Source organism: Acinetobacter baumannii (assembly GCF_009759685.1).
GTDB classification, from domain to species: Bacteria; Pseudomonadota; Gammaproteobacteria; order Pseudomonadales; family Moraxellaceae; genus Acinetobacter; species Acinetobacter baumannii.
Genome location: NZ_CP046654.1, coordinates 2132988 through 2190658, shown reverse-complemented (window position 1 = coordinate 2190658; position 57671 = coordinate 2132988). Strand labels below are relative to the sequence as shown.

Genomic DNA, 57671 nt, shown 5'->3' with positions numbered 1-57671 from the left:
ATCTTTGAAAAAGCGGCTATGAGAGATATAGGGCTTAATATTTTCAATTTTGTGGAATGGCTGAGCAAAGGTATAGTTAATTTCATTGACCAGATATTTGCCTTTGTTAGCAACTTGATACGGATAATCAAATGCTCCAATGGTTGAGCTATTTGGCAATAAATTATCGCCATTAGTGACATCTTGCTTACCTGCTAAGAACATCCATTGCCATGCTTGATATTGCGTTTGAGCAAATACATTCCATGATTTGCGGTGTCCATCTTCGTCTGTTCTTTTATTTTCTAAATCTGAATACCAAACTGAACCACCTAACTCGGTCGAAAATTTTTGAGCTTTATCAAGCTCAAATTTTCTAGAGGCCCGTGCAATCCACATATTTTTTTCTTCAATATTGGTTCCTGTAGTTAAATCATCAGCTTCAACGAAATTACCACTATATCGGCTTGAGTCTTTTGATGTCCCCTTATAATTTCCTCCATCAGTTGGATAGAATCCTAAGGTTAAATTGTATTTGTCATCTGCAAATTTATATTTAATCCCCAGATTATCAATATCTTCTAAACCAACGGTATTTAAAAGCGTTTCGTAATAACTACTTCCCCAAAATTCACCAAAGCCAAAATCAACAGGCTGCAAACCTGCCGTGACTCTTTGTTGGTCAGATAACTTATACCCTACCCAAGCTTTTTTTAGAAAAATCGCATCACACAAGCGATCATATTGATAACAGCGAGCATCTGCTCCTGCAATCCAGTTTGGATTTTCATAACCCAACACTAATTTAATATCAGTAAGTCGCCAGTCATCATTTTGGGAACCTTCATTGGCCCCGACCACATAATCTTTATGTAAATAGCGAGAACGTATTGCACCAGATACTTTAAATTGACCTGAATCTAAAGTTGGATCACCCCAACTCAAATCAGCTGCAGAGACTTGTGCTCCAGCAGTTAAACTTAGAATTCCTAAAAATAATAATGACCTTTTCATGTCTTCAACATCCTTGTTAAGTGTTATAAGAACATGAAGAAATTGGCTTAGACAAACAATGCCAGAAGTATGAAGTCGGTCTTTACAAACTGTGTTTAATCAAAAAAACAAGCATAAAAAAAGACCACGCAGGAGCGTGGTCTGTAAAATGGTGGCTATGACGAGACTTGAACTTGTGACCCCCGCATTATGAGTGCGGTGCTCTAACCAACTGAGCTACATAGCCGTAAACTGTGCGCGCATTATCTTAGCTTCTTAACCGCGCGTCAAGAAAAATTTTCAATAAAATGAGGTGAAGTGAGCCTATAAGCCGGGTTCTGTCGAGGATGGTCATTCCTCTAGGCGTACAATCACTCATACGCTCAAGCGACCTACCCGAATCCAGTACGGGCCGCACCTAGGATTCCTATTTGGTCTTGCTTCTGGTGGGGTTTGCCATGCCGTGAACTGTTACCAGACACGCGGTGCGCTCTTACCGCACCCTTTCACCCTTACCTCACGAATGAGGCGGTCTACTCTCTGCTGCACTTTCCGTCGGCTTTCACCGCCCAGGCGTTACCTGGCACCCTGCCCTATGAAGCCCGGACTTTCCTCTCCTGCTTCAGTCACGGAGACCTCCACAGCAGCGACCATCCGGCTCACTTCGAGGGCGCATATTAACAAATTTATTGACTAATTGCTTGTGCTTTTTTGAGCAATTAATCTTTTATATTTGTCGAGTAACTGTTCTTCCGTTTCCTCATGCTGCGGATCTTTTGGAATACAGTCTACTGGACAAAATAATTGGCACTGTGGCTGGTCATGGTGACCAACGCACTCTGTACATAAATCCGGATTGATTTCATAAATCACTTCGCCCATAAAGATCGCTTCATTAGGGCAAACTGGTTCACAAACATCGCAGTTTATGCATTCATCAGTGATATATAACGACACGTTACCAACCTTGTTGATGTTTACGTTCAAAAGCTTCAACCACAGCTTGCGGAACAAACTTGGTTACATCTCCTTTTAAACGAGCAATTTCTCGAATTAATGTCGAAGAAATAAAAGAATACTGTTCAGAAGGTGTTAAAAACACCGCCTCGAAATGTGGATCAAGCTGACGGTTCATATTGGCCAGTTGAAATTCATATTCAAAGTCAGAAACTGCTCTTAAACCACGAAGTACTGCTGTGGCCTTTTGTTCTTTAAAAAAGTTAACCAACAAACCATCAAAACCTACAAACTCAACATTTGATAGATGGCCTAATGATGATTGCGCTAGTGCAACTCTTTCTTCTAAGCTGAACAAAGGGTTTTTATGATGTCCAATTGCAATCGCTACTACAACTTCATCAAACATTCTTGATGCTCTAGTAACTAAATCAACGTGCCCATTCGTGATAGGGTCAAATGTTCCAGGATAAATTACACGCGTTTTAGACATCCGCTAGTACTCTAATTGTATTGTGCGCCTATTTTAGCAAAAGTTATACATGAGACGAAATATTGATATGTGGGAAAAAACTTCACCTTGGCATCAGTTTACGGCACAATAGGGACAATTGTGGAAGTTTGAATTATGGCGAAAGCAACAGTAGTAAAGAAACATAATGGCGGAACCATCGCACAAAACAAACGTGCCCGTCATGATTATTTTATCGAAGAAAAATTTGAAGCTGGCATGTCTTTACTAGGCTGGGAAGTAAAATCTTTACGTGCCGGTCGTATGAGTTTGACAGAAAGTTATGTCATTTTTAAAAATGGTGAAGCATTCTTATTTGGTGCTCAGATTCAACCACTCCTTTCTGCATCTACACATATTGTGCCGGAAGCTACACGTACACGAAAATTATTATTATCTCGTCGTGAACTTGAAAAGCTTATGGGTGCGGTGAACCAAAAAGGTTATTCGTGCGTTCCATTAGCATGTTACTGGAAAGGTCATCTGGTTAAGCTTGAAATTGCACTCGTGAAAGGTAAACAACTTCACGATAAACGTGCGACTGAAAAAGAACGTGACTGGCAACGTGATAAAGCACGTATATTTCATAAGTAATAGACTAAAAAGCCTCTTTATAGAGGCTTTTTTATTTTTCACTAATTTAATCTATATAAAAGCCCAGCAATATATTCACCAAACCATTTAGCAGTATCTAAATCACCTTGCGGCGGTGTAATTTCAACAGGTGCATTATCTGATTGAGTCATCAACCCTAAACAGCTCGATAAACGGTTTAAATCGGTTTCAGTATGGCCTGTTGTCATTAAAGGTAAACCTGACCACAACATGCCGTGCTGCATCGCAAAAATGTTAAGTTGTTGCAGAACCGCTAGTTTATCACCACTTAAACCGCCCGAATTTGCAAAACCCGCTGCTAACTTACCCTGCCATAAACGATTTTTCCAACGTTTAGATGTACTATCCATAAACTTTTTAAAATCGGCAGTTACGCTTCCCATATAAGTTGGGGAACCAAAAATAATGCCCTGTGAGGCATCTAAAACATCCCAATCAATATGCTCAATATTCATCACATGTACTTTGACGCCCATCACTTCGGCGCCACTTGCGATAGCAGACGCTACCTTTGCAGTGTGACCATAGGGACTGTGATAGACAATAGAGAGATGTTTTTCAGGCAAAGACATAAGCTTAATATTTTGAGCGATTTTTTCTATTTTATCATTTTATTAAAACTTGCTAAACCTTCCTCTATAAACATGAAATCTCAGTACTTGCCTTAATTTCTTGAATAAATATGGAAAATTCAAAATAAAAAACTCTCTTATGCTATTTTGAAATTTAAACAACATAAGAGAGTATTATTACAACAATCATATCCTTAAGAAGAAATATGATTTTTCAAAACTACATAAAAACAAAAGTTGCCATACGGCCAGTTTTAGCATCACGGCGGTAAGAAAAATATTCATCTTGCTGTTGGTATGAACACTGATCTCCCCCTAAAACTTTTTCAACTCCTAGGCTCTGTAAGATAAAACGAGCAATTGCATACAAATCAGCATGAAATTTATTTGGAGCTGCCCCATCAATAAATGCAGTTTCCAATTCAGGATATTTACTACAAAAAGCAGTTTTTACCTCTGCTCCAATTTCAAAGCAAGGTTGACTAATCGCTGCACCCAACCATGCCCATGTTGGAGGACTCTGCATTGCAGCGACTGTATTTTCAATAATACCTCCCGCTAAACCTCGCCAACCTGCATGTAAGTTAACAATTTCTGTACCTTCAGCATTACCAAGCACGACTGGTAAACAATCGGCTGTCATCATCATTAACGCATGACCTTTGGTTTGCGTAATCAAGCCGTCGCCAATTAAAGCTGTAAAGGGAATTTGTTCATTTACTGTATGGCAAATCGTGCTATGTGTTTGGGTCATCCATGTCATTTTTTTAACCCCAAACTGAGCAAATTCATCTAACAGCATCATCCGATGCTGCTGGACACGCTGAGCTTCGTCTTTAACGTGCAAAGCAAGATTAAAACCTGTTAGCTCTGTTTGCTCTGCTGGTAATGCCAAAGGGTGATGAACTCGTGTCTGCCCTACGAATACGCCTTGAGGTAAACCTTGAACAAATTCCATATACCAGTCCTTAATATGCAGCGTTTTCTGTACGTAAAACATTAACCAACTGCGTAAAATCTTCAGGCCATGGTGCTTCGAATAACATTTCTTCACCAGTACGAGGGTGTTTTAATCCCAATTTAGCAGCATGAAGTGCTTGGCGTTTAAAACCGCGTAAAGTTTCGATGAGTAACTCAGATGCCCCTGCCGGAATACGTACACGGTTCATATAAACTTGATCACCGACCAAACCATGTCCAATATAACTAAAGTGAACGCGAATCTGGTGGGTACGGCCAGTCTCAAGTTGCGCTTGTACACGGGTAAAGTCTCTAAAACGCTCTTTCACGTTATAGTGCGTTACAGCATCACGCCCACCCGGCAAAATTGCCATTTTTACACGGTCAACCGGATGTCTTTTAATCGGCTCATCGATTGTGCCACCTGCAATAATATTGCCATAAGTGACTAAGTCATAAATACGATAAACAGATTTATCTCCCAATTGTTTACTCAAAGAAAATTGTGCTTCGAGATTTTTAGCAACAACTAGTAAACCACTGGTATCTTTATCAATACGATGTACTAGACCAGCACGTGAAAGCTCGGCTGACTTAGGTGAATGGTAAAGCAAAGCATTGACCAAAGTACCCGAGGTATTACCTGCGCCCGGATGAACCACCATACCTACCGGTTTATTAATGACTAAAATATCTTCATCTTCGTAAACAATATCGAGTGGAATATTTTCTGGTTGACTGTTGGTCTGTGCTTCAAGCTCAACATTTAAAGTTAGCGTTTCATTGCCTTCGCAACGATATTTAGGTTTGACAATGTTACCATTTACCAACAGATGACCTTCTTTCATCCATTGTTTAAGTTTTTCACGTGAAAACTCACTCCACACCATGGCTGCCACTTGGTCGATACGTTGCCCTAAGTAGCTTTCATCTAACTGAACTTGCAACGATAAACGTGTTGCAGTTGTATCAGAAGTATGGTTATCTGCATCCTCAGAATCTTCTAGTAAATTGAAGTCTGTTTCAGAGAAGTTTGTGTTTGAAGATTGTGCTGAAGTCATTTGATCATTTAGATAAAAGTGGTTTAATAGCGCAATTGTAGCTCATTGCCCAACATAACAGAGGAGTTTTTATGTCGCTACCACGTTATAAAATTACGATGCTTGCCTTATCTTTAGGTGTAGCGTCTGCATTTGTGGGCTGTAGCAGCAATCCAAGTAAAAAAGAAGTGGTCGATACTGGCCCTCAATCTAGTGAACAAGCATATTTTGACAAGGCTCAAAAAGCTCTTGATCGTGGTCAATATCTTGACGCTACCAAATCTTTAGAAGCGATTGATACTTATTATCCAACTGGACAATACGCACAACAAGCACAACTTGAACTTCTCTATTCAAAATTTAAGCAAAAAGATTATGAAGGTGCGATTGCACTCGCAGAACGTTTTATTCGTTTAAATCCTCAGCATCCAAATGTAGATTATGCTTACTACGTACGTGGCGTATCTAATATGGAGATGAACTACGATAGCTTGTTGCGTTACACCTCTTTGCAACAATCTCACCGTGATGTGAGTTATTTAAAAGTTGCATATCAAAACTTTGTTGATCTTATCCGTCGCTTCCCAAGTAGCCAGTATTCTGTCGATGCAGCACAGCGTATGAAGTTTATTGGACAAGAGCTTGCTGAAAGTGAAATGAATGCAGCGCGTTTTAACGTTAAACGTAAAGCGTGGATTGCCGCGGCTGAACGTTCACAATGGGTGATTGAACACTACCCGCAAACACCTCAAGTACCAGAAGCTTTAGCAACTTTGGCATATAGCTATGACCAATTAGGTGATAAGGCAACTTCGCAACAATACATCGAAGTTTTAAAACTTAATTATCCGAGCCTTGTCAATAAAAACGGCACTGTCAACATGCGTGCTGCACGTAAAGAAGGTAACTGGATCAACCGTGCAACCTTAGGTATTCTTGGTCGTGAATCTAAGTCTGTAACACCAGATACGACTACTTCTTCTGAAGCTGAACCAAAACGTAGTCTACTAAACCGCGTAAGCTTTGGTTTAATTGGTAACTCGGGTAAAGAAGAAACTGAAGAAACAACTAACACACCTGTTGAAGCACCAAAAAGTGAACGTAGTTGGACTAATCGCTTAAGCTTCGGTTTACTAGATAAACCTGAGCCAAAAGCAGCAGAAGGCGCAACAATTGCACCAGCAACGTCTTCGAGTGAAGCACCGAGTGCCTCACCAGCAGATAACGAAGCAGATGACGCTGCTCAATAAGCAATAAAAGCTTAAAAATAACCAACAAACAGGCAAGTAATATCACTTGCCTGTTTGTTTTTATAAAATAGTAAAATATTTATCGGGCATATCTCGATTCATCATGTCAGAATAATCTGACCTATCGCATCATTAGTTTAAACACGGTTATCTGAATTATGGCAATTCCACAGCATACGATTGATCAGATCTTAGATCGCACAGATATTGTCGATCTAATTGGTCAACGTGTGAAACTGAAAAAAACCGGACGAACTTATTCTGGTTGTTGCCCTTTTCATCAAGAGAAAACGCCTTCTTTCCATGTTTACCGCGATAAACAGTATTATCACTGCTTTGGCTGTCAGGCGAACGGAAATGCTATTCGCTTCCTAATGGACATTGATAACCGGAACTTTATTGATGTGATGAAGGAATTATCGAGTAATACGGGAGTCGAATTACCAAAAGATAATACTGATAATAAAAAACTGTCTTATACACGCCAAGTTACAAAACCATCAACACCGCCCAAAACGGTTGCTGAACCGACTACTCAAGCACCTATAGAAGATCAGTACAATACGTTTGAACCCGTATATTTTGATGATCCCTTTGCCCAGTTTGAACAGCCATTTAGCTTTGATGAGCCAGTACAAGAAGGTAATTTATATGACCTTCTAGAAAATGTTGCCCAGTTTTATGAACATCAATTACCGACTAGTCAAAAAGCTAAAAATTACTTTAAGCAACGCGGTTTAAGTGACCAGACTATTCAGTTCTGGCGTTTAGGTTATGCTCCTGAAGACTGGCAGCATCTGGAAAAAGCTTTCCCTTATGATATTGAGGGCTTAAAGCAGCTTGGCCTCATCCGTTCAAGCGATAGTGGTCGTGACTTCGACCTTTTACGTGATCGTGTTATTTTTCCAATTCGGGACCCTAAAGGCCGTGTAGTTGGCTTTGGTGGTCGTGCGCTCAATGATGAAATTAAACCTAAATACATCAACTCGCCCGATTCGGAAGTATTCCACAAAAATCAATTACTATATGGGCTATATGAAGGCCGAAAATTAAAAGCAAATGACTGGTTAATGGTCGAAGGATATATGGATGTCATTGCTTTACAGCAATATGGCATTACTGGTGCAGTTGCGACTTTAGGAACAGCAAGTAATACCGAACACCTTAATATCTTATTTAAACAAAATAACCGGATTACGATTGCTTTTGACGGGGATGCTGCAGGTCAAAAGGCCGCACGCCGAACTTTAGAAATTGCATTACCCTTACTCAATGATGGTCGTGAGCTCAAATTCTTTGTATTGCCAAATGACCATGACCCTGACTCTTTAATCCGCCGTGAAGGGGTGGAAAATTTCCAGAAGCTTCTACAGCAAGCTCCTTTACTTTCTGACTTTGTTTTTGCTCATCTTACTGGGCAACATGACATTAGTACGCCCGAAGGTAAAAGTCTTGTTATGGGCGAATTAAGAGAATTGACCGAGTTATTGCCAAAACAAGGGTCTTTTCGCTATCTACTAACCCAATCTTTCCGTGAAAAATTAGGCTTAGGTAAGCGCTTCACTCCACAAATTAGCCACGATGCATCACTATCTTTTAATATTCAAACGAAAGATGAAGACTTTGCAATTGCAATTTTGATGCACCATCCGTTTCTTTATATTCATTTTGAAGGATTAAGGGCTTATATTCCGCAAGATGAGCTGTTGGCTAAAATATTAGCAATTTTAAACCGTATATTTGACGAATTGCCTGATGACCAAGAACTAGCTACCTACTATGTTTTAGGTGCTTGTAGCAGTTATTGCCATGAAATTGCAGATATTATGCAAAGGACCAATATTCAAGCCTTAACTCAAGCACCGGAAGTAGCAGATAAACTCGCAAAAGAATATGCTTTAGGCTTACAAGAAAGATATTTACGTCAAAAACTAAAATCTAAAATCTCATTAGTTGAGTCAAGAAACTTAAGACAACAACTCAATGAACTTACCAAACAGATTAGCTTAAGGCTTCTTTCTTAACGTTTGGGTTTTCGCTCATGATCAAATACATCCTGTAAATGCTGCTGTAACCATTCAAAATAGTCTGGGCTCTCTGCTTTTGCAGCTTCACGCAACAACATAGAGGTCGGATGTATTAGTTTTTGCGTCAAACGATGGGCAAATTGCTGCAACACTTGCTCAGGATTTCCACCATGATGCAGAGCCTCTAATGCATGGGTAAGCTCTCGCTGGCTAATTTCTTCACTATGTTGGCGATAAGCATGAATTTTACTGCCCGCCTCTTTGACTTTTTGATGCGTAATTAGCTGGGTGGCTAACTGATTAACCATCACCTCAGCTTCAACAGCCGCTTGACGACGTTGAGCCAAGTTTTCATCAATCACACTTTGTAGATCATCTACACCGTATAAATACACTCCATCAAGCGACTCTACTTTAGGGTCAATATCACGCGGTACAGCTAAATCGACCATTAACATTTGCTGATAACGGCGTTTTTTTAATGCAGTTTTGACATCTGCATAAGCAATAACCTGATGCAAACTACCCGTACAACTTGAAACAACATCGGCACGATATAGATTCTCAGCCAAATCTGAAAAATCAATAATCTCAACTTCAACTTGATGTGCAATTTCTTGGGCCAATTGATCGGCACGTTCACGGCTACGATTACAAATAATCATCTTGGCGACGCCCATTTCAGCTAAATGCTTGGCAACAAGGCTGTTCATTTCGCCTGCAGCAACCACCATAACCGTTAGTTTTTCAGGTTTACTAAAAACCTGTAAAGCGAGCTGGGCAACTGCATAACCCATTGAAACGGCATGACTACCTACAGCTGTTTCAGAGCGCACACGTTTAGCGGCGTAAAAAGCGTACTCAAATACACTATTTAATTCTGGAGAAACTGTTTGCGCTTCTTTAGACAATGCTAGAGCACTTTTCACCTGCCCTAAAATTTGCGGTTCGCCCAACATGAGTGAGTCCAAACCACTTGCTACACGCATTAAATGTGTGATGGCTTGAGCATTTTCGTAACGATAAACATGATGAATTAACTGCTTTACATCAATATTATTGGCATCGGCTAACCATTTCAGAAGGCTTTCGGCATCTTCCGCCATGGCGTAGACTTCTGTACGGTTACACGTTGAGACAACCACTAAGTCTTTTAAAGACTCGTGATGACGTTGTTCGGCAAGCAAATTACTTAATCGCTCTGCATTGAAAGCAATTTGCTCGCGGAGTTCTACAGAAGCTGTTTGATGGTTGACACCCAATGCAAAGAAAGACATATCAGATCATCATTTCGCTAAATTTATGCTATTGTGCAACATCGGTGTCATAAAAAGCATTACTTTGGATCAATAAAAATTGCGTCAAATGAATAGCCGTATTAATTTTAACGGTGCTTCGATAAGACAGTATTCTACCACATTCTTATTGTTAGGTAGCATGTCCTCATATGTCTATGCACGTCCAGTGCAAGAGACCTATGCCGTGCATTCATTTGATCAGGCTTTACAGCAGAGTATGGTTGCTGAATTTGCCTTAGCTTATGACGATATTCCCACAGCACTGCACAATTACACAGTGCTTGCGATAAAAAGCAACTCAACAACAATTAAACAGCGTGCATTAGACGTTGCACTTGAATATAACGACTTACAAGCTGCATTAAATATTGCAACACATTGGGTTGTTCAAGAGCCTAAAGATGTCCCTGCTTTATTTTATTTATCGCATATTGCGCTAAAAACACATGAATATCAGCTTGCTGCCGAGACTTTAGATAAAATTTTAAAAATAGATCCCACTGCCGATCTTGAACAAATTTTGGCAAGCATTGCACCTGAAAATGCACAGGATCGAGAAGTTTTATTAACCGCTTTACGTTCTAGTGCAGAGAAAGACAACCCATCCATCTTAGCGCTTATTGCCAACCTAGAAGCACAAAATGGTCAGTTAGAACCAGCCTTAAGTACCATTAATCGCGCACTACGCCGTCGCCCTAAAGTGACCAGCTTTATCTTAATGAAAGCCAATTTACTAATCGCACTCAGTGATCAGGAAGGCGCTTTAAAATGGTATGCAAAATCAAGCCGTAAATATAAGAAAAACCTAGACATTCGCCTAGCCGAAGTACGTTACCTCATCCAGATTAATCAACCCCAGCTTGCTCTTGAAAAATTAGAGAAAATTATTGAAAGCAATCCTCATGCTGAAGAGGCTTTGTTTATTGCTGGTTTAACCAGTATTGACCTTAAGCAATATGACAAAGCAGAACAATATCTGGTTGATTTACGCAACTCTGCAAAATATCAAAATGAGGCGTATTACTACTTAGCGATTAATGCTGAAAGAAAACAACATTATGAAACTGCTAAAGCTTACTACCGTTTAGTCGATGGTAGTTTGTATATTGTTTCAAGACGCAATCTCATTGCAATCTATGATAAACAAGAAAACCTACACGATGCTTTACGCTTTTTAACCCAAGAGCGAGTCAATTATCCTCAGCATGCAAGTTTTCTTTACCAAGCTCAAGCTGAAATTTTAAAGAAGATGGGCAATAAAAAAGCTGCATTAAACTTATTAGATGAAGCGATCAAAAACTTACCAGATGATCCGGAGCTCATCTATGCAGAAGTTTTATTATTAGACCCTTATACTGACCGCGATAAACTCGATAAAACACTCAAACAATTATTACAGTTAGAACCCAATAGCCCAACGTATCTAAACGCCTATGCTTATACATTAGCTTTGCAAAATCGTAGGCTTAAGGAAGCACGTCAATATGCTGAACAGGCTTTAGAATATGCCCCTGAACAAGCTTCTATTCTGGATACGCTAGGCTATATCGCATTTTTACAAAATGATTATGAAGCGGCTGCGGAAGCTTTAGGCAAAGCATATGAACTAAGTCATAACATAAATATTGGCATTCGTTACGCTAAGGCACTTTATATGCAAGGATCATTAACTCAGTTCAGTGCCGTGTTACAACAACTGAAACAAAAGCACGCAAATGATCCACAATTACAACAACTTGATGCGTTAATTTTACCTACATCTGCAAAAAAGAGTTAAATTTATGAGCAAACTTGCCCAACTGTGCACAGCGATCTGTGGATCAAGTGTTTTATTTTTAACCGGTTGTCAGCATTTTACTCAACCTAAAGCTGCAGTTACCCACCAAGTACAAGACGAAAAACACTTCAATTTACAAGGTAAAATTGGAGTACGCACCCCCCAACAAACGGGTAGTGCATTCTTTACATGGATTCAACAGCAAGACAATTTCGATATCGAATTAAGCGGTATTTTAGGTGTTGGAAAAACACAAATTCAGGGTAAACCTGGTGAAGTTACTCTAAACAGTGCTAAAACTGGACTGATTACAGCTGCATCTCCTGAAGAACTTTTAGAGCGTGCAACTGGCTGGCAAGCACCAATTACTCATTTAACCAGTTGGATTTTAGCGAAACCTGCAACTTTAAATGCTCAAATTAGTAAAGATAATGCAAATCGTGTGAGCCAACTCATCGAAGATGGCTGGACAGTTAATTTTAGTTATGATGGTGAACAAACTCTACCAAATAAACTGGTTTTAAAGCAGGCTCTTGCTGAAGATAAAGAAAACCGTATTACAATGGTGATCCAAAACCGCTAATCCTTATTATATAAATCTATGATTCGAGTACCTTCTCCAGCTAAGCTCAACCTGTTTTTGCATATCACAGGACGTCGTGAAAATGGTTACCATGAACTACAAACCATTTTCCAACTTATTGATTTATATGACTGGATGACATTTACGCCTATATCTGAAGATGAGATTCAGATTGAAGGTTTAGGTGAGGTTCAACTTGAGCAAAATCTGATTTATCGGGCGGCACAGATATTACGCCCTCACGCTCAAAATCCTTGCGGACTCCATATAAAAATTGAAAAAAATATTCCGATGGGTGCTGGTTTAGGTGGCGGTTCTTCCAATGCAGCAACGACGCTTATTGTCTTAAATCAATTATGGCAATGTGGTCTAACTGAAGAACAATTAGCTCAGTTCGGTGTCAAGCTTGGTGCCGATGTTCCAATTTTTATTTATGGGTTAAATGCATGGGCTGAAGGGATTGGTGAACATTTATCATTCATAGACTTAGATCAAAAACAATTCATTGTTTTAAAACCTGATTGTTTTATCAGCACTCAACTGCTTTTTTCACAAAAAACATTGACAAGAGATTCTAAGCCCACTACATTTTGCGCCTATCAGTTAGAACCTTCTAATTTCGGAAATAACTTTGAGCCTTTGGCTAGAGAGTTATACCCTGAAGTTGAAGAAGCAATGCAATATCTCGACCAGTTTGGTCATGCAAAGCTTACAGGTACAGGTGCTTGTGTTTTTGCTGAGGTAACCGATGAAATGAATGTTGATGACATTCTTAAACATGCACCATGTAAAGCTTACTTGGTACATAGTTTAAAAGAATCTCCTTTACGTCATTTTAAAGTTGCAAGTTAGGGGCGTCGCCAAGTGGTAAGGCAGCGGGTTTTGATCCCGCCATCCGTTGGTTCGAATCCAGCCGCCCCTGCCATTCTCTTATTTAAAAGACAGACTTAATTGCCTTGCTTTTTGTTGATTAACCTTGACATTGCATTGCAAAAATATTAAAGTTCTGCCGCATTAGGGGCGTCGCCAAGTGGTAAGGCAGCGGGTTTTGATCCCGCCATCCGTTGGTTCGAATCCAGCCGCCCCTGCCATTTTCCACCTGTAATGATGATTGTATTAGGGGCGTCGCCAAGTGGTAAGGCAGCGGGTTTTGATCCCGCCATCCGTTGGTTCGAATCCAGCCGCCCCTGCCATCTTAATACAGCATCGAATTTAGGGGCGTCGCCAAGTGGTAAGGCAGCGGGTTTTGATCCCGCCATCCGTTGGTTCGAATCCAGCCGCCCCTGCCATCTACTTCATTACATACCAACCGCCAAGGGTGCTTCATGCCCAATCTTGTCGTTTTTAGTGGAAATGCTCATCCACAGTTCGCTCAAAAAGTCGTAAGTCACTTACATATCCCTCTAGGTGCTGCATCAGTCGGTCAGTTCTCTGATGGTGAAATTTCAGTAGAAATTACTGAAAATGTTCGTGGTAAAGACGTATTTATCGTTCAGCCTACTTGTGCTCCAACCAATGACAACCTTATGGAAATCTTGGTTATGGCAGATGCTTTGCGTCGTGCAAGTGCTGGTCGTATTACTGCTGTTATCCCTTATTTTGGTTATGCTCGCCAAGACCGTCGTCCACGTTCTGCACGTGTGCCGATCACAGCGAAAGTTGTTGCAGACATGCTTACCACTGTTGGTATTGACCGTGTCGTAATGATTGACTTACATGCTGACCAAATCCAGGGCTTCTTCGATATTCCAGTCGACAACATCTACGGTACTCCTGCTTTGCTTGCTGACTTACGTCAACAACAACATGACAACCTTATGGTGGTTTCTCCTGACGTTGGCGGTGTTGTACGTGCTCGTGCCGTTGCTAAACAGATGGGTGATATCGATTTAGCAATCATCGACAAACGTCGTCAAAAAGCCAATGAGTCGCAAGTTATGCACTTGATTGGTGACGTAAAAGATCGTGATTGCGTTATCGTAGACGACATGGTTGATACAGCTGGTACATTGTGTAAAGCAGCTGATGCGCTTAAACAATTCGGTGCACGTCGTGTTGTTGCTTACGCAACTCACCCTGTACTTTCAGGTAAAGCAATTGAGAACTTACGTAACTCTGTTATTGATGAGTTAGTTGTAACTGACACAATTCCTCTTTCTGAAGAAGCATTAAACTTAGGTAAAATTCGCCAAGTTTCTGTTGCTAGCATGGTTGCTGAAACGATTCGTCGTATTAATAACGAAGAGTCTATCAGCGCGATGTTCGATAGTTTATAATATTGCAGCTTTTTTCTTAACCCTAGCTTTGGCTGGGGTTTTCTATCACTAAACTGGTCGCAAGTTTAGTTTATTTAATCTTTAATGAGGATTTATCTCATGGCAAACTTCGTATTAAACGCTCAAGCGCGTGCTGAAGACAAACAAGGGAAAGGTGCGAGCCGCCGCCTTCGTCGCGAATCTTTAGTTCCAGCTATCATCTACGGTGGTAACGCTGAGCCTGTAGCAGTTACTTTAGAACTTCGTGAGCTTGTAAAAGCTTTAGAAAGCAACGCTTTCTTTGAAGAAGTTGTTGAAATCAAAGTAGGTGACAAAGTTGAAAACGTTAAAATCCAAGCGTTACAACGTCACCCAGCTAAAAACACTCCTATGCACGCTGACTTCAAACGCGCATAAGTGTTTAAAGGCGTAGATTAGTGTCAAATATTTCGCTAATTGTCGGTTTGGGCAATCCTGGTTCAGAATATGCCCAAACCCGCCATAATGCAGGTTTCTGGTTCGTCGAACAGCTTGCAGATAAATATGGCATTACATTAAAAAATGATCCAAAATTTCACGGAATCAGTGGTCGTGGTAATATAGAAGGGCACGATGTTCGCTTACTTCTACCTATGACTTATATGAATCGTTCCGGACAAAGTGTTGTTCCTTTCTCAAAATTCTATCAAATTGCTCCTGAAGCAATTCTGATTGCTCATGATGAACTTGATATGAACCCTGGTGTAATTCGCCTCAAAACAGGCGGTGGACACGGCGGTCATAACGGTTTACGTGATATTGTCCCTCATATTGGCCCAAATTTTCATCGTTTACGTATTGGTATTGGACATCCCGGCTCAAAAGAAAGAGTTTCTGGACATGTGCTCGGGAAAGCACCAAGTAATGAACAAAGCCTGATGGATGGAGCAATTGATCATGCTCTCTCTAAAGTAAAATTACTTGTTCAAGGGCAAGTACCACAGGCCATGAATCAAATTAATGCGTATAAACCAGCTTAAATTGTTGAACAATCAAGCTTGCTATCTTGCTTTTTTAGGAGCAAAATGCGCATCAGCCACCTAGCCGGCGGCAAAGGCGAAAGATTTCACCATAAGATCTTCATCTTAGATCTACTCAGGAGACGCTAGCCATGCTATCTCGTTTATTAAAATGCAAAATTCACCGTGCAGTTGTAACCCATGCTGAACTTCACTATGAAGGTTCTTGTGCAATTGATGGCGTATTGATGGACTTAGCTGGTATTCGTGAATACGAAGAAATCCATGTTTGGAACGTAACTAATGGCAAGCGCTTCACAACTTACGCAATTCGTGGTGAAGATAACTCTGGCATTATTTCAGTAAATGGCGGTGCTGCTCACCAAGCAGATGTGGGCGATTTAGTTATTATTGCTACTTTTGGTGATTTCACAGAAGCTGAAGCAAATGCTCATAAACCACGCTTGGTATATGCAAACCCAGATAACACAGTCAATCACACAGCGAACTGTATTCCTGTGCAAGTTGCCTAATTAAAGATTTAAAAATAATAAAAAGCCCGTAAATACGGGCTTTTTTTATAAGACTTTATAAACTTCTGGCAGTTCCCTTCCACCAGCTCTGTTGCTGCTTACAATTTAGAAGCTGTAGCTCCTCTCCACGTAAATCAAATAAAATCGCCTCTCCTTTTGTATTTACCTTAAATTCAGCATATTTCGCTTTCTCATAGCAATGAGCTAAGCCTTCGGCAAATAAGAAACTTCGAGAAGCTGGGTACAAAGATTGATAGTGATTGTCTGGATTTTTTAAAATTAAATTCTGCTCATTAGATAAAGATTTAGGGTCTAAAACCGTACGGATCACTCGATTTCGTGAATCTAAAATAACTTTTGCTGGAACAGAAGCATGATTAAAAATCACCTGATCTAAAGCTTCACTTTCACTTCCTGTCAAAGCTTTGAGAGATTGTAAATTTAATTCATAAGCCAGCGCCATGTAGTCCCCTTGTAAAATAGAACGAGGATCAACTGGTTTTAGCTTAATAAAAATACTTTTACTCTGATGCAGGTGCCATTCATTTTTCATCACTAAACCTGCAAAAAATAATACAGTGACTACTGCAAGCATAAGAGAGAAATGCTTTTTCATTACTTTTCTCCCTCAATACAATTAATTTTAGCTTCTTTCATAAGTAGCCCATATAGAGCCAGCAATATAATGCCTGACACCAAGATTGAGGCACTTTTAGCTAAAAAACTTAATTGTAAACTGTAATAAAGTTGCCAAAGCACAAAGGCAAATACTATGAGTGCAACACCGTAAACAATGCGATCTTTATTTTTTAAAGCCCATGTCAAAATAACAAATAAAATGAATACTTCAAAATAGCCGAGTGCAATAAGTAATATACCAAAAACTAAAAAGGCAAAAAAAGTTATACCGTGAAGTTGCCGATAGAGATAGAAAAAACTAAAGCATAATAACCATACGCACGGCAATGCATAAAGCAACCATAGTGACTGATCAGCCGAATCAACAAATGCTAATCCTATAAAGGTATCAAAGAATGAACTCACCCAAATTACAACGAGCGTACATAAGAAGATACTCCGCTTATACGATACGACCGCTTTACTTCCTATCAGTAGTACCGAGCTAAAAACCAAATAGTTAAGTAAGACTAAATTTAAATAAGTCTGAGTAGAGTTTAAGGACCATAATGAATGATCCATTTGTAGTAGATAGATTACTGCTATACCATAAGTTGCAAGCATTTGAATTAAAATAAAGAACCAGTGAGGCTTAAGAAAATAACTAATACATAAAATAAAGATCTGGGCAATCAATACCCATAAAATTTGATCTGTTTCAGAACCAAGATGGAATAAAAAAGCAGTCTGTCCACTCACAAATAAACAATATGCAAACTGCCGGATGAAATAACTTTGCGATTTTGTTAGTAAAGTTATAGCTACAGCAACAAAGATGATTCCAATAATTAAGGAAATAGTCTCCCAAAACACCAAAGTAAATGCTGCAAGCGCTAGACCAGCAAGCCAAGCACCAATTGCCAAAGGAATGATATAAAAACGGCTTTGACGGAAAATCTTGATTAAGAAATAACTAATGAGTGCAAACCAAGTAAAAATAATCCCCGCGATCAATAAAAAGATGAACTCATTAGAATCTTTAAATAGTTGATTAATACCATCCACAAGCCATATGGTAGCCGTCACACCAAGAACAGCAGCCATTAAACTGGCACACAACTGATCATCTTTATTAAAAAAATAATAAAAAGCGATGATTCCTAGAAAAAAAGCCGAGATCAGATAAGGTAAATTTTCACTTGATAGGAATTGAATCATTCCTGTTATTGAAATAACAGCAAACCAAGCAATAAAAATAAAACGTAAAGCCGTATATTTCTTTTGACAGATCCAAAACTGCACAAGACTTAATAGATTTAGAGCAAAAAGATAAAGATAGGAAAATTTTTCTGCCCAGAAAGTCTGTTTAAAAAATAAAAATAGGGTGAGTTGGCTTGTAATACAAATTAAAGCAAAGATTCCAATATTTGGTCGATATAGCCACGGCAATAAAAGCAAAGTCCAAATCAAGAAAAGTAAATAACTGTCTGCACCAGTTTGATAAACTTGCCCAATTACAGCCAAACTCAAACCGACCATTAAGCCGCAGATGCCATGTAAAGTTTGCCTTACTTCCTCACTTAAAGTCTTTTTGATACTCACCCAAGCTGTCATAAGTAATATAACAGGTGGAATAATGAGTTGAATGCTATCTGGAAGCATCAACCAATTAGCAGCAATTAAGTACAGAATACTGAGCGCCATAAATACATAACTGAAAATATGGAGATGCTGAATAAATAAAGTATTCCTAAAAGGATAATAATCTCTTATCTGCATGAAACACCTGTTTTATTTATAATTTTCTAGAAAAAACATAACATTCACTTTTAAGCTCAACAAGTAAGCTCTTGTTAAAAAGCCTATTTCAATTTATGAAAATACTTATTCATAAAGAGACTTAGCATTCTACAAAAGCATCTAGCCAATTTTGCCAAGCGCGCTATAATAAAACCCATCGCTTCAGGGCGGGGTGTAATTCCCCACCGGTGGTAAAGTTAATTTTTATTGTTAAATTAACAAGCCCACGAGCTTAAATTATGTAATTTGAGCAGATTTGGTGAAACTCCAAAGCCGACGGTATAGTCCGGATGAAAGAAGACGACGAACTGGAATAAATCCATTTTATTTCAGTGCCAGCCTGTTTTTGCATCAGTCCTGAAATGTTCAACCGTATTCTTACGAGAGCGTTTCATTATGTCTAGTTTAATTCAACCAGAACTTTTTTTCTCAGCCCTCTCTCCTGCTGAGCAACGCATTCAACAAGCATTAGAAGATATCCGTCAAGGCAAACCTGTCTTGGTGATGGATGACTTCGATCGTGAAAATGAAGCAGATTTAATTGTTGCAGCAGAAACCCTAACTGTTGAGACCATGGCACGTATGATTCGTGATGGCTCAGGTATCGTATGTTTATGCCTTACTGAAGAGTTAGCTGATCATCTTGAACTTCCACCAATGGTTTCTCAAAACTCAAGTCAGTTTCATACTGCATTTACAGTGACTATTGAAGCTGCTCAAGGCGTTACCACTGGCGTTTCTGCTAAAGACCGTGTAACAACGATTAAAACTGCTATTAAAGATGGTGCTGTTGCAAGTGATCTTAACCGCCCAGGCCATGTTTTCCCATTACGCGCACGTAATGGTGGCGTGCTTACCCGTCGAGGTCATACGGAGGGGACTATTGATCTAGCAAGATTAGCTGGTTTAAAACCTGCTGGAGTATTATGTGAATTAACCAATCCGGATGGGACAATGGCATCAGGAATTCAAGTTTTAGCATATGCTCAAACTCATCATTTAACCGTGATTACAATTGAAGAGCTTGTACAATATCGTCAACAACACGGTATTTAAAAATAAATAAAAAGGTTTGACTTGTTCACTTGCAGGTCAAACCTCTAAATTATAATTCTTGAAATTTAAGAAACTTTCTTTTGTGCGGCCTGTTCTTCAACATAATCTAAAAGTTCAGAAAATTTTGTAATCTTTGCTTTAGGTTGTGCTTGAGTAAGTTCTTCTGGTGTCCCATAACCATAAGTCACCGCTACCGCTTCAATACCATTATGACGGGCGCCTAAAACATCATATTGACGATCACCCACCATCAAGCATTCTTCTGGGTTTAATTGCTCACGATCAAGAATATAATGGATAAGCTCAGCTTTATTGGTCCGCTCACCCGTTAATTCACTACCGTAAATTTGTACAAAATATTGGCTTAAATCAAAATGATCTAAAATTCGTTTTGCATAAATCGTTGGTTTAGCAGTAGCAACGAACAAACGATACCCTTCTGCTTTTAAGGCCTTAAGTGTTTCCGCAACAGATGGATATACTTCATTTTCAAATAAACCAATCACCGAGAAACGCTCACGGTAAGCAAGTAAAGCTTGCTCAGCTAGTGCATCATCTTGAGTAGCTAATAATTTTGCTAATGACGCTTTTAAAGGTGGGCCAATCGTCCAATCAATATTTAAATCGGCAGCTAATGGATAACCTAACTTATCCATTGCATAACGAATTGATGCATGGATACCAACTTTAGGGTCTGTTAAGGTTCCATCTAAATCAATCAAAATATGTTTTATAGCCATTCAATCACTAACCCAGTAAAGTATTTAATTCAATTGGTCGAGAGTTTAATTAAACTCTCTTATACTAACGTAAATTTAAATTGAAAAGGAAATAACCGTGCGTCCAACCGTACTTTGTTTCTCGGGTTTAGACCCTTCAGGTGGTGCAGGTTTACAAGCCGATATTGAAGCGATTGGACAAAGTGGTGCACATGCAGCAATTGCATGTACAGCCCTCACCATTCAGAATTCTCAACAAGTATTTGGCTTTGAAGCAACCACAAAAGAACTATTATTAGCCCAAGCAAATGCTGTTGTAGGCGATTTACCCATTAAATGTGTTAAGTCTGGCATGCTAGGCACTACTGATAATATTGCGGCTCTAGCCGAATTTTTACGTGCTCATCCTGACTATCAATATGTACTTGATCCTGTTTTAGTTGCAAACAGTGGCGGTTCGTTAGGAGACCAAGCAACTTTAGTTAAAGCATTTGTGGAGCTTATTCCTCTAGCGACACTCATTACTCCAAATACAGTTGAATTGCGCGCTTTAACAGGCGTTACCGATTTAGATCAAGCAACCCAAAAGTTATTTGAAATGGGTGCCAAGGCCGTATTGGTGAAAGGTGGACACGAAGATACACCTAACTTTATTAAAAATAGTTTATATATTGATGGCGAGCTTGCAGCAAGTAGTACATGTCCGCGCCTTGAAGGTGAATATCATGGCTCAGGTTGTTCATTAGCGAGTTTTATTGCAGGTCGTTTAGCTCTAGGTGACTCTTTAAAAATTGCAGTTCAACATGCAGAAACATGGTTATTTGGTGTGTTAAAAAATGCTGAAACACCTGTACCCAATGGACAAAAGATTCCAAAACGGTTTTAACCAATAAATAAAAAAGGCGCTTTAAGCGCCTTTTTTTATATTCCTATTACTGAGGAATACGTAAAACTTGTCCTGGAAAAATCTCATCTGGATCTTTCAGCATTGGTTTATTCGCTTCAAAGATTTTTTGATATTGATTGGCATCACCATAAAACTCTTTGGCAATTTTTGAAAGATTATCGCCAGATTTCACTGTATAAAATTTGCTTTCTGGCTCAGGAGTTGCAACAGTCATCTGGTCATCTACTTGTGCCACATGATCTACATTACCCACAATAAGAATGATTTTTTCTTTATCTGCTTGGCTTTGGACTTGCCCTTTAATAATAGCAGTGTCAGTTGAGCCATTATATGTTACAGATAAGCCTTCCACCCCAAGGCCTAAGCTTTTAATCAATCCCAATAATTTATTCGCAATTTCTTGTGCAGAAGGTTCTGCTGGTGTTGCTGGAGCTGCTTGTGGTTCTGCTGGTGCGGTATTTTTCTTACCAATACCTTTTACAAAATCAAAAAGACCCATTATTTAGTCCTCATATTATTGTTTATAGTAAAGTCATTAAACTGACCCTTATTGTTATACTTGAAAAAAGAGACACCTCTGCTATCAATTGAGGTTGATCTTGTAAAAATATGTATCTCATCAATTATCTTACTCGTATAAAAAAAGCCACCTTACGGTGGCCTTCTTTTTTAATCAGCAATATGCGAATTAACCAAGTTTTTTAGTTACATAGTCAATTGCAGATTGAACTGTAGTGATTTCGTTTGAATCTTCATCAGGGATAGTGATGTCGAAGTCATTTTCGAAAGACATAACAAGTTCAACTAAATCTAAAGAGTCAGCACCCAAGTCATCCATGAAAGATGCTTCGTTTTTAATCTCTTCAGCTTTAAGACCAAGTTGTTCTGCAACCGCTTGTTTAACGCGTTGTTCGATATCGCTCACAGGAATTCTCCTCATTGCTTGTGGCGTTTGATTTGCCACTAGTTTAATTGAATATAAAAATTTTTAAAAGTTTATACATCGGCGTTAGGCCATGTATAAACCACCATTTACATGTAATACCGTACCGGTAATGTAACCTGCTTTATCACTTGCAAGGAAACTCACCGCATTTGCGATATCTTGTGGCTCGCCTAAGCGATTTAAAGCCACTTGATCACTCATTTTTTTGCGAATGTCTTCACTAAGTGCATCTGTCATTTCTGTCGCAATAAAACCTGGCGCCACACTGTTTACAGTGATTTGGCGACTACCCATTTCTTTTGCAAGACTACGGCTAAATGCTTCAATACCTGCTTTAGCAGCAGAATAGTTTGCTTGACCTGGGTTTGCAAAGTGAGCTACAACAGAACTGATATTAATAATGCGACCAAAACGTGCTTTCGTCATACCCTTAAGCACACGTTTAGATAAACGATAAACGGCTTTAAGGTGGATATTGAGGATGTCATCCCAATCATCTTCCGACATACGAAGCAACAAATTGTCTTTCGTAATACCTGCATTGTTAACGAGAACAAGTACAGGACCATAGTTCTGTTCAATATGAGACACGACTGCTTCAATCTCATCGAGATTACGCACATCGAGAGCCAAACCTGCACCTTGTTCACCAAAGCTATCAGTTAGCTTTTGTGCACCAGATTCAGAAGTCGCAGTACCTACGACAAAATAACCGTCTTGAATAAGTTGCTGGGCAATTGCAGCGCCAATGCCCCGACTCGCGCCCGTTACTAATGCAACTTTGCGTTCTTGTGTCATGCAATTTTTCCTTCTGCCACTAAAACAGCATTTAGGGCATCTTCCATTTTGCTCTTACTATCAATAGAAAAAGCTTTTTCAATATTTGGTAAACGCTTTGCGAGATTACTCAATACTGTACCTGGGCCACACTCAACAATATACTGAATACCTTGGTCTTGTAGAGACTGCATGGTACGTGTCCATTGTACAGACTGGTACAATTGTGCTGTTAAAGCCTGACGTAATTGAGCAACATCGGTAGCAATTCCCGCGTTGACATTTTGTATTACAGGAATGGTAGGTAGCTCAATGGCAGTTTGTTCCAAAGCTTCTGCAAATTTTTCTGCTGCCGGCTTCATCAATGAACAATGTGATGGAACAGAAACCGGTAAAGCAATTGCTTTAGCAGATTGTTCTTTTGCCAATGCCATAACTTGCTGTACAGATGCAGTACTACCAGCAATCACAACTTGACCTTGTGAATTATAGTTTGCTGCTTCAACTGAACCTTGGCCTAATGCAGATACGCTCTGGCACAATTCAACTACTTTATCATCAGCTAAACCAAGAATAGCAGCCATAGCGCCTTCCCCTTGAGGAACAGCATTTTGCATGAGTTTTCCACGCAAATTAACTAACTTAACTGCATCCGCCAAACTCATTGAACCTGCTGCAACTAAAGCGCTGTATTCACCTAAAGAGTGACCTGCAAGGTATTTAGGGGCTAAACCACCTAAATCTAACCATAAACGCCATAAAGCAATACTGGCAGTTAATAATACAGGCTGGGTATTTTCTGTTTGGTCTAAACCTTCACCACTTTGTGCAATGTGCCAAAGATCAAATCCTAGCGCGTCTGAAGCTTCGGCAAAAGTTTGCCCAACTCCACTAAACTGTTCTGCGAGTTCAGCGAGCATACCAACTTTTTGTGAACCTTGACCTGGAAACACAAATGCAGTTTTTGTGGCTAAAGCTACTTGTTCAAGACGTTTAGCAGACATAAGAAATCCTTTTTGGGTTTTCACTCATTTCTCTGGAGCGGAAATTTAACATTTAATTTGTATATTTATAATTGCGAAAAACAACAAAAAAAGGGAGCTTTCGCTCCCATTTTTTCTATACTTAAGCATCACGCTTAATGCATATCATGCAATTATTCAGCATCAGCTGCTTTAGCGAATAATTGGCGACCACGGTAGAAACCGTCTTTAGTCACGTGGTGACGACGATGAGTTTCACCAGTTGCTTGGTCTACTGTTAATGCATTCTCGGTTAAAGCGTCATGTGAACGGCGCATGTCACGGCGAGAGCGACTTTTACGGTTTTGCTGAACGGCCATGATGGCTCCTTACAAAGATCGAAAAAATGGATCAGAACAAATTCAGTTGTCTTATCCCATAATCATAACACAAATTATGAGTTAAGTTTACCCTTCAAACCTGCCAAAACATCAAACGGATTATCCCGTTTCTCTTCGACAACGTTCTGAATGGTAGGTTGATGTTTATGTTCACAAGCATCATGCTTGGGAGATAAAGGCATCAACAATAACAGTTCATCTTCTAGTAATGCGAGTAAGTTGATCGAGGCAGGTGTATCAAAATCACCTTTTGTCGAAGACTCACTTTCACCTAAAACGATGAAATCAGCATCCTCATCCAAGCGCTCTATCAGTGACTCATCATCTACAAGTGCAATATGAAAGTCAGAAACAATTGGCATTTCAACAGGTTCCAAACAACGTTGGCACTCCATTGGAACTTTTGTTTCCATGTGACCATCTAACCACACAATGCGATGATAGGCATCCATTGATAGCTTACAGTCTATGTTGATCAATTGGTTATCAATTGACCCAACAGCTTCACGAGCAATACGAGCAAAGCGAGACAATGGCAGTTGACCTGACCATGTAAAGCCTTGTTCAGCCCATTTAAACGGCTCAATCTGTGCCGGAAAGGTATTTGCTGACATAATTAAGGCGGCAATTCTACAAATTCATCGGTACTCTGTCAAAGATTAAGATACAATTTTGTACTTCTTTAGACAGAACTCGGGGTAAATTAAGCAATGCACCTGTTGCAGCCGCAACCTGAAGTTAACACTTCATTACTCGTTTGCACCCATTCAACCCACCAGAACCCTCTTTTACCTGACGTGGTGCAACTCTCACCATGGCCAAGCTCAAAATTAGAGTCTGAGCAAGTTGATTGGCTTATTTTACACTTTAATCACTGGTTTTCCCACCATAATGTGACATTAGTTCGTGGAGAATTTGAACCAGAATATTTCCCAGCGAATGAGCATGAACCAGCAAAAATTCAATTTGCTCATGGTTTTTTCAATAGTGCTCTTCACGAAATTAGCCATTGGACAATTGCAGGTGCAAAACGTCGCCTACTACCCGATTTAGGTTATTGGTATGCGCCAGATGGCAGAACTAAAGAACAGCAAGATTTATTTGAACAAGTAGAAATCAAACCTCAAGCCATTGAATGGTTATTTGCACAGTCTTTTGGCAGAAAATTCAGAGTCTCGCTAGATAACCTTACGGGCGATGGTGGAGATGGCAGAAAGTTTAAAGATAATGTTTATGCCCAAGTTCAACGTTACTTTTCTGGTGAAGCAAAGCTGCCTGCCGATGCAGCAAGATTCATTGAATGTATTTGCCAATGTACGCGAGCAGGTGCAGCATTACAATTAAATGAATTTAAACGTGAACTCCTTGATTAAATGACAAAAAAACTACGTAAGTTACTTGCTTCACAAGTTTGAAAGGTCTAATACTATTTTTAATAATGGCGTGATGGAGTCTCTAAAATATGTTGCATTTACATGTACATCCTGAAAATCCACAGCAACGCCTCATTGAACAAGCGGTTGAGCGTATTCGTGCCGGAGATGTTGTGGTCTACCCTACCGATGCTGCCTATGCAATCGGATGCCAGATTGGTAATAAAAATGCGATGGAACGGATTGCCCAGATTCGTGGTTTAGGTCCTAAACATCAATATGCAATTATGTGTTGCGATTTATCAGATATCGCGACTTATGCCAAAGTTGATAATGCGACGTACCGTTTACTAAAGGCAAATACACCAGCCATCACCACTTTCATTTTACCGGCAACCAGTGAAGTTCCACGTAGGTTAATGCACCCTAAAAAGAAAACGATTGGTCTACGTATTCCAAGCAATCCAATTTGTCAGGCTTTATTAAAAGAGCTGGGTGAACCTTTACTCACCAGTACATTAATTTTACCAGGGCAAGAAGATCCACTAGATGATCCTTACGATATTGAAAATCAATTAGCTAAGCGTATTGATGTCTTTATTGATGGTGGTTTTGGTACTTTAACAACCACGAGTATTGTTGATTTATCAGGTGAGCATCCTGAAATTATTCGTCGTGGTGTCGGTGATGTAAGTGCTTTTGAATAAGCACTTACTTTTCATTTTTTACCAATAGTTTAAAAAAAAGCATTATCAAGAAAAAAAATACTCTTTATTTAGTTTGGATTTTTTTTACACTTTAGTCGTTAAGCAATTTATTAAAAGTCACAATTCCTTTAGAATGCTTCTCACTATCTGCTGTTCTTCTGCTACAGCTCTTATTGACTTGAAAAACAAGTCTCATGCTTTTGAAAATTCGCGTGGCTTATAATCGTAATGAACCAATCACTTCATCAATCCATGGAAGACGTTCCACACATCCGTGTTTTAGATGAGTGGCACGATACGATTCCTGAGGATCTTTATATTCCTCCAGCTGCCTTTGAGATTTTGCTCGAACAGTTTGAAGGACCACTCGACTTTTTAATTTATCTGATTCAAAAAAACGGTTTTGATCTCATCCAGCTCGATATCGCCCCTATTGCCACTCAATATTTAGCTTATATGGATAGCATGAAATCCTTAAATATTGAGCTGACTGCCGACTATATGGTCATGGCTGCTTTATTGGCTGATTTGAAATCTCGCTTACTTTTACCTAAGCCTACTGTAGTAAGCATCGAAAAAGATCCTAAACAGGATCTTATCGATCGACTCGAAACTTATTTACGCATTAAACAAGCCGCTGAACGTTTAGGCCAAATGCCAGTTCTTGACCGTGATACATTCAGTGCCAATGTAAGCTTAGGTCATATTGCACCTGTTTATGAAGGATATGATGTTTCAGCATTACACGATGCTTTGTTCTGTGTATTTAACCGTCCGGAACCTGTAACACACACAATTGCGCAAGAGCCTGTACTGTTAGAAGAACGTATTGCTTATATTGAAGAGAAATTAGAGTCAGGCGACGTGTTAAGTTTTAAAGAATTACTTAATCCCCAACAAGGCCGTATGGGAATGGTTGTAACTTTTATGGCTGTTTTAGAATTGACCCGACAACAAAAGATTAAGATTATTGCTACAGGAGTTGAAGCTCCACTAGCTATTCAAGGGTCTTCAATATGAGCAGTTTTGAACAAAATAATAATGATTTGTCATTAGCCGATATTCATCATGAAGTTTTATTACAGCTTGAAGCCATTATTTTTGCGAGTGAAGCGCCTGTCTCAATTGCCCGTTTAAAAGAAGCATTTAATAATCAATATAACAAACAACAGCTTCGTCAGCTTTTACAACAGCTTGCCCTTTTACAACATGGCCGTTCCATTGAGTTGATTGAAACTGCGCAGGGCTTTCGTTTTCAGGTAAGATCCAAATATCGCAATATCATTGCGCAGATTTGGCCAGAGCGACCAACAAAACTGTCACCATCATTACTAGAAACGTTGGCTGTCATTGCGTATCATCAACCGGTCACACGTGCTGATATTGAACAAATTCGTGGTGTATCTAATAATAGTCAGATTCTCAGAACGCTATTTGACTGGAACTGGATTAAAGAAGCCGGTTTTAGAGATTTACCCGGAAGACCTGCGTTGCTAATTACAACGCCTCAATTTCTGAATGCTTTTGGTCTAGCCTCTCTAGGCCAATTGCCTCCCCTGCAGAACGCCAAGGAAGCATTTATGGCTCTCGATGCAAATGCACCGAAGTCATAAAGAGGTGGACTGTTGATCATTATGTCTAAGGTTGTGCTGTCATGAGTGAAAAATTGCAAAAAGTATTAGCGCGAATCGGATTAGGTTCTCGCCGATATATGGAAGAGGTTATTGCCGCAGGACGCGTGAGTGTGAACGGCCGCGTTGCCCAAGTTGGCGAGCGCATTGAACCAGGCGATGAATTACGCATTGATGGCCGTAAAGTTCAGTTCCAGATCGAAGATGAAATTCGTCGTCGTGTACTGATTTATTATAAACCAGAGGGTGAAATCTGTTCACGTAATGACCCTGAAAAGCGTCCAACCGTATTTGATCATTTACCACAAATTGCAAATGACCGTTGGGTAATGGTAGGCCGTCTAGATATTAACAGTACAGGTTTATTACTTTTTACAAACGATGGCGAGCTTGCTAACCGCTTAATGCACCCATCTAATGAAATTGAACGTGAATACGCTGTACGTGTAATGGGTGAAGTAACACCACAATTACGTCAAAACATGGTCAACGGTGTAGAGCTTGAAGATGGCCCTGCCAAATTCGAATCTTTCTCTGAAATTGGTGGTGAAGGTATTAACCGCTGGTATCAAGTTGTAGTGAAAGAAGGCCGTAACCGTGAAGTACGACGTATTTTTGAATCACAAGGCCTTAAAGTAAGCCGCTTATTGCGTACTCGTTACGGTACAGTCATTTTACCGCGCGAATTACGTACTGGTCGCTGGATGGAACTCGACAAAACTGACATCGACAACTTGGCAAAATCTGTTGAGTTAAAACCACGTCAAGGTACAGGCTTATTTGGTATGGCAAAACGTCGCACCGAACGTATGACAGAAAAGCCAATGGCAGCACGCCGTGGTGGTTACTTACGTCAGCAACGTCGTGATGATGAAAAAGAAGCGCCAGCTAACACAAGTAATCAGCGCAAATCGACTGGTTTTAACCGTGGATTTAAAAAGTTCTAAGTAAAGCTTTTAAATCAAAAAACCGCTCAATTTAGAGCGGTTTTTTATGGCCTAATTTTTTAATTCATTCATTTTTGCTAATTCAATCCATTCAGCTTCAGGGAAATGAATGGCTAAATAGTCCTTCAAATAATTTGAAGTATCTTGAGAGATTAATGGATCTTTTGATTCATCTTTTAGGTTGTAAACCAAAGCTTTTAATTTCAGACCACGTGACTTAAGTGCCTCGAGACTAAGCAATGTATGGTTAATACTCCCCAAACGACCAGACGTCACCAAAATAACAGGAAACTGATGCTGAGCAACGTAATCAATAGTAAGTAAACTGGTGGTTAAGGGTACCATTAAGCCACCTGCACCTTCTAACAATACAATTTCAAAACGTTCAGCCAATGTTTGAGTCGCATTCTCAATTTTTTGAAAATCGATCTCTCGGTTATCAAGACGCGTTGCTAAATGAGGTGAAGCAGGATAACTAAAGATTTCCGGCATAGTCAGCTTGTCATGATCTTCCTGAAACCAACCTTGCCCCATAATTTCACGATGCTTCTGGATATCCTCTGAGATATCAGCATTACCTGTCTGAATAAGTTTTTGGGTAATTACTTTTTTACCCTGCTCAGTCCATAATTTTGCTAAGAAACCTGTCGCGTAGGTTTTACCAATTTCGGTATCAATCCCACTCACAAAATAGATCTGGCCACTCATTTACTTCATTCTCCGGGCAATACAATAAATCGGGTGATATGTTAGGGAGTACCCCTCGGTGTGCTTAAACCGGTCATAATCTTGATAAAACTGCTGTAAAGATTGCTTAGTCCAACGATGCTGAGCAGTTGCCGTTACACCTGTTGCTTTTAAATGCTGCAACACAGCTTTAGGCGAATCGAAATAAAGCTGAGTTTCTGACTGTGCCAAATGCAAAATCTCAAAACCAGCCTGAGTTAAGGCACTATTCCAATTTTCAAGATTCCAATAATTTAAACCTTGCCCAGTTAGCTCTTTAATTTCAATGAGGTTTTTAGGACCAAATGTTGAAAAGCATAGCCAGCCTTGCTCATTTAAAGCAGCATAGCAATGTTGAAGTAGCCGTGGTAAATCTTGCATCCATTGCAAAGCTGAACCGGAAACAATCATATCAAGCTGCTGAGGGAATTCTAAGGTTTCAACGTCTCCAATTAACCATTTCACATGTTCTTCATGATTAAAGTGCTGTTGTACCTCTGCATACAAATCATTTAAAACTAAATTTTCAATTTGAAAAGATTCAACAAGCAGACGAGTTAAATTGCCAGAACCACAACCAATTTCAAAGACACGTGACATCGTGCTTGGACAAAATTGCTTTAGTAAGTTCGTTAAGTTTTGGCAAATTTGTTTTTGGACAATTGCATGCTTTGAATAGCTTTGCCCTGCTTTAGCAAAACGTTGGGCAACCAAATTTTTATTCAAACTCACAGGAAACTCACCAATGCTTCAAGTTCATGTTGCTCAACCATTGATGTTAAGGAAATGCGCAAACGCGAACTATTTTTAGGTACTGTTGGTGGACGTACAGGCATGGCATAAAAACCGCTTTCCTGAACCTGTTTCGCCTTATCGATAGCAGCCTGACTTTCTCCCACAATCACTGGAATAATATGGCTGGTCGATGGACTCACATACCCCTTTTGCACCACTGCTTGTTGAAGATATTGGCTAATATTTTTTAAATGTTCACGTTGAGATTGAGCCATTAATACTTTTTTAAAAATAAAATTTGCCCATGCCATAACAATCGGAGGTTGAGCGGTACTAAAAATAAGCGGACGCATTTTATTAATGAGATAATCTTTAATAATTGGATGGCAAATAATATAACCACCGACTGCTGCTAGCGCTTTACCCAAGGTACCAACTAGAAAATCAATTTCCTGAATTACATTATATTGTTCGGCACATCCTAAACCTTGCTGTCCACGTACGCCAATTGAATGCGCTTCATCGACATATAACATGGTTTTAGCAAAGCGTTTTTTAAGCTGGACTAAAGCGGTTAAATCTGTTTCATCGCCATCCATACTAAAAATACTTTCCGTGACCACAATAATTCGTTCAATCTGGTCATCATCATGATACTTTTGTAGAAGTTGCTCTAAATGCTGTAAATCATTATGTCGATAGCGCACATACTGGGCACCAGACAAACGGATCCCATCAATCATACTGGCATGAACTAACTTATCTGCCAGAATTAAAGTTTTACTATCAGCAACAGCGGGCAAAATACCAATATTCATATGGTAGCCACTATTAAATAATAGAGCCGCCCGACCACCAAATGCTTGGCTTAGGCTATTTTCCAACTGTTCATATTCATCAAAATTGCCCGTTAATAAACGTGAAGATGAAGAACTAAAATAGCTGCGTTCTAATGGATAGCAATCTAAAAATTCTTGGCGAAGATCAATATCAGCTGCCAACCCAAGATAGTCATTTGAAGCTAAGTTGAGCATCGTTTTATTTTGAATCGTAATAAAACGGCCATGCTGCACATTTTGGGTAAATTGTCTGAAATTACCTTGTCGTTTTAACTCATCTAACTCTGTAGCAAAATGATCGAGCAATGACATCTTAATGTGCCCCCTGCATCGTTTTAACTACTTCAACCAACTGTTCGAGCAAGCCACTTAACTCTTGTTGAGTGATGACATAAGGCGGCATGACATAAACTAATTTTCCAAAAGGACGAATCCAGATTCCACGCTCTACAAATTGTTGCTGTAAAGTTTTCATATCGACATTAAAGGTGAGTTCTACCACACCAATTGCACCGAGCACTCTTACATCAGCAACATAATCAAGCTGGCTTAAAGGCATTAAATATTGGCTAAGCTGTTGCTCAATTCGCTTAATATTGGCCTGCCAATCTTGCTCAATTAATAATTGCGTACTTTTTAAAGCAACGGCACAAGCGAGTGGATTGGCCATAAAAGTTGGGCCGTGCATAAATACCCCAGCCTCACCGCGACTAATGGTTTCTGCTACATGCTTTGTCGTTAAGGTCGCAGACAAAGTCATATAACCGCCTGTTAACCCTTTACCTAGGCACATAATATCTGGCTCAACTTGTGCATGTTCCCAAGCGAAAAGCTTACCGGTACGACCAAAACCAGTGGCAATTTCATCAAAAATTAATAACAGATGATATTGTTCACAAAGCGCTTTAGCCTGACGTAAATATTCAGGGTGATAAAAGCGCATGCCCCCTGCACCTTGGACAATCGGCTCAATAATAAGTGCAGCAAGGTTTTCATGATTTTGCTGAATAGCTTGCTCTAACTCGGCAATATCTTCTCGGTTCCACTCCTCATGAAATTTGGTTTGCGGAGCTGCTACAAAAAGACGGTTCGGTAAGCTGGTACCAAAAATCTGATGCATGCCTGTCACTGGATCACAAACAGACATCGCATTCCATGTATCACCGTGATAACCAGAACGTGTAGTAATAAAATTTGTTTTTTGTGGCTGGCCTTGTGCTGTCCAGAATTGCACAGCCATTTTCAAAGCAACTTCAACGGCAACGGAACCTGAGTCTGCATAAAAAATTTTATCGAGACTCGGCGGTGTAATTTTTAAAAGAATTTTGCCAAGTTCAATAGCAGGATCATGAGTTAAACCGCCAAACATGATATGAGACATATTTTGTAGCTGGTCGGTCACTGCCTGATTAAGTTCAGGGTGGTTATAGCCATGAATTGCACACCACCAAGATGACATACCATCAATTAAAGTTCTACCATCATCAAGTTCAATCGTTGCTCCATAGGCACGCTTCACTTTAAATGTGGGTAAAGGTTGGGTCATTGAAGTATATGGATGCCAAATATGTTCCAAATCAAAATTATCGGTCATCCTCTATACCTTTTTACAGCAATCAAATCTTTCATTTAGCACATGTTAAACCTGTTAAGAATGAAAGAAAATTGCGAGATCAATCAAAGCTTATGAACTTTGCTGATGAATTGTTAAAAATTGGCAGATTTCTTCAATTGTTCTTTCTACCTGTAAGTAGGGAAAAGCATGTGTAGCATCTTTTATTAGCTTATAACTCATGTTTTCTGTCGCTATATCTTTAAAATTTTCCATAATCTTGCAAGGAATGACATTATCCTGTTCAGCAAACAGGTGAAGCTGTCGTCCTGGATAGGTTTTCAAATTATCTACCAAATTTAGCTGCTCAAGCATTTGCAAACCTTCTAACAACAGTTTATTTGAGGGCGGATTTGCTATGTTTTGTACACTAAGCCAATCTTGTTTTGCCTGAGATGAGCCAAGTGTAATTAAATAATAAAAACGTTTTAAAGTAGCTTGGGGATTCTGTAAAAAGGATGCTTTAAATTGACTAAATACATCAGCAGGCATAGCAGTATGCCACGAGGTATTAGCCACAAAACAAGGATTAGAGGCAAGCGTAATTAACGTTTTAGTTTGGCCCGTTTGTTTATAAAAAAAGTCAATCAGGTATGTTGCTAACTGTCCACCTAAAGACCAACCTACAACCACATCAATATCAGTTAAAAAATCAAGCTGATCGTGAAAGCCACCATCTAAAACATTAAAAATATTAATAAGTTGCGTGTCACACCCAGCTTTCGTTAAACCTAATTTTAACGATTGCAAAGGTTCTATTCCTACTCCCCAACCTGTAATCAATAAAATTTTATTTTGTAACTTCATATGCACGCTCAAAGACAAATTTATAGAAATTATATATTAATATCAATTTAAAATATCTTTTAAAATCAATATAAAATTTGAATTCAAAAAAGTAAAATCAACTATTTAGGGCTGTTAAATATTCTGAAATATATTGATAAATAAGGCCTAAAATATTTATATGAAATATACAAAAATTTAATTATCTAAACATTGAAGCAAATCAAAAAACAACATAATCCACACTTCACCCATAAATCCATTATGCAATGTAATTAATGTTAATACTTATGTTTTTTTATTAAAAAAAATGACTCATCAATTCATTTTAATGTTAGAAGATTAAATATTGATCAAAAAAATATGGGCAGGCAAATATGAACAGTCAAAGTATAATATCTGATGGGAGAGAAAAAGATACATATTTTGTTACACCCAATGATATTATAAATACCTTACCTACAGATAAAAATTATTGTTTATTTCTGGATATTGATGGAACATTAGCTCCATTTCAAATTCATCCTGAGCATAGTTTTATTCCAAATACCACCTTAGAAGTTATAAAAAAAATTATTGAATTAAATATACCGGTGATTGCTGTAACAGGACGTGATGTTGAAACAGCGAGTAAGCTACTTCAGTCTATTGAATTACCTATAGCGGGCTTACATGGTTTAGATATTTATTTTGATTCTGATACTTATATTCGCCCGGATTTAAGCGATATTAATTTTCAAAAATTAAAAGAAGATATTATAAATTCTTGTGAAAAATATCCCGATTTATTAATTGAGGATAAAGGAAATTCTATTGCTTTACATTATCGAAAAAACCCGGAATTAGAAAATAATGCAATTTATATTATGCAACAGATTAAATATTTTTATCCTCAATTAAAATTAAATAGAGGGAAATTTGTCGTTGAATTATTACCTAAACAGGCAGATAAAGGTAAAGCAATACAAACAATATTAAATCATCTTAATTTACCGTTAATTCACCCCATATTTATAGGAGATGATTTAACGGACGAATCAGGTTTCACTTTTATTAATCAACAGTTTGGCACTTCAATTAAAGTAGGTTCTGGTGAAACAGAAGCTCAATATAGATTAAAAGATATTAATAGTGTTTCTAATTTTCTTTTTTTCTTCCTAGAAAAAATAAAAAAGTTATACGTCAAAAATAGTCAAGATCAGAATGGAGAACAAATATGTCTAAATTAATCGTGTTATCGAATCGAATTAGTATGCCATCGGGTAAGGCTTCAGCAGGTGGCCTTGCAGTAGCTGTACAAGACGCATTAAATGATAGTAACGGCATTTGGTTAGGCTGGAATGGTCAGCAAATTACCGATACTGAAGCGCCTGAATTCGATCAGGCATATTCTCATGGGATCGACTACATTACCTGCCCTCTTACACATCAGCAATATGCACAGTACTACTGTGGTTTTGCCAATAAAGTATTATGGCCAGCCATGCATGATCGGGATGACCTGATCGAATATAATGCAGAAGAATATAATACCTATCAAAAGGTCAATCGTTTATTTGCTGAAAAATTACAACAGATTGCTCAGCCTGATGATCTTATTTGGGTGCATGACTATCACTTTTTCAGCGTAGCTCGTCATTGCCGTGAATTAGGTATGCAAAATAAAATCGGTTTCTTTTTGCATATTCCTTTCGCAAGCTTAAATATCTGGCGCAAGATCCCAGTTGCACTACAGTTGGTCCAAGATCTTTGCCAATATGATGTGATTGGTTTACAAACTCAAACCGATCAGAACACCTGTATGCAAACTTGTATGGGCTTACTTGAAGCTCAAAAAATACTAAGCGACAGAATCAGCTATAAGAAACGTCAAATCTTGATTAAGTCCTATCCTATCGGTGTTCAGCCAGAGCTTATTCAGCGCCAAGCACAACAGGCCTTTCATACACCATACGTATTTAACTTTGAAGATATACCACGTCAAAAAACAATTATTGGGGTTGACCGGATTGATTATTCAAAAGGTTTACTTGAACGTTTCAATGCATTTGCAACTTTCCTTGAAACTAATCCTGAATATCATGGATTGGTACGTCACCTTCAAGTTGCAACTCCTTCACGTACAGATATTCCAGCCTATCAACGCTTATACCAACGCTTTAAGGCCAAATTAGAGCTGATTAATGAAGAGTTTGCTCATGAAGATTGGCGACCTATCGATTGTTGCTTCGACACAGTTCAACATGACAGCTTGATGCATATTTATCGTCGTTCTGACATTTGCTGGATTAGCTCATTACGTGATGGTATGAATTTGGTCGCAAAAGAATATATTGCGGCTCAAGATCCAGAGAACCCAGGTGTGCTGATTTTATCTAAATATGCTGGTGCTGCTGAACAAATGACTCAAGCATTGATTGTTGATCCATTAGATAGAGCAGCCATGATGGATTCTTTAAAAACCGCTCTAGAGATGTCAAAAGCTGAACGTATTAATCGTTATGAACAGTTAATAGAAGGTTTAGCAGCTACTGACCTGAGCGATTGGCGAAATAATTTCTTGAAGGATTTAGAAAATTCTCCGACATTCACAAAGTCTAAGTTGTCCTTACAAGAAAAGTATCAACCTACTTACCATGTCTTATAATAATTTAAGCTTATGGAACATCGAGGATGTTTTTCTCGATGTTCCGCGGCTGGTAAGCAAGCTTAAATTACTTTGCCTTCACAAGAGTAAAGCGATTGAGTATAGCAATCATGGTTAATAAAACCGCCACTCCTGATAAGACGGTGGTTAGGCTAGTCCACTGGCCAATCAAACCAATTAAGGCTGGGCCACTTAATGAACCTGTATAAGCAATCGTTGACACTAAAGACAGTGCCGCTGCTTTAGGCATATCATTTTGGCGTCCAACACGAGAGAACATGACTGGTACAATATTAGAACAGCCTAAACCTAAAAGTGCATAACCCAATACGACAACTTGCCAAACAGGTGCCATCACAATAGTGACCATAGCAAGAGCAGCAACAATTGCACTATAAGTCACAATAGTTTTCTCACCCCACTGTTTTAACAAGATATGCCCTGCAAAACGACCACTTGTCATACTAAGCGCGAAGAAAGTATAAGCCAGCCCAGCAAATGCAGGATTAAGCTGGTATTTACTAGTTAAATAAATACCACCCCAGTCCATTGCCGCACCTTCTGACAAAAAGGCAATGAAACACATCATCCCAATCAAAAGGATCGTACCATTCGGACGTGAAGATTTTTTAGGCGCGTCAGTTATTTCCGCTGCACCTTGTTCATCTTGCTCAAATGTTGTTAAGGCAGATGGAATGGCAACAAAGCTCACCACCAATAAAACCATGACTACAGACAATGTGCTCATGAGTGGTGAAAGGCCAATTGCTAATAGTGCAGTGACAAGCATGGCACCGATTAAACCGCCAAGGCTACACATACCATGAAAACTAGACATGAGCGCACGTAAGCTGTGCTTTTCCACCACAACTGCTTGTAAATTGATAGCAACGCCAAGACTACCTGCTGCCGTACCAAAAATGAATAACGCTACAGCCATCGATACAAGACTATGCCAGATCGTTAAACTTGGTAGTAATATCATCAAGAGTATGGTTGCCACAGCAATTAATGGACGACATCCCCAACGCTTAACTAATGCCCCAGTCGCAGGCATAGCAATCATTGAGCCGATTCCCATACAAAGCAGCAATAAACCAAAATTTGCATGATTTAGGTTTAAACGTTGCTGAGCATACGGAATAAGTGGTGCCCATGCAGATATCGCAAAGCCCAAGCTAAAAAAGCTAAGACGAGTTGCTAATCGTTGTGTACTTAAGAGAGTAGCTGTATCTAAAACAGCAGGTTTGGAAAATAACATATACGCGAAGCTCACCATAAAACCATTGGCGATCCATACCAACCGATTCCCCATAGAAAAACCCTTGCCTCATTAAATTTCTAGGCAAGGGTTTTTGTTGGCGAAATTATATCCAATTCCACAAAAAAAACATGGAGTCTGATACAAATTTTCTGACTTTTTTGTAACTGCCAAAGCCTTATGTAGTAAGGCTTTGAATATATTCAATTTGGCAAAATTAACATTTAAATGGTGACTTCATTTTATTAAAATGAGCCAATAAAAAACCCAGCCTAGGCTGGGTTTTTCAAGTCATTAAATTTGAGACTGGATATAATTTTGCAGGCCAATCAGTTCAATTAAACGCAACTGTTTTTCAAGCCAGTAAGTATGGTCTTCTTCAGTATCTGATAATTGTTGACGTAACATGTCACGACTGATGTAGTCGCCTTTTTCTTCACAAAGTTTAATACCTGTCGCTAATTTTTCACGCACATGATATTCAAGTGCTAAATCAGCTTTTAAGCAAGATACAACGTCTGTACCAACATTGATATCTTCACGATGCATGTTTGGTTTGGCACCTAAAAATAATACACGACGAATAATCGCATCGGCGTGAGACGCTTCTTCTTGCATCTCATGGTCAATACGTTCATAAATCTTGTTTAAGCCCCAATCTTCATACATACGAGAATGGATTAAATATTGATCACGGGCAGCCAACTCTCCGCCAATGAGCATATTTAAATAGTCTATGACTTCTGGATTGCCACGCATAATAAATCTCCTATCGTATGAGTCTATTATGGGCAAACTTAAAAATGATTGCAAAACAAAAAATAGTTAAGTTTATGATTTTTATCAAATTAAAATGAGAAACATACGCATTTGCAGTTTAAGTTATTTAAATTTCCTTTGCAAAAAGAAACGCTTGTCCGATTTATAAGCTCAGACAAGCGTTCAAATATAGCAAAAACCATCAATTTATAAATTTGTAACTAAAATCAATGGTTCTTATTTCGCTATACTTTTAGCTCAAAGTTTGCCCATAGCCTGCCATGAGTGATAAGAAATCTGTTTCATTCATGACGGGAATACCTAACTTCGCAGCTTTTTCTAATTTTGAACCCGCCTTCTCACCAGCAACTACACATTTTGTTTTGCTAGAAACACTCCCACTTACTCGTGCACCTAATGCCTGTAGCATTTGAGTGGCCTGATCACGGGTCATTTGTTCTAATGTACCTGTAAGTACCCAGCTTTCACCATTTAAAGGTTGACGCGTTGGTGCTGTTGGTGCATCCCAATGAATTCCTGCGGCAATTAAACGATCGAGTACTTCAATGTTATGCGGTGCCAAGAAAAAGTCAGCAATCCACTCTGCTGTAATATCCCCTACATCTGGGGTTTTCTTTAAAGCTTCTACATTCGCAGCTTTAAGTGCCTCTAGCGTCTGAAATGTATTTGCTAACATTCTAGCCGTTGTTTCACCTACTCCACGAATACCTAATGCATAAATAAAACGTGCTAGAGTTGTTTTCTTACTTGCTTCAATCGCATCTATTAGGTTCTGTACTGACTTTTCTCCCATTTTTTCGATGCCCAAGAGAGTTTCTCTGTGCTCATGCAAATGGTAAATATCAGCAACATCTTTAAGTAAATCGAGACGTAATAAAGATTCTACCCAACGATCTCCCAAGCCCTCGATATCCATCGCTTTACGCGATACAAAGTGACGAATGGCTTCAATACGCTGTGCGGCACAATATAAACCGCCTGAACAACGTGCGAGAGCCTCACCTTCAGGCATCACTACAGGCGAAGCACATACTGGGCAGGACTCTGGTAAATGAACAACTTCTGCTTCAGCAGGACGGAACTCCGGCCAAACTTTTTCTACTTTAGGAATCACGTCACCCGTACGATATACACTTACCGTATCGCCAATGCGTACATCCAGACGATGAATTTCCCCAATATTATGCAACGTTACGTTAGAAACAGTCACACCACCCACAAAAACAGGGTTTAAGCGTGCTACAGGGGTCAAAGTCCCTGTACGCCCTACTTGCCAGTCAATCTGCTCAACTGTAGTTAATGCAGCTTGTGCCGGGAATTTATAAGCAGTTGCCCAGCGTGGTTCACGACTTAAGAAACCAAGCTGCTGTTGTTGTTTTAGGTCATCAACCTTCACCACCATGCCATCAATTTCAACTTGCAAGTTTGGACGTTCTTGCTGAATTTGCTCATAGCGCTGCTGTACTTCTTGAATTGAATTACACAAGTACTGACGCTCAGCAATTTGGAACCCAAGTTCCGTTAACCATTGCAAGCTATCATGCATGGTTGTTAGGCCATGATTTGGTTCACACTGTGCAATCCCATACGCATAAAATGCCAAAGGTCGAGCAGCAGCAATATTTGGATCAAGTTGTCTTAAACTTCCAGCGGCTGCATTTCGAGGGTTAGCGAAGGTTTTTTCTCCCTTTGCTTCTTGGTCAGCATTGAGTTTTTCAAAACCAGACTTTGGCATCAATACTTCACCACGTACTTCAAGTAGACGAGGTATTTCATATTTTTCTGAATGCAGAACTTTAGGTAAGTTACGAATGGTTTTAACGTTTTGAGTAATGTCTTCACCCGTTTCGCCATCCCCACGGGTTACGCCGCGAACGAGTACACCATTTTCATACCATATTGAAATCGCAAGGCCATCGAGTTTTAACTCAACTTCATATTGTACTTTCTGGTTCGGAAGTCGCTCTTCTACACGGCGTGCAAATGCAAATAAATCTTCTTGGTTAAATACATTACCAAGTGAAAGCATTGGCACCACATGCGTCACACTCTCAAATTTTGAAAGCGCTTGACCACCTACTTTCATTGTTGGTGAGTCGGCTTGTACAAGTTCCGGATATTGTTCTTCTAAAGCTTTTAACTGATGAAATAAATGATCATATTCACTGTCCGAGATTGTCGGCTGATCCATGACATAGTAGGCATGGTTATGCTTTGCAATCAGTTGAATAAGCTGACGCATCTGTTCGATCACGGAAGTTATTGCCATTATTTTATTCACCATAAAAAAGGGTGGAAATTTCTCCACCCTGAGCTGCGACTAGATATATTGCAATTATCGCAACCTATACCAAAAATTTAAACTAGGCTGTTGCCTGTGCTGGACGATAATCAATCACATGATGGCGCCAATGTTCTTTTAACTGTGGCGTAAATTCAAGGTTATTTTCATCATAAACCTTACCATCAATTTCACGAGCAATAAGGCCTGCAATACTGGTCATCATGTCAAAACCGGTAACAGCTTTGCTGTTTGGAAGTGCAAGGAAAAATGCTAAGCCTTGAACTTGTTCAGTCGATAAAGTTTCTAAATCGAAACCAGCAGGACCATTATCAGTCATACGCAATACAGAGAACATCAGTGCACTTGGCTCATCGGTATTTTCATAGCGGTGGAAACAAGACATTTCACCGTAACGTAGACCATATTTTAAAAGCACTTTCAGTGCTTTATCACCCGATAACGCACGGCGCGGATTTGGATATACATTTAATGCGATAATCTGCTCAGCCATTGCTAACGCACTTTCGTCATCAAAACGCTGCTGCTCATGTAAATGTACATCAAGAATGTTGCTTTCACCTTCAAACTCAGCAATTTCAGCAGTTTCGATATTTGGATTTAAGCTTAATTCCGGCTCAGTTTTCGGTTGCCCTTCTGCAACTTTTGGTTCTGATGAGCTAACAACTTCTGGTTCAGCAGAAACGGTATCAACTAACTCAACTGAACTATTTTCACTTACAGTTGGGCTAACAGTATTTTCTTCAGCTTTAACTTCTTCTACTTCTACTGGCGTATTTTCAACGGGTACTTGTGTCTGGACTGTTTGAGCTTGTGAAGCCTGTTCTAGTTCTTTTGTTCCCTTTTCTTCTGACTGTGCTGGCTCGCTTAAAGTTGGTTCCACTCGTTCAGCAACGGCTGCTGACGCAACAGTAACTTCTGGCTGTTCAAGTTGATCTCGTACATGACGAGGGATAACCGGTTGATTACTTTCAGGATTAATATGCAAATCACTGTCTAGCGAGGGTTCAGCATGGTTCGGCTTTTTTAAAATCATTCTTAAGCCAATTAGCATGATAATAATGGCAACAACGATGCCAATAATCGTATTGATTTCCATTCTATGACTCCGAAACTAACCCGTATTCTTTTGCCTGTTCTAAATTGACAGTGACTAATTTTGATGTACCCGGTTCAGGCATGGTTACACCCAACAAGTCAGTTGCCATGGTCATCGCCAGCTTATTATGTGTAATGTAAATGAATTGTACATGTTCAGAAAGCTCTTTTACCAAATTACAATATCTCTGTACATTCGCATCGTCGAGTGGAGCGTCCACTTCATCGAGTACACAAAACGGTGCCGGATTTAACCTGAAAATAGCAAATACTAATGCTAACGCTGTTAACGCTTTTTCTCCACCGGAAAGTAATGCTAGAGAACTGTTTTTCTTACCTGGGGGTCTCGCCATGAGCTTAACCCCAGATTGCCAATCATCCTCAAGGCTTAAACTGGCTTCACCACCATTAAAAACTTTTGGAAATAGATTTTGTAACTCTTGATTAATCTGATCAAAAGTCGACATAAACAACTTACGGGTTTCTTGGTCAATGCTCTTCATCGCATCTTTTAACTGAGTTACCGTATTTTCCAAGTCTTGAATCTGGTGGCTCAACTCATCAAAACGCTGAGAAACTTCTTCAAACTCTTGTGAAGCAGCTAAGTTAACTGCACCGATTTTTTCAAACTGTTTCTGTACTTTTTCTAGTTTTTGCTGGTGTTCATTTAAATCTATTTTCAAACCCGTTTGAAGCTCGGCATTTAACTCTTTGAGCTGTTCTTGATAGTGCTCACGGTCCGACTTGGCGGCTTGCCATGCTAAACGTTTGGCTTCAAGCTGCTCTCTAAGCTTTTCATCTTGCTGTTGGTATTGATGGCGTTGGTCTGTAAGCGTTTGTTGCTTCTCTTGGACACTATTAAGCTCAATCTGCCATTCATTCCATGTCTTTTGCAGCTTTTCGGTTTGAGCAAATTGTTGTTGAAACTCTGACTCAAGGTTTGGCAGCTCTAACTGAATAGGGTCCACAAACTTTTTCGCCTGTTCCATTTGCGCTGTAATTTGTTGATATTGGCTCTGCAAGAACGAAATATCTTTTTCAAGCAGCTCAATTTGTTGAGTTGTCTGCGTACTATTACGTCGTAAAATCTCACGTTCTTGTTGTTGCTGTTGTAAGACTTGTTGCTGTTCCTCAAGCTGCTCTGTTAATTCTTCTACCTGAAATTGCAAAGTTTTATAGTCAGGTAAAATAGTTTCGAGCTTCATTGCCAATGCATGCAAATCAATTTCAAGATCATCTTTTTGCATCGCATCTTCTTCAAGCTGCGTATCTAATTGAGCGAGTTGATCTTTCAATTGCTGTTTTTGCAATAAAAATGCTTGTGCTGCGGTTTGTTGCTTGGCAATTTGTACATCAAGCTGTTGCAAGTCTTTTTGTTTTTGTTTAATGACTTGTTGTTTTTGCTGTAGGTCAACTTGTAACTGTCCTAGCTCATCTTTTTGCTGAACTATAATTTGATCTAATGCTTGTAATTCTGGTTGCTGCTTTTGAAGAACTTGTTCAATTTCGTCTAGACGAATACGATGACTGAGCATACCTTGCGCACTTTGACTTTCGTCATCATACATAAGAGCAATTACCCAATCTTGCCCGACATGATAACCATCTAAAGTCAAAATAGACTGGCCATATTGCAGTTGCTTTTGTTCATTTAAAGCATGAGATAAATCTTGTGCAATCGCTACATTCGAGAATATTGATAGCTGTGGCGATGCAATCCAATCATTCAAGCAAGTCAGGTTCCCCTTAAATTTGCTTGATTGCTCTGAAGGCTTTAACTGGCGAGCAATTCCTTCCTGAAAGGCTTGTTCAGTTTCAACAATATGTGCCTGTAACCATTTTGCTAAAAACTTTTCAATAATTTGTGCGTGTGGTTTGCCCTGCTCTGTTAACTCTAGAGCCTGCATTAAACGTAGCGTATCTTGGTTTTGCTTTGGACTTTGTTTAGCAACAAGCTGGCTTAAGTTTTTCTGCTCTGATAATAAAACCTGTATTTCTGTTTTTAACGTTTGCTGCTGGTTTTTATTTACCTGATGCGCTTGTTGAGCTTGTTCAATACGCTGCACATACTGCTCAATTTCAGCTTCTAGCGTTGAGATTTCACGACAAAGCTGCTGCTGTAATTGCTCAAGCTCGCCTTGTTCATCTTCGTGTACTTGCGATTGGATCTGGTTTGCTTGATGTTGCAGCGTTTCTTTTTGCTGTTCAATGCGCTGAACATTTTTGCCTAATTGCTCGATTTGAGCAGACATTTGCATTTTTTGCTGCTGTTGTTTTTCAACCTGAGCTTTTACTTGCTCAAATTGTTGCTGCGCTTGCCGTTGCTGTGATTGTAAACTGGCAAAATTTTGCTCTGCTTCAGCTGCTGTATGCTCAACTGCTGTTAAAGCTTCAGTTTGTTCTTCTAACTGGCTATTCAGTGTTTCAAGCTGTAATTCAGAAAGCTGTAAACGTTCTTTCGTTTGAGCTTTTTGTTGTTCCAATTGAACAAGGGTTGTACTGTTTTGCTGAAATAAACTCTGTTTTTGTTCCAGAGTCATTTTCAACTCAGATAATTTTTTTTCGGCTTGTTGCCATTCTTGTTGTAGTGGTGAAGATTGCTGAATAAGTCTCTGAAATAAAGCACTGGTAGATTCTAAATCATGTTCAATCGTACTTAATTCTGAACGAACTAATTTAAAAGTTTCTCCCAGTTCGTTCATTTGAACAGTATATTCTTCTTGTAGGCGTACACTTTTCTCTGCCTGAAAAGACAAAATTTCAATTTTGAGTGTACGAATCTGGTTTTCTAACGTTTTATATTGAACCGCTGCTTCTGACTGACGCTTAAGTGTTTTAAGCTGCGATTTTAACTCAAGCGCAATATCTTCTAAACGTGAAAGGTTTTGCTCCGTATGTTCAAGGTGCTGCAAGGTTTCGCGGCGACGCGCCTGATAGCGGGAAACACCTGCTGCCTCCTCAATGAAAATACGCATTTCTTCAGGTTTGGCATCAACCAAGCGGTTAATCATGCCTTGTTCAATGACTGCGTAAGAGCGTGGCCCTAACCCTGTGCCCAAGAAAATGTCAGTAATATCACGGCGGCGGCAACGTGTACCATTTAAGAAATACTCAGATTTACCTTCGCGAGTTACCTGACGACGAACTGCGAGCTCATTATAAGCATTATAAGCTCCACCTAATTTGCCATAGGTATTGTCAAAATGCAGTTCTACACTGGCAACACCAACTGGCTTACGCTTGGATGTTCCGGTAAAAATAACATCTTGCATGCTACCACCACGTAGCTGACGAGCGTTTGACTCCCCCATCACCCAGCGGATTGCATCAATAACATTGGATTTGCCACAACCATTTGGACCAACCACTGCTGTGCGGTTCGCCTTAAAATTTAAAGTTGTACTATCTGCAAAAGATTTAAAGCCGGAAAGTTTTAAACTGCTTAAACGCATAATGCCCTAACTAGCGGCGTGAGCGTCTCGCCCAAGCCAATTCAATCTGTTTCATTCGTGTCAGCGATTCCAACACAAGGTTACGTAAGTGTCGACAAAAATCTTCCATAAATAAAGCGGCTTGTTGTGATTTTCGGATCAAAATTGCATCAGTCACGAGTTTAAATAATGCAAACGCTTCTTGTAGTTCCCGTTTAGAGGTATTTAGCGTCAAAAAATAACTACGACGTAATGATGGTAATAATTCTTTATAAAATTTCATTAAATAAGGATTACCGACCATATCTTGTTGTTCAGCAAGATATTGGAAAATAGCATCGTAGAATTTTTCGATATCGCCTGCTTTTACATGCTCAAGAAGCTGTTCTAACAAGAGTTGTAATTGATCAGCTTCATGGGCACGCCATGTTTCGCTTATGCGTTGTACAATATGCCCCAATAACATCATATTTGTATCAAACAACGCTTTGACCTGTTGTGCCGACATTTCCGAAACAATTGCACCACGACGCGGAAAAATTTCAATGAGATGCGTACGCTCGAGTAATAATAGCGCCTCACGAACTGATCCCCTACTTACGTCAAGCTCTTTAGCGATACGAAGCTCTTGTATACGTTCGCCTTCAACCAATTCGCCACTAATAATCTGTTCGCTAATATATTTGACAATTTGCTCAGAAAGACTTTCTGTCTCTTCGAGATTCATAAATCACCCGCTACTTTTTATATGCATTAATCCATGCTTTTCTTTCGCATCCTTGTTTTTAACTGATCTCATCCATTAAAAACTATGTCATTGTCTGACAATTTTATTGCATTTTAAGCCAACCCACCCAAAATCTATACAGAAATCGGATGAAAAACTCACCTTTAATCTTTTCAAGTCTTCAAATAAAAAAAGCTTAAACCGTGAGAGTCTAAGCTTTCTTTTCTATATATTTTTAATAAAACGTTTTTAATTCATAAAACCTTTATAAATAAAGTAACTGCCGACCACGACTAACAAGCAAGCAAAGCATTTTTTTAGCATTTGTGGTGACAATGCGTGGGCAACCTTAGCCCCAAGTTTAGCGGTGACAAAACTCATGACACTAATACCAATAAAAGCATAGATATGGATATATCCAATCGTATTAGGTACAGAAATGTGCTCTTTAGCACCAAACCACATAAAACCAATTGCACCTGCAATAGCAATAGGTAAACCACAAGCAGCAGAGGTCGCAACTGCTTTTTGCATGACTACGCCATGACGGTTTAAATATGGAACGGTTAAACTTCCTCCCCCAATTCCAAAAATTGCAGAGGCAATACCAATGCCTCCACCCGCCATGAATTGCATAGGGGTTGAAGGAAGCTGACGTGTTGGGTCAACCACAACATGGGCTCCTTTGAACATCCGATAAGCCATCACAACAGCAAAGACACCAATAAGAAGCTGTAAATGCTGTCCAGACAAAAGGTCGGCAATACCTGCACCTAAAAAGGAACCAATCACTAGTCCCGGTGCTAAATTACGAAAAACAGGCCAGAGGACTGCACCTTTTTTATGATGAGCCGAAACTGAACTAAAGGAAGTCACAATAATGGTTGCTAGGGAGGTTCCGACTGCAATATGCATGATTACCGCGGGATCATAGTGCAACTGGGTAAAAACGACATAGAGAATTGGTACAATAATTAGTCCACCACCAACTCCAAACAGTCCGGCAGTAAAACCAGCAATTGCGCCAATGAGTAAATATATGATTAACTCCATAAATGTTTTACCACTCTGCTCATATTCAACATGGATTTAGAGACTCGCCAACTACAACAACTTTTAAGCGCAAAAAACCAGCTTCCAGAAGTGGTTTTATTAAAAGCAACCACAACTTCGACCAATGATGATATTCGTGAAATTGCCCAAAAAGGCATTACAACAGGCTTGGTTTGCAGTGCTCAACAAACTCAAGGGCGAGGTCAACATCAACGGCAATGGATTTCACCTGAAGGAAACATTTATTTAAGCACATTGGTGCAAACTCGAACACCCTTAGATGGTCGCTTAGCACTTGAAGTTGCGTTGAATATTTTGCAAATTCCACAGCTACAACCTTTGAGTCTACAAGTGAAATGGCCAAATGATTTGTATAGTACACAAGGAAAATGGGGCGGAATTTTGGTTGAACCTCTTTCCCAACATCAGGCGATTGTAGGTGTAGGTATTAATTTAAAAACACCACCAGTCACTGATAGTGATCAACCGATCACGTCTCTAGAAGATTTAGGCCTAGAGCAAATGAGTCGTCTTGAGTTAATTTCAGAGCTTTATGTTGCAATTCAAAATGCAGCCCGCTGGTTTGATCACGGTTGTTATAACCTTGCAGGACGTTTTAACCACCATGCTGCATGGCTTAATCAGTTAGTTCAGTTCGAACATAGTCAAGGACTGGTATATGGCCGTTTCGTTGGAATCTCTAATGAAGGTGCGGTGATTATTGAAACTCCTGAACCACAGCAGTTTTATCAAGGTCGTCTAAGACCACAAACCACTCAGTAATCAGGTATTTTCCTATGAAAAGTTTATGGCTTGATATCGGAAACACCCGTTTAAAATACTGGATTACTGAAAATCAGCAAATTATTGAACATGCAGCTGAGTTACATTTACAGTCTCCTGCCGATTTATTACTGGGATTAATCCAACACTTTAAACATCAAGGCTTGCATCGTATTGGGATTTCTTCGGTTCTCGATACCGAAAATAATCAGCGTATTCAGCAAATTCTAAAATGGCTAGAAATTCCTGTTGTTTTTGCCAAAGTGCATGCTGAATATGCAGGTTTACAATGTGGCTATGAAGTACCAAGTCAGCTCGGGATTGACCGCTGGCTACAGGTACTTGCTGTTGCTGAGGAAAAAGAAAACTATTGCATTATTGGTTGCGGAACTGCGCTGACCATTGATTTAACCAAAGGCAAACAGCATTTAGGCGGTTATATTCTGCCAAACCTTTATTTACAGCGTGATGCGCTGATTCAAAATACCAAAGGTATTAAAATTCCCGATTCGGCTTTTGATAATCTAAATCCGGGTAATAACACCGTAGATGCAGTACATCATGGTATTTTACTGGGCCTCATTAGTACGATTGAAAGCATTATGCAACAATCACCTAAAAAACTACTCCTCACAGGTGGCGATGCTCCTCTTTTTGCAAAATTTCTACAGAAGTACCAACCTACTGTTGAAACAGATCTTTTGCTTAAAGGGTTACAACAATATATTGCCCATTATCCTAAAGACTAGAATACAGACCAAAATAAAAGGCGCTCTAGGCGCCTTTTATTTTATGGTTTTATTTCTTTTGGTCGTTGTTACCAAACAGTGGTCCCATACCGCCACCACCGCCAAATTGTTTTTGCATATTGCCTAATGAACGCATCATTTTGCTCATACCAGATGGATTCGCAAACTTCTTCATCATTTTAGCCATTTGTGCTTGTTGCTTAATGAGTTTATTCACTTCAGCTACATCCATACCACACCCAGCTGCAATACGTTTTTTACGGCTTGGGTTCATCAGGTCTGGATTACGGCGTTCCTTGATGGTCATTGACTGGATAATAGCTTCCATTTTCTTGACCTGCTTTTCAGGATTCGCCTGCTCAATTGCTTGCTGAATTCCTGCACTGCTCATGCCTGGCAACTTGTCTAAGAAGCCCATCATGCCGCCCATCTTCTTCATTTGCTCAAATTGCATCAGCATATCTTCAAAGTTGAAGCTGCCACCTTTTTGCAATTTTTTCGCCATTTTCTCGGCTTTTTCTTTGTCGATTTTACGTTCAACTTCTTCGACTAAAGAAAGTACGTCACCCATACCTAAAATACGTTGGGCAACACGATCCGGATGGAATGGTTCTAAAGCATCAAGCTTTTCGCCCATACCTAAGAACTTAATTGGCTTACCGGTAATAGCACGCACAGAAAGTGCCGCACCGCCACGCGCATCACCATCAGTTTTAGTAAGAATCACACCTGTAAGCGCTAAAGCATCATTAAATGCTTTAGCAGTATTTGCAGCATCCTGACCTGTCATGGCATCAACCACGAACAGAGTTTCAGTCGGCTTAACTGCTGCATGCAATTCTTTAATTTCGTCCATCATGTCTTCATCGACATGCAAACGGCCCGCCGTATCGACAATCAACACATCAGCAAACTGGATTTTTGCCTGTTCAATTGCACGGTTAACAATATCAATTGGTTTTTCAGAAGGGTCTGATGGAATAAAGCCTGCACCAACTTCTGCTGACACAGTTTCTAACTGTTTAATCGCTGCCGGACGATAAACGTCGGCAGAAACGGTCATTACTTTTTTCTTTTGACGTTCTTTTAAGAAACGTGCTAGCTTGGCTGCTGTAGTTGTTTTACCTGCACCTTGTAAACCAGCAAGTAATACCACAACTGGAGGCTTAGCACTTAAATCCAGTGTTTCATTGGCCTCACCCATCATCTTGGTGAGTTCATCATAGACAATTTTTACAAATGCCTGGCCTGGAGATAACTGAGTCATCACTTCTTGGCCCAATGCCTCTTCCTTAACTTTCGCGATAAATTCACGAGTTACAGGTAACGCGACATCGGCTTCAAGAAGAGCCATACGTACTTCACGTAAGGTATCTTTAATATTGTCTTCGGTCAGCTGCCCTGAGCCAGTAACATTTCTTAAACTCTGCGTGAGTCGTTCTGTTAAGGTATCAAACATTGCAAAATCCGCTTAAAATGGCTAGTTGCAAAAAAATCTTTCTCGAAATAGAAAATTTATGCATAGAATGCTATAGGATACTTTAGTTCGCAGCGAATTTATATCTTATCTAGATGAATTAATCCTGAAAAAGGTTTGACATGATTAGCCTCCCCTTGGTTTACACAATTTTGGCACTCATCGCATATACCACTTCTTTCTGGTATCTGTTCATACGTTTAATGTCAAAACGCGAACCAAATCCATGGTTATTTGCTTTTGTTACGACCTTAGCACTGCTGTTACATGGCACAGTTTTATGTCATGCCATGCTGACCCCATCAGGAATTAACTACGATGTTTTTAATCTGGTGTCTTTTACATCAGGACTTATGTTGTTGTTAAGCTTAGTTTTTAGTACTTTCCGTCCGATTGTACCGTTAAACTTGCTCGGCATTCCTGTAGCAGCGATTGGTCTTATTTTAGGTTTTGCATTTAGCCGTCCCGATCAGTTTATTGAACAGCATTCATTAGGTTTAGATACTCATATTATTCTTTCACTTTCTGCTTATGCTGTTTTACTGATGGCAACCATACATGCGATCTTGATATGGTTCCAAAACCGTGAACTCAAAAAGAAACAAAAAAAACGTATTTGGGTCAATTTACTTCCATCCATTCAGGCCATGGAATCTTTATTATTTGACCTCATCATTACTGGTTTTATTTTATTAACCATTGCTCTCGCGTTTGGTTTCTTAACAGTTGATAGCTTCTTTGCCCAGCATCTCGCTCATAAAACCGTATTTAGTATTATTTCATGGTTTATTTATGGCTCTTTATTGATTGGCCACTATAAACTTGGCTGGCGCGGACAAAAAGCGATTCGTTTTACCTTAATTGGTTTTGCATTATTAGCGATCGGTTTTATTGGCAGTAAATTTGTGCTTGAGATGATATTGGGCCGATAAAACAATTAAAATTTCAGCACTACTAGACAGCGTTATACATATCCCGTATAACGCTGTTTTTGTTTTGCTCAGGTGACTCAGACTGTGAAACTCATACTCGCTCCAATGGAAGGTTTAACTGACCCGATCATGCGGGATACACTCACATCTGTTGGTCACTTCGACTGGTGTGTAACCGAGTTTATTCGCGTTACAGACAGTATTTTGCCAGACCATATTTACTATAGTTTTTGTCCTGAACTTAAAAACGATGGTAAAACAGCTGCTGGAACACCTGTACACGTTCAGTTCTTAGGCAATAATCCAGAGATGCTTGCAGCAAATGCGGCAAAAGTCGTTGAGCTGGGTGCTCCTGCAATTGACCTTAATTTTGGTTGTCCTGCAAAAACCGTCAATCGACATCGAGGTGGTTCGGTACTTCTTGATGAACCAGACGTAGTACATATGCTGATTAAGGCAGTCCGTGATGCAGTACCTGCGCACATCCCTGTTTCAGCAAAAATGCGTTTAGGTTATCTAGATGAAAACCACACCATGGAAAATGCCCATGCAGTTGAAGATGCGGGTGCAAGCTGGTTAACAGTACATGCTCGAACTAAAGCAGATGGTTATACGCCACCAGCTTATTGGGAAAAAATTCTACCGATTAAAGAAGCTTTAAAAATTAATGTGATTGCTAACGGCGAAATCTGGACCAATGCTGATGCTAGAGCTTGCCAGCAACAATCTGGCTGTGAAGATTTAATGATTGGCCGTGGTGCAGTGACTACTCCAGATTTAACACAATGTATTCGCCAAAATATGGATGAAGCACTGTTTACTTGGGAACAACTGGTTGACTTACAAATACGTTTTTTAAATGGTCAAGCAAAAACAGAAATTGGGATGGTTGGCCGTTATAAGCAGTGGTTAGGTATGATGACAAAAGCCTATCCTCAAGCGAAAGAATTATGGGACCAAGTGAAACGCATTAAAGCTTTAGATGAAATTGTTCAGCAGCTAGAGCAAACCAGTTCTTCTCGTATTTAATCACTCAAACAAAAGAGAGCGATTGTTTAGACAACCGCCCTCTTTTGGTATTTCAGGTTAATTAATTATTTTTTTAAAAGCCACTTACTTTCATTTTAAAGTCGGTCACCGAAGCACCCGTAACTCCAAAACTCCCCATAGACCCATTGGGTAAATTATTAAATGTTGTTGTACTTTGTGTACCTAAATTTCCTAAAGTCACATTGTTAAGTGATGCATCAAATTTACTAGATACACCTATATTTCCAAAGGTAAGTCCTGTCGGGTCAACCCCAGCATAAAATCCATCAAGAACAAAACCCGTTGACGCATTCGTACCTGCAAATTTAAACCCAAATGTAGCACCCGTGTTATCGGAAACTAAAGTAATCGGGCAGCCAGATGCAGCAGAACAAATCGATTGAATAGCTCCTCCGAATTTAACCATAACCGACTGGGCAGCATGTCCCAATTGAATATTTAAACGAGGCTTATTGGTTTGTACAAAGTTAATATCAAGATTACCAGTAGAACGAATCAGCTCTTTTACCCCGGTATTCACCGTTGTGCCCGAACTAAAAATTGATTTTGGTGCATAACTTGTTAATGCATAATCGGATGGACTAGATAAAGATGTGCTTGGTGCTAAATAAACTGAAAATGGTAAAAGCCGAATACCATTTACGTCACTCCCCATCGTGACAGCTAAATTTAAAAAAGGATTTCCACCACCAGCATCGGTATCAATTGCAATATTAAAAGAAGGATTTGTAGATACAGCAGCTTTAATAAACTCTATGCCAGGAACCGGATTAGTAGAGTTTCCTGCAATGACAAGACCTGCTTTACTGTTGTAAGACGTAGATGCAATACCATTCGTATCAATCAAGGCAACTTGATTAAATTTAACTTGATCGGCCTGAATACCTAAAGTTAGACCATTTTGACCCGTCGCAGCTGCAAGACTTTGATCATCTAAAGGCTGCATCGCAAAAACACTTGAACTACCGGCAAGTAACAGCCAACACCCTATATTTTTATTTTTCATGTCGCTCTAATCCTTAAGAGACAAACGTTTATTATTTGTTCAGACTATCAGAATAATATTCAAGTACAAAGCAATTATCTCTATAACCCGACGAATGCAAATCCAATCACACTAAACTAAAATTTATATAAAAAAGTGACGTTAAACGTCACTTTTATTGATTAGTTAAAGGCGCCATTTCTAGGCACAATGCTAAAGCTACTATTTAGACGTCCACCCGTAATTGCAAGCTCACCTAAACGTGCTCCTGCACCTGTTGAAGGTGGATAGAAATTAATATCTTTCACACGTAATGCGCCGTCAATACTCTTATCAGGGTTAAAATAAACCGCGGTATTTACGCCAACTTTACCTAAACCACTTGCGGTATCTTTGCCCACAACTAAAGCGGTATTAAACGCTAGCTTTCCAGTAATATTGTCAAAACCAATTGCAGAACCATCAATCGGATCACTAATTTGTACAGTATTTCCAGTTGCTGTCGCAGGCATTGTAAAATCGCCGAGTACAGTTAAAGCACTACCATCTGCAATTGAACTATTCGGCACTATCGATAAATTAAGATCACCGCCTAAACGTAGTTTTAAACCAAATAAGACATCATTATTTTTGGCAAAGTTATCGATTGGCGAAGTACAAGACCCAGTTGCCGGACAAGTTTTATATTTAGCTCCCGGTAAATAACCTGCCGCAATTTCGGTTGATAAAGCAAGTAACATATCTTTTAAACCGATATTTAAACTGCCATTTTCTAAACCAATAGTGCCATTGCCTTTGAGGAACATATCAATATTACGTAACCCCATATAATAATCGGTAGGGTTGCCCGCATTATTAGTATTTGGAGAACCATCAATTAATAAAATTGAAGTTGTTTTAGTACCGCCTGCATCTCGACCTGTCGTTCCGACAGCTATACCAAAACCTAAACGTGAAGTTGTACCAGATGTTGCAACTAAATTTTGAATCGGTTTACCGTTGGCATCTTTTGTATAGTAATAAGCACTATTTGCAGGCGCATCTACACCATAGACAGCGGCATTCGCATTTAAATTATAAAAAGGTAATGCCAAACCCCACTGGTTATTTAAACCATTATCTGCAAATTGATTGGCAGCAGCGACATTTGCACTGGTGGTAAAACGACCGCGTCTTGAAAATGCCTGAAACTCTGCTCCACGCATGGCAAGAATTAAGCTAAATGGATTAGTCACCGTATCACGATGAATATTATGTTGATAATCGGCAGCTGTGGTTAAAGTGCCAGATCCTAAACGAATTGCATTTAACGTTGCGTTATTTGGCATTAATAAAGTTTTTGTATCAGCAAGATTTAGATAAATATTTCCGCTGTCAAAATAACCGCGTGTAGCCGAGTTCAGCCCCGTTAAATTACCGAATTCAAAACCATAAGCATTCAGACCTGCACCACCAATTTCCAAGGTAGTTGCTTTACCATCTGAACCTAACATCGAATCATTATCTTTAGTGAACTCCCCTTTCATACGAAAGGCAATTCCAGAGTTACCTAAAATACTATTACTTGATCCCGTACCTGAAGCTGTATTAGCAGTACCTAATGTTGTTTTATCTGAAGAGCCATCCATACCACGGACTTGTAAGTAACTATTGACCATACGGCCGCTAGCACCTAAACGAATCAAGCCTTTAGAATTCTGTGGGCTATTTGTCGTGTCTAGGGCATAAGGATTTGACTTATCAACATTTGAGCTAAGCATTACCTCAATATTCAGACCTGAATTGGTTACTTTCCCGCTACTGTCTACATATGTACCAGCAGTTAAACCAGAAGCAGAATCGGCGACACGATTAAAATCGACATAGCCATAGGTACTATTTGGAGTTTGCCCAACCGCAGCAGTATTAGACCCCGTATTGGTTTGTAAAACCAGACCTCGGTTAGGGTCAATTAACATAGCGCCTTTACCAACAAAATTAAAATTAAAGTTTTTTAAAATTAATTGGTTAAGTTGCGTACGTGCATCTACTTGTCCTAAATAAATATTCGCATTATTGAGGCCAAGTCTCATGCTTGACTGGCTATTTGCATTAAATAAGCCATCTTGTGTAGTAAGGGCTAAACTCAAAGGTGAAGAAGTCTGAATAGCCAGTTGTCCCATTGTAGGTGAGCAAATTGACGAACTATTACAGACCTTAAAACTATTCACAGTAATAAGAGAAGGATTACTCTGTAAGGAGAAATCTAGACCAGTTTTTCCTGTCGTTGGATTACTACCCACATCCAAACGGTAGTTTGTTCCTAATGTTTGTGTGGAAGCATTACTCTTTTGTACTTTTATTCCACCAGCTTGGGCTCTCAAAACCTGATCTGCACTATTTGAAGTTCCTGCATGATCGTCCCAATAGGCATTGTCTATATTAATTTCATTATAAGTCGTCTGGATCGATATACCATCTTGGCCATTCACGGCACTCAAATCAGCGTCTGTTAACGCTTCTAAAGCAAAAACCTGTCCGCTCACTAACAACATACTGGCTGTTAATGTATTTAAAATAAACTTTGAGCCGTGACTTTCTTTATTTTTGTTCATCACTTCAGTTCCTTTGAAATCTACATTAACCTTTAACAACGTGGATGGCTACCATCACAGCTAAAGACCATGACTTTTCCTTGAATTGCCATGTTACCGTTCATCATTAAGCCCATAAAACCTGTTTCACGACCATAGTCATACGCCGATGGAGTCGCAGTAGCTACTTGCTGGTTCGCACTATTAGCAGTCGCTGCATAGGTTGGTTTTTTGAAATATGCATAATCATACATATTTGCACTCGAGCCTTGCGTTGTTGTTGAGCTCGTAAAGTTATCTTGCTCAATTGACAGAGCATTAAAACCAAAGTTACGAATTAAAATTGGCTGTGCTGCACTAAAACTAAGTTGAATAGCCGGTTTTATAATTTCAGTATTACTTTTATCAAGATACTTTAAATCAGCACCATCTAAACCCATTTTTTGAATATTTAAAGTGCCTTGTACGCCTTTAAATACTAACCAAAGTTTATTACCGCTATCACTATTTTCAGCCCAACCACTTGGCTTAGTCGTGTCTGCTTGCACAAAACGTTTGTTAATTGCTAAACCAATGTGACAAAACTCTACGTTTTCACAAACGCCGCCACTGCCATTATCAAATATACCGTTACTGGTCTGGTTTAAATTAAGCATGAGTGATAAATCAGCACCAGCTTGGCCATTGATTGCCTGTAATGCATCATTATCCAAGGTCTGTAACTCTGCATGAGTCACAGTTGCACAAAGAGCAAAGAGTAAAGCAGTTATTTTTTTCATCGCGTTACCCTCCTCTTAGAGACCCTTAGTTGTCAGTTTTAAATGCTGAATTAAAACACCATCAATAACAGCTGAACCCATGTTATTTATTGGACTAGAGTTTATAACAGGTGTAGGTGCCTGATTTAATGTTGGGAAAGTTGTACCTGTCATTCCATTATTGGCACCAATTAAATTATTTACTTCGTTATTTGCTGCCGTTAACCAAACAGCTGATGAGTTCGCCCAAACACGGTTTGCAATGGAACCATACATAGGTGTAGTTCCAGAAGTACTACTACAACCAATAGTTGGAGAACATGTAGCATCTGCAGGTTTTGTTGTTGGGGCTAAAATTGCCCAAGGTGTAGAACCATTATTATATTCCCACTGATATAGATATCCTGTTGTACCAGCGCCACAAATAAATAGAGTACAACTATAAGACTGTACCCACGTCTGAGTATTTACTCCACGTTGTTTATAATGTACTTCAGTCATCTGGTTTGAATAAGTTGTTTGTGAAATCGTACCTGAATTTAACTTACCAAACGAAATACCCACTGCTCCTTCATCGGTTGAAGCTCTTAGAGTTTTTCCACCATCCTCGCTATAGGCAGTACCAATAGAAATACTACTGTGTGTTGCATTATAGCCTTGGTAATTTTTACCACCTAAAGTTAGTTGGCTACCACATTGATAAACATTACAAGTTGAGCCTTTATAAGAGGTATCTGCACCGCTGTAGTCAGTATAAATTTGTTTATAAATTTCTGGTTTATTCGCAATACGGGCAATTTCTAAACTAAAGTTTTTACCATCAGAACCTAGCACCAGAGGCTGGTATAAAGTACCTAATACAAGATTAATATTTGGGTTATAAAGGTAAACTCCCTCATTAGCATCAAAAGTCGGTGCCACACCACCATTAATTGCAGGTGTAATAAGATTTCCAGTATCGCTCGTTTCACGTGTACTCAAACGTAAAACTCCTGCATTCGATAAGCCTGAGACATCCCACGTTTTTGTGGCGGTTTTACTATCTGTACGTGTACGTTTTTCTACATAATAACGGCATCCCGCTGAGGTACCAAAACTTCCTGTCCCTCCATTATTACAATCACCTGTTGTGCTTGTACTTAATGTCGAATTAGCACCCGCATGAATAAGAGTCC

The 57671-nt window shown here is 39.3% G+C and carries 56 protein-coding genes, 5 tRNA genes, 1 other RNA gene and 1 riboswitch (2 of these 63 cut by a window edge); of the genes, 27 read left to right on the top strand and 35 right to left on the bottom strand.

The features are described from left to right. The 5 genes from GO593_RS10430 to coaD all read right to left on the bottom strand — a co-directional run. Positions 1-993, bottom strand: partial view of a porin gene (locus GO593_RS10430; protein WP_000830706.1) — the 5' portion only. The gene continues 192 nt to the left of window position 1, outside the view; the window shows 993 of its 1185 coding nt (coding positions 1-993); its start codon is at positions 991-993; its stop codon lies beyond the left edge, outside the window. Positions 994-1142: 149 nt separating this feature from the next. After that, positions 1143-1219: transfer RNA gene (locus GO593_RS10425), tRNA-Met, on the bottom strand. Between the two features lie 64 nt (positions 1220-1283). Beyond that, positions 1284-1638: RNase P RNA component class A (rnpB, locus tag GO593_RS10420), an RNA gene on the bottom strand. Between the two features lie 27 nt (positions 1639-1665). After that, positions 1666-1929, bottom strand: a complete 264-nt coding sequence (locus GO593_RS10415; RefSeq protein WP_001979799.1) for a YfhL family 4Fe-4S dicluster ferredoxin — start codon at positions 1927-1929, stop codon at positions 1666-1668. A gap of 1 nt (position 1930) precedes the next feature. Then, the gene (gene coaD, locus GO593_RS10410; RefSeq protein ID WP_000047853.1) at positions 1931-2422 is read right to left on the bottom strand and encodes a pantetheine-phosphate adenylyltransferase; all 492 of its coding nucleotides are present in this window, start codon (positions 2420-2422) and stop codon (positions 1931-1933) included. 135 nt (positions 2423-2557) lie between these two features. On the opposite strand from coaD, the gene smpB reads away from it, so the two are divergent. Then, positions 2558-3034, top strand: a complete 477-nt coding sequence (smpB, locus tag GO593_RS10405) for an SsrA-binding protein SmpB (protein ID WP_001029798.1) — start codon at positions 2558-2560, stop codon at positions 3032-3034. A gap of 41 nt (positions 3035-3075) precedes the next feature. Here the strand turns inward: smpB and GO593_RS10400 are convergent, their stop codons facing one another. The 3 genes from GO593_RS10400 to rluD form a co-directional block, all read right to left on the bottom strand. Then, positions 3076-3627 (bottom strand): flavodoxin family protein, encoded by a 552-nt coding sequence (locus GO593_RS10400; protein WP_000056378.1) that lies wholly within the window; start codon positions 3625-3627, stop codon positions 3076-3078. A 220-nt stretch (positions 3628-3847) separates the two neighbouring features. After that, the gene (pgeF, locus tag GO593_RS10395) at positions 3848-4585 is read right to left on the bottom strand and encodes a peptidoglycan editing factor PgeF (RefSeq protein WP_000397519.1); all 738 of its coding nucleotides are present in this window, start codon (positions 4583-4585) and stop codon (positions 3848-3850) included. A gap of 10 nt (positions 4586-4595) precedes the next feature. Next, positions 4596-5648, bottom strand: coding sequence for a 23S rRNA pseudouridine(1911/1915/1917) synthase RluD (gene rluD, locus GO593_RS10390; protein WP_000199621.1), 1053 nt, complete (start codon positions 5646-5648; stop codon positions 4596-4598). A gap of 71 nt (positions 5649-5719) precedes the next feature. Here rluD and GO593_RS10385 point away from each other — a divergent pair, with 71 nt between their 5' ends. Both GO593_RS10385 and GO593_RS10380 read left to right on the top strand, forming a co-directional pair. Continuing rightward, entirely contained in the window at positions 5720-6877 is a 1158-nt protein-coding gene (locus tag GO593_RS10385; protein WP_000056813.1) for an outer membrane protein assembly factor BamD, read from the top strand. Between the two features lie 158 nt (positions 6878-7035). Next, complete coding sequence (locus GO593_RS10380) at positions 7036-8901, top strand: DNA primase (RefSeq protein ID WP_001007229.1); 1866 nt, start codon at positions 7036-7038, stop codon at positions 8899-8901. Here the strand turns inward: GO593_RS10380 and hemA are convergent. Next, a complete protein-coding gene (hemA, locus tag GO593_RS10375) occupies positions 8898-10181 on the bottom strand; it encodes a glutamyl-tRNA reductase (RefSeq protein WP_000007422.1) in 1284 nt (427 codons plus the stop codon). The genes GO593_RS10380 and hemA overlap by 4 nt on opposite strands. Positions 10182-10269: 88 nt before the next feature. Between hemA and GO593_RS10370 the strand changes: the two genes are divergently transcribed. The 11 genes from GO593_RS10370 (at position 10270) to panD (ending at position 16348) form a co-directional block, all read left to right on the top strand. Beyond that, complete coding sequence (locus tag GO593_RS10370; RefSeq protein WP_001088484.1) at positions 10270-11979, top strand: tetratricopeptide repeat protein; 1710 nt, start codon at positions 10270-10272, stop codon at positions 11977-11979. Between the two features lie 4 nt (positions 11980-11983). Next, positions 11984-12562, top strand: a complete 579-nt coding sequence (gene lolB, locus GO593_RS10365; RefSeq protein ID WP_000039821.1) for a lipoprotein insertase outer membrane protein LolB — start codon at positions 11984-11986, stop codon at positions 12560-12562. Positions 12563-12580: 18 nt separating this feature from the next. Beyond that, positions 12581-13414, top strand: a complete 834-nt coding sequence (gene ispE / locus GO593_RS10360) for a 4-(cytidine 5'-diphospho)-2-C-methyl-D-erythritol kinase (RefSeq protein WP_000621866.1) — start codon at positions 12581-12583, stop codon at positions 13412-13414. Next, positions 13413-13487 (top strand) — tRNA-Gln (locus tag GO593_RS10355). The genes ispE and GO593_RS10355 overlap by 2 nt, the downstream gene beginning before the upstream one ends. 91 nt (positions 13488-13578) lie before the next feature. Beyond that, positions 13579-13653, top strand: a tRNA-Gln gene (locus GO593_RS10350). A 27-nt stretch (positions 13654-13680) separates the two neighbouring features. Next, positions 13681-13755 (top strand) — tRNA-Gln (locus GO593_RS10345). A gap of 21 nt (positions 13756-13776) precedes the next feature. Further along, positions 13777-13851, top strand: a tRNA-Gln gene (locus GO593_RS10340). 36 nt (positions 13852-13887) lie between these two features. After that, on the top strand, positions 13888-14838 hold the full coding sequence (locus tag GO593_RS10335) for a ribose-phosphate pyrophosphokinase (protein WP_001133287.1): 951 nt from the start codon (positions 13888-13890) through the stop codon (positions 14836-14838). A 99-nt stretch (positions 14839-14937) separates the two neighbouring features. Continuing rightward, positions 14938-15234, top strand: a complete 297-nt coding sequence (gene rplY / locus GO593_RS10330) for a 50S ribosomal protein L25 (RefSeq protein WP_001273421.1) — start codon at positions 14938-14940, stop codon at positions 15232-15234. Positions 15235-15254: 20 nt separating this feature from the next. Further along, the gene (pth, locus tag GO593_RS10325) at positions 15255-15836 is read left to right on the top strand and encodes an aminoacyl-tRNA hydrolase (protein WP_000065593.1); all 582 of its coding nucleotides are present in this window, start codon (positions 15255-15257) and stop codon (positions 15834-15836) included. A 131-nt stretch (positions 15837-15967) separates the two neighbouring features. After that, positions 15968-16348: an aspartate 1-decarboxylase gene (gene panD / locus GO593_RS10320; protein ID WP_000952664.1), complete on the top strand. Its 381-nt coding sequence runs from the start codon at positions 15968-15970 to the stop codon at positions 16346-16348. Between the two features lie 55 nt (positions 16349-16403). Here the strand turns inward: panD and GO593_RS10315 are convergent, their stop codons facing one another. Together GO593_RS10315 and GO593_RS10310 are read right to left on the bottom strand one after the other, a co-directional pair. Then, positions 16404-16964: a GDYXXLXY domain-containing protein gene (locus GO593_RS10315; protein WP_000716109.1), complete on the bottom strand. Its 561-nt coding sequence runs from the start codon at positions 16962-16964 to the stop codon at positions 16404-16406. After that, positions 16964-18745 (bottom strand): DUF2157 domain-containing protein, encoded by a 1782-nt coding sequence (locus tag GO593_RS10310; RefSeq protein WP_001984214.1) that lies wholly within the window; start codon positions 18743-18745, stop codon positions 16964-16966. The genes GO593_RS10315 and GO593_RS10310 overlap by 1 nt, the downstream gene beginning before the upstream one ends. A gap of 176 nt (positions 18746-18921) precedes the next feature. Then, positions 18922-19072: riboswitch (FMN riboswitch) on the top strand. Between the two features lie 90 nt (positions 19073-19162). Between GO593_RS10310 and ribB the strand changes: the two genes are divergently transcribed. After that, positions 19163-19822 carry a 3,4-dihydroxy-2-butanone-4-phosphate synthase gene (gene ribB, locus GO593_RS10305; protein ID WP_000096537.1) on the top strand — a complete coding sequence of 220 codons (660 nt, stop codon included), beginning with the start codon at positions 19163-19165 and terminating at the stop codon, positions 19820-19822. A gap of 65 nt (positions 19823-19887) precedes the next feature. Here ribB and GO593_RS10300 read toward each other — a convergent pair whose 3' ends face one another. Then, complete coding sequence (locus GO593_RS10300; protein WP_000985164.1) at positions 19888-20562, bottom strand: HAD-IA family hydrolase; 675 nt, start codon at positions 20560-20562, stop codon at positions 19888-19890. 97 nt (positions 20563-20659) lie between these two features. Here GO593_RS10300 and GO593_RS10295 point away from each other — a divergent pair, with 97 nt between their 5' ends. Beyond that, positions 20660-21427: a hydroxymethylpyrimidine/phosphomethylpyrimidine kinase gene (locus tag GO593_RS10295; RefSeq protein WP_001247948.1), complete on the top strand. Its 768-nt coding sequence runs from the start codon at positions 20660-20662 to the stop codon at positions 21425-21427. Between the two features lie 46 nt (positions 21428-21473). On the opposite strand, the gene lysM is transcribed toward GO593_RS10295, so the two are convergent. From lysM to GO593_RS10265, 6 genes are all read right to left on the bottom strand, one after another. Then, a complete protein-coding gene (lysM, locus tag GO593_RS10290; protein ID WP_000522216.1) occupies positions 21474-21947 on the bottom strand; it encodes a peptidoglycan-binding protein LysM in 474 nt (157 codons plus the stop codon). A 189-nt stretch (positions 21948-22136) separates the two neighbouring features. Continuing rightward, positions 22137-22373, bottom strand: coding sequence for an acyl carrier protein (acpP, locus tag GO593_RS10285; protein WP_001279871.1), 237 nt, complete (start codon positions 22371-22373; stop codon positions 22137-22139). An 84-nt stretch (positions 22374-22457) separates the two neighbouring features. After that, a complete protein-coding gene (gene fabG / locus GO593_RS10280) occupies positions 22458-23192 on the bottom strand; it encodes a 3-oxoacyl-ACP reductase FabG (RefSeq protein WP_000191300.1) in 735 nt (244 codons plus the stop codon). Continuing rightward, positions 23189-24175: an ACP S-malonyltransferase gene (gene fabD / locus GO593_RS10275; protein WP_001274814.1), complete on the bottom strand. Its 987-nt coding sequence runs from the start codon at positions 24173-24175 to the stop codon at positions 23189-23191. The genes fabG and fabD overlap by 4 nt, the downstream gene beginning before the upstream one ends. A 152-nt stretch (positions 24176-24327) precedes the next feature. Then, a complete protein-coding gene (gene rpmF / locus GO593_RS10270; protein ID WP_000290730.1) occupies positions 24328-24513 on the bottom strand; it encodes a 50S ribosomal protein L32 in 186 nt (61 codons plus the stop codon). A 74-nt stretch (positions 24514-24587) separates the two neighbouring features. Next, positions 24588-25148: a YceD family protein gene (locus tag GO593_RS10265; RefSeq protein WP_001275712.1), complete on the bottom strand. Its 561-nt coding sequence runs from the start codon at positions 25146-25148 to the stop codon at positions 24588-24590. Between the two features lie 96 nt (positions 25149-25244). Here GO593_RS10265 and GO593_RS10260 point away from each other — a divergent pair, with 96 nt between their 5' ends. From GO593_RS10260 to rluB, 5 genes are all read left to right on the top strand, one after another. After that, complete coding sequence (locus tag GO593_RS10260) at positions 25245-25907, top strand: elongation factor P hydroxylase (protein ID WP_000550441.1); 663 nt, start codon at positions 25245-25247, stop codon at positions 25905-25907. A gap of 89 nt (positions 25908-25996) precedes the next feature. Next, complete coding sequence (locus GO593_RS10255) at positions 25997-26614, top strand: L-threonylcarbamoyladenylate synthase (protein WP_000902820.1); 618 nt, start codon at positions 25997-25999, stop codon at positions 26612-26614. A gap of 228 nt (positions 26615-26842) precedes the next feature. Continuing rightward, a complete protein-coding gene (locus GO593_RS10250; RefSeq protein ID WP_001076479.1) occupies positions 26843-27634 on the top strand; it encodes a segregation and condensation protein A in 792 nt (263 codons plus the stop codon). Continuing rightward, a complete protein-coding gene (scpB, locus tag GO593_RS10245) occupies positions 27631-28227 on the top strand; it encodes an SMC-Scp complex subunit ScpB (RefSeq protein ID WP_000093856.1) in 597 nt (198 codons plus the stop codon). The genes GO593_RS10250 and scpB overlap by 4 nt, the downstream gene beginning before the upstream one ends. Before the next feature lie 41 nt (positions 28228-28268). Further along, positions 28269-29192, top strand: coding sequence for a 23S rRNA pseudouridine(2605) synthase RluB (gene rluB, locus GO593_RS10240; RefSeq protein WP_001291250.1), 924 nt, complete (start codon positions 28269-28271; stop codon positions 29190-29192). A 51-nt stretch (positions 29193-29243) separates the two neighbouring features. Here the strand turns inward: rluB and bioD are convergent, their stop codons facing one another. From bioD to GO593_RS10215, 5 genes are all read right to left on the bottom strand, one after another. After that, positions 29244-29900 (bottom strand): dethiobiotin synthase, encoded by a 657-nt coding sequence (gene bioD, locus GO593_RS10235; RefSeq protein ID WP_000016600.1) that lies wholly within the window; start codon positions 29898-29900, stop codon positions 29244-29246. Beyond that, on the bottom strand, positions 29901-30650 hold the full coding sequence (bioC, locus tag GO593_RS10230) for a malonyl-ACP O-methyltransferase BioC (RefSeq protein WP_000055887.1): 750 nt from the start codon (positions 30648-30650) through the stop codon (positions 29901-29903). Further along, positions 30647-31804 carry an 8-amino-7-oxononanoate synthase gene (locus tag GO593_RS10225; RefSeq protein ID WP_000054324.1) on the bottom strand — a complete coding sequence of 386 codons (1158 nt, stop codon included), beginning with the start codon at positions 31802-31804 and terminating at the stop codon, positions 30647-30649. Before GO593_RS10225 ends, bioC begins: the two co-directional genes overlap by 4 nt. Before the next feature lies 1 nt (position 31805). After that, positions 31806-33086, bottom strand: coding sequence for an adenosylmethionine--8-amino-7-oxononanoate transaminase (gene bioA, locus GO593_RS10220; protein ID WP_000131443.1), 1281 nt, complete (start codon positions 33084-33086; stop codon positions 31806-31808). Positions 33087-33176: 90 nt separating this feature from the next. Then, entirely contained in the window at positions 33177-33911 is a 735-nt protein-coding gene (locus GO593_RS10215) for an alpha/beta hydrolase family protein (RefSeq protein WP_000776130.1), read from the bottom strand. A gap of 356 nt (positions 33912-34267) precedes the next feature. Here GO593_RS10215 and otsB point away from each other — a divergent pair, with 356 nt between their 5' ends. Both otsB and GO593_RS10205 read left to right on the top strand, forming a co-directional pair. Further along, positions 34268-35119: a trehalose-phosphatase gene (gene otsB, locus GO593_RS10210; protein ID WP_001088233.1), complete on the top strand. Its 852-nt coding sequence runs from the start codon at positions 34268-34270 to the stop codon at positions 35117-35119. Beyond that, entirely contained in the window at positions 35107-36537 is a 1431-nt protein-coding gene (locus tag GO593_RS10205; protein WP_000040106.1) for an alpha,alpha-trehalose-phosphate synthase (UDP-forming), read from the top strand. The genes otsB and GO593_RS10205 overlap by 13 nt, the downstream gene beginning before the upstream one ends. Positions 36538-36604: 67 nt before the next feature. Here the strand turns inward: GO593_RS10205 and GO593_RS10200 are convergent, their stop codons facing one another. The 7 genes from GO593_RS10200 to GO593_RS10170 all read right to left on the bottom strand — a co-directional run bounded on the left by GO593_RS10200 (position 36605) and on the right by GO593_RS10170 (position 47189). Further along, entirely contained in the window at positions 36605-37798 is a 1194-nt protein-coding gene (locus GO593_RS10200) for an MFS transporter (RefSeq protein ID WP_100223353.1), read from the bottom strand. 294 nt (positions 37799-38092) lie between these two features. Next, positions 38093-38557, bottom strand: a complete 465-nt coding sequence (ftn, locus tag GO593_RS10195; RefSeq protein WP_001214863.1) for a heteropolymeric bacterioferritin subunit Ftn — start codon at positions 38555-38557, stop codon at positions 38093-38095. Positions 38558-38810: 253 nt separating this feature from the next. Continuing rightward, positions 38811-40847 (bottom strand): NAD-dependent DNA ligase LigA, encoded by a 2037-nt coding sequence (gene ligA, locus GO593_RS10190; protein WP_001018837.1) that lies wholly within the window; start codon positions 40845-40847, stop codon positions 38811-38813. A 94-nt stretch (positions 40848-40941) separates the two neighbouring features. Then, positions 40942-41979 (bottom strand): cell division protein ZipA C-terminal FtsZ-binding domain-containing protein, encoded by a 1038-nt coding sequence (locus tag GO593_RS10185; RefSeq protein ID WP_000405211.1) that lies wholly within the window; start codon positions 41977-41979, stop codon positions 40942-40944. Position 41980: 1 nt separating this feature from the next. After that, a complete protein-coding gene (smc, locus tag GO593_RS10180) occupies positions 41981-45430 on the bottom strand; it encodes a chromosome segregation protein SMC (RefSeq protein ID WP_001239967.1) in 3450 nt (1149 codons plus the stop codon). Between the two features lie 10 nt (positions 45431-45440). Continuing rightward, on the bottom strand, positions 45441-46136 hold the full coding sequence (locus tag GO593_RS10175; protein ID WP_001047228.1) for a GntR family transcriptional regulator: 696 nt from the start codon (positions 46134-46136) through the stop codon (positions 45441-45443). 249 nt (positions 46137-46385) lie between these two features. Then, positions 46386-47189 (bottom strand): sulfite exporter TauE/SafE family protein, encoded by an 804-nt coding sequence (locus tag GO593_RS10170; protein WP_000420176.1) that lies wholly within the window; start codon positions 47187-47189, stop codon positions 46386-46388. Positions 47190-47219: 30 nt separating this feature from the next. Between GO593_RS10170 and GO593_RS10165 the strand changes: the two genes are divergently transcribed. Beyond that, positions 47220-47972: a biotin--[acetyl-CoA-carboxylase] ligase gene (locus GO593_RS10165; RefSeq protein WP_000362827.1), complete on the top strand. Its 753-nt coding sequence runs from the start codon at positions 47220-47222 to the stop codon at positions 47970-47972. A 14-nt stretch (positions 47973-47986) separates the two neighbouring features. Beyond that, positions 47987-48721 (top strand): pantothenate kinase, encoded by a 735-nt coding sequence (locus GO593_RS10160; protein ID WP_000839416.1) that lies wholly within the window; start codon positions 47987-47989, stop codon positions 48719-48721. A gap of 49 nt (positions 48722-48770) precedes the next feature. On the opposite strand, the gene ffh is transcribed toward GO593_RS10160, so the two are convergent. Further along, a complete protein-coding gene (gene ffh, locus GO593_RS10155; RefSeq protein WP_000460625.1) occupies positions 48771-50180 on the bottom strand; it encodes a signal recognition particle protein in 1410 nt (469 codons plus the stop codon). 140 nt (positions 50181-50320) lie between these two features. Between ffh and GO593_RS10150 the strand changes: the two genes are divergently transcribed. Next, entirely contained in the window at positions 50321-51130 is an 810-nt protein-coding gene (locus GO593_RS10150) for a cytochrome C assembly family protein (RefSeq protein ID WP_000624642.1), read from the top strand. 84 nt (positions 51131-51214) lie between these two features. After that, positions 51215-52159 carry a tRNA dihydrouridine synthase gene (locus GO593_RS10145; protein WP_001984199.1) on the top strand — a complete coding sequence of 315 codons (945 nt, stop codon included), beginning with the start codon at positions 51215-51217 and terminating at the stop codon, positions 52157-52159. 73 nt (positions 52160-52232) lie between these two features. Here GO593_RS10145 and GO593_RS10140 read toward each other — a convergent pair whose 3' ends face one another. The 4 genes from GO593_RS10140 to GO593_RS10125 form a co-directional block, all read right to left on the bottom strand. Then, positions 52233-53186 carry a DUF6160 family protein gene (locus tag GO593_RS10140; RefSeq protein ID WP_000791877.1) on the bottom strand — a complete coding sequence of 318 codons (954 nt, stop codon included), beginning with the start codon at positions 53184-53186 and terminating at the stop codon, positions 52233-52235. 161 nt (positions 53187-53347) lie between these two features. Continuing rightward, positions 53348-55759, bottom strand: coding sequence for a DUF6160 family protein (locus GO593_RS10135; RefSeq protein ID WP_001038904.1), 2412 nt, complete (start codon positions 55757-55759; stop codon positions 53348-53350). Between the two features lie 32 nt (positions 55760-55791). Continuing rightward, complete coding sequence (locus tag GO593_RS10130) at positions 55792-56517, bottom strand: DUF6160 family protein (protein ID WP_000724344.1); 726 nt, start codon at positions 56515-56517, stop codon at positions 55792-55794. A 15-nt stretch (positions 56518-56532) separates the two neighbouring features. Continuing rightward, a protein-coding gene (locus GO593_RS10125; RefSeq protein WP_000209693.1) for a hypothetical protein crosses the window boundary here: on the bottom strand, positions 56533-57671 show its 3' portion. 955 nt of this gene lie beyond the right edge of the window; the window shows 1139 of its 2094 coding nt (coding positions 956-2094); the start codon falls outside the window, past its right edge; it ends in the stop codon at positions 56533-56535.

Bases quoted from the DNA above. Each gene is read 5' to 3' on its own strand.
- coaD (WP_000047853.1), bottom strand. From the start codon at position 2,422: ATGTCTAAAACGCGTGTAATTTATCCTGGAACATTTGACCCTATCACG.
- smpB (WP_001029798.1), top strand. From the start codon at position 2,558: ATGGCGAAAGCAACAGTAGTAAAGAAACATAATGGCGGAACCATCGCA.
- GO593_RS10400 (WP_000056378.1), bottom strand. From the start codon at position 3,627: ATGTCTTTGCCTGAAAAACATCTCTCTATTGTCTATCACAGTCCCTAT.
- pgeF (WP_000397519.1), bottom strand. From the start codon at position 4,585: ATGGAATTTGTTCAAGGTTTACCTCAAGGCGTATTCGTAGGGCAGACA.
- rluD (WP_000199621.1), bottom strand. From the start codon at position 5,648: ATGACTTCAGCACAATCTTCAAACACAAACTTCTCTGAAACAGACTTC.
- GO593_RS10385 (WP_000056813.1), top strand. From the start codon at position 5,720: ATGTCGCTACCACGTTATAAAATTACGATGCTTGCCTTATCTTTAGGT.
- GO593_RS10380 (WP_001007229.1), top strand. From the start codon at position 7,036: ATGGCAATTCCACAGCATACGATTGATCAGATCTTAGATCGCACAGAT.
- hemA (WP_000007422.1), bottom strand. From the start codon at position 10,181: ATGTCTTTCTTTGCATTGGGTGTCAACCATCAAACAGCTTCTGTAGAA.
- GO593_RS10370 (WP_001088484.1), top strand. From the start codon at position 10,270: ATGAATAGCCGTATTAATTTTAACGGTGCTTCGATAAGACAGTATTCT.
- lolB (WP_000039821.1), top strand. From the start codon at position 11,984: ATGAGCAAACTTGCCCAACTGTGCACAGCGATCTGTGGATCAAGTGTT.
- ispE (WP_000621866.1), top strand. From the start codon at position 12,581: ATGATTCGAGTACCTTCTCCAGCTAAGCTCAACCTGTTTTTGCATATC.
- GO593_RS10335 (WP_001133287.1), top strand. From the start codon at position 13,888: ATGCCCAATCTTGTCGTTTTTAGTGGAAATGCTCATCCACAGTTCGCT.
- rplY (WP_001273421.1), top strand. From the start codon at position 14,938: ATGGCAAACTTCGTATTAAACGCTCAAGCGCGTGCTGAAGACAAACAA.
- panD (WP_000952664.1), top strand. From the start codon at position 15,968: ATGCTATCTCGTTTATTAAAATGCAAAATTCACCGTGCAGTTGTAACC.
- GO593_RS10315 (WP_000716109.1), bottom strand. From the start codon at position 16,964: ATGAAAAAGCATTTCTCTCTTATGCTTGCAGTAGTCACTGTATTATTT.
- GO593_RS10310 (WP_001984214.1), bottom strand. From the start codon at position 18,745: ATGCAGATAAGAGATTATTATCCTTTTAGGAATACTTTATTTATTCAG.
- ribB (WP_000096537.1), top strand. From the start codon at position 19,163: ATGTCTAGTTTAATTCAACCAGAACTTTTTTTCTCAGCCCTCTCTCCT.
- GO593_RS10300 (WP_000985164.1), bottom strand. From the start codon at position 20,562: ATGGCTATAAAACATATTTTGATTGATTTAGATGGAACCTTAACAGAC.
- lysM (WP_000522216.1), bottom strand. From the start codon at position 21,947: ATGGGTCTTTTTGATTTTGTAAAAGGTATTGGTAAGAAAAATACCGCA.
- fabG (WP_000191300.1), bottom strand. From the start codon at position 23,192: ATGACACAAGAACGCAAAGTTGCATTAGTAACGGGCGCGAGTCGGGGC.
- fabD (WP_001274814.1), bottom strand. From the start codon at position 24,175: ATGTCTGCTAAACGTCTTGAACAAGTAGCTTTAGCCACAAAAACTGCA.
- rpmF (WP_000290730.1), bottom strand. From the start codon at position 24,513: ATGGCCGTTCAGCAAAACCGTAAAAGTCGCTCTCGCCGTGACATGCGC.
- GO593_RS10265 (WP_001275712.1), bottom strand. From the start codon at position 25,148: ATGTCAGCAAATACCTTTCCGGCACAGATTGAGCCGTTTAAATGGGCT.
- GO593_RS10260 (WP_000550441.1), top strand. From the start codon at position 25,245: ATGCACCTGTTGCAGCCGCAACCTGAAGTTAACACTTCATTACTCGTT.
- GO593_RS10255 (WP_000902820.1), top strand. From the start codon at position 25,997: ATGTTGCATTTACATGTACATCCTGAAAATCCACAGCAACGCCTCATT.
- GO593_RS10250 (WP_001076479.1), top strand. From the start codon at position 26,843: ATGAACCAATCACTTCATCAATCCATGGAAGACGTTCCACACATCCGT.
- scpB (WP_000093856.1), top strand. From the start codon at position 27,631: ATGAGCAGTTTTGAACAAAATAATAATGATTTGTCATTAGCCGATATT.
- rluB (WP_001291250.1), top strand. From the start codon at position 28,269: ATGAGTGAAAAATTGCAAAAAGTATTAGCGCGAATCGGATTAGGTTCT.
- bioD (WP_000016600.1), bottom strand. From the start codon at position 29,900: ATGAGTGGCCAGATCTATTTTGTGAGTGGGATTGATACCGAAATTGGT.
- GO593_RS10225 (WP_000054324.1), bottom strand. From the start codon at position 31,804: ATGTCATTGCTCGATCATTTTGCTACAGAGTTAGATGAGTTAAAACGA.
- bioA (WP_000131443.1), bottom strand. From the start codon at position 33,086: ATGACCGATAATTTTGATTTGGAACATATTTGGCATCCATATACTTCA.
- GO593_RS10215 (WP_000776130.1), bottom strand. From the start codon at position 33,911: ATGAAGTTACAAAATAAAATTTTATTGATTACAGGTTGGGGAGTAGGA.
- otsB (WP_001088233.1), top strand. From the start codon at position 34,268: ATGAACAGTCAAAGTATAATATCTGATGGGAGAGAAAAAGATACATAT.
- GO593_RS10205 (WP_000040106.1), top strand. From the start codon at position 35,107: ATGTCTAAATTAATCGTGTTATCGAATCGAATTAGTATGCCATCGGGT.
- GO593_RS10200 (WP_100223353.1), bottom strand. From the start codon at position 37,798: ATGTTATTTTCCAAACCTGCTGTTTTAGATACAGCTACTCTCTTAAGT.
- ftn (WP_001214863.1), bottom strand. From the start codon at position 38,557: ATGCGTGGCAATCCAGAAGTCATAGACTATTTAAATATGCTCATTGGC.
- ligA (WP_001018837.1), bottom strand. From the start codon at position 40,847: ATGGCAATAACTTCCGTGATCGAACAGATGCGTCAGCTTATTCAACTG.
- GO593_RS10185 (WP_000405211.1), bottom strand. From the start codon at position 41,979: ATGGAAATCAATACGATTATTGGCATCGTTGTTGCCATTATTATCATG.
- smc (WP_001239967.1), bottom strand. From the start codon at position 45,430: ATGCGTTTAAGCAGTTTAAAACTTTCCGGCTTTAAATCTTTTGCAGAT.
- GO593_RS10175 (WP_001047228.1), bottom strand. From the start codon at position 46,136: ATGAATCTCGAAGAGACAGAAAGTCTTTCTGAGCAAATTGTCAAATAT.
- GO593_RS10170 (WP_000420176.1), bottom strand. From the start codon at position 47,189: ATGGAGTTAATCATATATTTACTCATTGGCGCAATTGCTGGTTTTACT.
- GO593_RS10165 (WP_000362827.1), top strand. From the start codon at position 47,220: ATGGATTTAGAGACTCGCCAACTACAACAACTTTTAAGCGCAAAAAAC.
- GO593_RS10160 (WP_000839416.1), top strand. From the start codon at position 47,987: ATGAAAAGTTTATGGCTTGATATCGGAAACACCCGTTTAAAATACTGG.
- ffh (WP_000460625.1), bottom strand. From the start codon at position 50,180: ATGTTTGATACCTTAACAGAACGACTCACGCAGAGTTTAAGAAATGTT.
- GO593_RS10150 (WP_000624642.1), top strand. From the start codon at position 50,321: ATGATTAGCCTCCCCTTGGTTTACACAATTTTGGCACTCATCGCATAT.
- GO593_RS10140 (WP_000791877.1), bottom strand. From the start codon at position 53,186: ATGAAAAATAAAAATATAGGGTGTTGGCTGTTACTTGCCGGTAGTTCA.
- GO593_RS10135 (WP_001038904.1), bottom strand. From the start codon at position 55,759: ATGAACAAAAATAAAGAAAGTCACGGCTCAAAGTTTATTTTAAATACA.
- GO593_RS10130 (WP_000724344.1), bottom strand. From the start codon at position 56,517: ATGAAAAAAATAACTGCTTTACTCTTTGCTCTTTGTGCAACTGTGACT.